General features: G+C 71.8%; 60 protein-coding genes and 2 pseudogenes (2 of these 62 only partly in view). 35 read left to right on the top strand and 27 right to left on the bottom strand.

The window, feature by feature from the left end:
- A protein-coding gene (locus OHB04_RS09965; RefSeq protein WP_405806014.1) for a YihY/virulence factor BrkB family protein crosses the window boundary here: on the bottom strand, window positions 1–218 show its beginning. The gene continues 967 nt to the left of window position 1, outside the view; the window shows 218 of its 1,185 coding nt (coding positions 1–218); its start codon is at window positions 216–218; its stop codon lies off the left edge, out of view.
- An 18-nt stretch (window positions 219–236) separates the two neighbouring features.
- On the opposite strand from OHB04_RS09965, the gene OHB04_RS09970 reads away from it, so the two are divergent.
- On the top strand, window positions 237–1,910 hold the full coding sequence (locus OHB04_RS09970; protein WP_326807302.1) for an acyl-CoA dehydrogenase family protein: 1,674 nt from the start codon (window positions 237–239) through the stop codon (window positions 1,908–1,910).
- A 229-nt stretch (window positions 1,911–2,139) separates the two neighbouring features.
- On the opposite strand, the pseudogene OHB04_RS09975 reads toward OHB04_RS09970, so the two are convergent.
- Window positions 2,140–3,484: pseudogene (locus OHB04_RS09975) on the bottom strand (RNA-guided endonuclease InsQ/TnpB family protein).
- Window positions 3,485–3,507: 23 nt separating this feature from the next.
- Between OHB04_RS09975 and tnpA the strand changes: the two are divergent.
- Entirely contained in the window at window positions 3,508–3,939 is a 432-nt protein-coding gene (gene tnpA, locus OHB04_RS09980; protein WP_326807303.1) for an IS200/IS605 family transposase, read from the top strand.
- A 30-nt stretch (window positions 3,940–3,969) separates the two neighbouring features.
- On the opposite strand, the gene OHB04_RS41790 is transcribed toward tnpA, so the two are convergent.
- A complete protein-coding gene (locus tag OHB04_RS41790) occupies window positions 3,970–4,287 on the bottom strand; it encodes a TetR family transcriptional regulator C-terminal domain-containing protein (RefSeq protein ID WP_442814802.1) in 318 nt (105 codons plus the stop codon).
- Between OHB04_RS41790 and OHB04_RS09990 the strand changes: the two genes are divergently transcribed.
- Window positions 4,266–4,685 carry an NUDIX hydrolase gene (locus OHB04_RS09990; protein ID WP_326687307.1) on the top strand — a complete coding sequence of 140 codons (420 nt, stop codon included), beginning with the start codon at window positions 4,266–4,268 and terminating at the stop codon, window positions 4,683–4,685. The genes OHB04_RS41790 and OHB04_RS09990 overlap by 22 nt on opposite strands.
- Window positions 4,686–4,820: 135 nt before the next feature.
- Here the strand turns inward: OHB04_RS09990 and OHB04_RS09995 are convergent, their stop codons facing one another.
- The 5 genes from OHB04_RS09995 to murJ all read right to left on the bottom strand — a co-directional run bounded on the left by OHB04_RS09995 (window position 4,821) and on the right by murJ (window position 9,906).
- A complete protein-coding gene (locus tag OHB04_RS09995; protein ID WP_326687308.1) occupies window positions 4,821–5,783 on the bottom strand; it encodes a carbohydrate kinase family protein in 963 nt (320 codons plus the stop codon).
- Window positions 5,784–6,042: 259 nt separating this feature from the next.
- Entirely contained in the window at window positions 6,043–6,699 is a 657-nt protein-coding gene (locus OHB04_RS10000) for a TetR/AcrR family transcriptional regulator (protein ID WP_326687309.1), read from the bottom strand.
- Between the two features lie 67 nt (window positions 6,700–6,766).
- The gene (locus OHB04_RS10005; protein WP_326807305.1) at window positions 6,767–7,636 is read right to left on the bottom strand and encodes an NAD(P)H-binding protein; all 870 of its coding nucleotides are present in this window, start codon (window positions 7,634–7,636) and stop codon (window positions 6,767–6,769) included.
- Window positions 7,633–8,070, bottom strand: coding sequence for a nuclear transport factor 2 family protein (locus OHB04_RS10010; protein WP_326807306.1), 438 nt, complete (start codon window positions 8,068–8,070; stop codon window positions 7,633–7,635). The genes OHB04_RS10005 and OHB04_RS10010 overlap by 4 nt, the downstream gene beginning before the upstream one ends.
- Before the next feature lie 156 nt (window positions 8,071–8,226).
- Window positions 8,227–9,906 (bottom strand): murein biosynthesis integral membrane protein MurJ, encoded by a 1,680-nt coding sequence (murJ, locus tag OHB04_RS10015; RefSeq protein WP_326687312.1) that lies wholly within the window; start codon window positions 9,904–9,906, stop codon window positions 8,227–8,229.
- Window positions 9,907–10,023: 117 nt separating this feature from the next.
- On the opposite strand from murJ, the gene OHB04_RS10020 reads away from it, so the two are divergent.
- A complete protein-coding gene (locus OHB04_RS10020; protein ID WP_326807307.1) occupies window positions 10,024–11,085 on the top strand; it encodes an erythromycin esterase family protein in 1,062 nt (353 codons plus the stop codon).
- A 116-nt stretch (window positions 11,086–11,201) separates the two neighbouring features.
- Here OHB04_RS10020 and OHB04_RS10025 read toward each other — a convergent pair whose 3' ends face one another.
- The 4 genes from OHB04_RS10025 to OHB04_RS10040 are packed head-to-tail and all read right to left on the bottom strand — an operon-like array spanning window position 11,202 to window position 14,007.
- Complete coding sequence (locus OHB04_RS10025) at window positions 11,202–12,740, bottom strand: MFS transporter (RefSeq protein ID WP_442814804.1); 1,539 nt, start codon at window positions 12,738–12,740, stop codon at window positions 11,202–11,204.
- Entirely contained in the window at window positions 12,737–13,348 is a 612-nt protein-coding gene (locus OHB04_RS10030) for a TetR/AcrR family transcriptional regulator (RefSeq protein ID WP_326687315.1), read from the bottom strand. The genes OHB04_RS10025 and OHB04_RS10030 overlap by 4 nt, the downstream gene beginning before the upstream one ends.
- Window positions 13,349–13,381: 33 nt before the next feature.
- On the bottom strand, window positions 13,382–13,840 hold the full coding sequence (locus OHB04_RS10035; protein ID WP_326687316.1) for an ATP-binding protein: 459 nt from the start codon (window positions 13,838–13,840) through the stop codon (window positions 13,382–13,384).
- The gene (locus OHB04_RS10040; protein ID WP_326807308.1) at window positions 13,837–14,007 is read right to left on the bottom strand and encodes a hypothetical protein; all 171 of its coding nucleotides are present in this window, start codon (window positions 14,005–14,007) and stop codon (window positions 13,837–13,839) included. Before OHB04_RS10040 ends, OHB04_RS10035 begins: the two co-directional genes overlap by 4 nt.
- A 233-nt stretch (window positions 14,008–14,240) precedes the next feature.
- Here OHB04_RS10040 and OHB04_RS10045 point away from each other — a divergent pair.
- Window positions 14,241–15,115, top strand: a pseudogene (locus OHB04_RS10045) (helix-turn-helix domain-containing protein).
- On the top strand, window positions 15,072–15,431 hold the full coding sequence (locus OHB04_RS10050; RefSeq protein ID WP_326687320.1) for a DUF397 domain-containing protein: 360 nt from the start codon (window positions 15,072–15,074) through the stop codon (window positions 15,429–15,431). Before OHB04_RS10045 ends, OHB04_RS10050 begins: the two are co-directional and overlap by 44 nt.
- Before the next feature lie 69 nt (window positions 15,432–15,500).
- Here OHB04_RS10050 and OHB04_RS10055 read toward each other — a convergent pair whose 3' ends face one another.
- The gene (locus OHB04_RS10055) at window positions 15,501–15,896 is read right to left on the bottom strand and encodes an SRPBCC family protein (protein ID WP_326807309.1); all 396 of its coding nucleotides are present in this window, start codon (window positions 15,894–15,896) and stop codon (window positions 15,501–15,503) included.
- A gap of 204 nt (window positions 15,897–16,100) precedes the next feature.
- Between OHB04_RS10055 and OHB04_RS10060 the strand changes: the two genes are divergently transcribed.
- Complete coding sequence (locus tag OHB04_RS10060; RefSeq protein WP_326687322.1) at window positions 16,101–16,907, top strand: helix-turn-helix domain-containing protein; 807 nt, start codon at window positions 16,101–16,103, stop codon at window positions 16,905–16,907.
- Window positions 16,908–16,930: 23 nt separating this feature from the next.
- On the opposite strand, the gene OHB04_RS10065 is transcribed toward OHB04_RS10060, so the two are convergent.
- The 3 genes from OHB04_RS10065 to OHB04_RS10075 form a co-directional block, all read right to left on the bottom strand.
- Complete coding sequence (locus OHB04_RS10065) at window positions 16,931–17,293, bottom strand: hypothetical protein (RefSeq protein WP_326807310.1); 363 nt, start codon at window positions 17,291–17,293, stop codon at window positions 16,931–16,933.
- A 462-nt stretch (window positions 17,294–17,755) separates the two neighbouring features.
- Window positions 17,756–18,004 carry a hypothetical protein gene (locus OHB04_RS10070; RefSeq protein ID WP_326687325.1) on the bottom strand — a complete coding sequence of 83 codons (249 nt, stop codon included), beginning with the start codon at window positions 18,002–18,004 and terminating at the stop codon, window positions 17,756–17,758.
- Window positions 18,001–19,335: a S8 family peptidase gene (locus OHB04_RS10075; protein ID WP_326687326.1), complete on the bottom strand. Its 1,335-nt coding sequence runs from the start codon at window positions 19,333–19,335 to the stop codon at window positions 18,001–18,003. The genes OHB04_RS10070 and OHB04_RS10075 overlap by 4 nt, the downstream gene beginning before the upstream one ends.
- A gap of 418 nt (window positions 19,336–19,753) precedes the next feature.
- Between OHB04_RS10075 and OHB04_RS10080 the strand changes: the two genes are divergently transcribed.
- The 7 genes from OHB04_RS10080 (at window position 19,754) to OHB04_RS10110 (ending at window position 25,942) form a co-directional block, all read left to right on the top strand.
- On the top strand, window positions 19,754–20,179 hold the full coding sequence (locus OHB04_RS10080) for an SseB family protein (protein WP_326687327.1): 426 nt from the start codon (window positions 19,754–19,756) through the stop codon (window positions 20,177–20,179).
- Window positions 20,176–20,847 carry a hypothetical protein gene (locus OHB04_RS10085; RefSeq protein WP_326807311.1) on the top strand — a complete coding sequence of 224 codons (672 nt, stop codon included), beginning with the start codon at window positions 20,176–20,178 and terminating at the stop codon, window positions 20,845–20,847. Before OHB04_RS10080 ends, OHB04_RS10085 begins: the two co-directional genes overlap by 4 nt.
- Window positions 20,847–22,523 (top strand): putative T7SS-secreted protein, encoded by a 1,677-nt coding sequence (locus OHB04_RS10090; protein ID WP_326807312.1) that lies wholly within the window; start codon window positions 20,847–20,849, stop codon window positions 22,521–22,523. Before OHB04_RS10085 ends, OHB04_RS10090 begins: the two co-directional genes overlap by 1 nt.
- Window positions 22,524–22,618: 95 nt before the next feature.
- Entirely contained in the window at window positions 22,619–22,918 is a 300-nt protein-coding gene (locus OHB04_RS10095) for a YrhB domain-containing protein (RefSeq protein ID WP_326687329.1), read from the top strand.
- Between the two features lie 19 nt (window positions 22,919–22,937).
- Window positions 22,938–24,260: a YrhB domain-containing protein gene (locus OHB04_RS10100; RefSeq protein WP_326807313.1), complete on the top strand. Its 1,323-nt coding sequence runs from the start codon at window positions 22,938–22,940 to the stop codon at window positions 24,258–24,260.
- Between the two features lie 544 nt (window positions 24,261–24,804).
- On the top strand, window positions 24,805–25,263 hold the full coding sequence (locus OHB04_RS10105; protein WP_326687331.1) for a hypothetical protein: 459 nt from the start codon (window positions 24,805–24,807) through the stop codon (window positions 25,261–25,263).
- Window positions 25,264–25,315: 52 nt separating this feature from the next.
- Window positions 25,316–25,942 (top strand): hypothetical protein, encoded by a 627-nt coding sequence (locus OHB04_RS10110; protein ID WP_326687332.1) that lies wholly within the window; start codon window positions 25,316–25,318, stop codon window positions 25,940–25,942.
- Between the two features lie 123 nt (window positions 25,943–26,065).
- Here OHB04_RS10110 and OHB04_RS10115 read toward each other — a convergent pair whose 3' ends face one another.
- Window positions 26,066–27,358 carry an alpha/beta hydrolase family protein gene (locus OHB04_RS10115; RefSeq protein WP_326807314.1) on the bottom strand — a complete coding sequence of 431 codons (1,293 nt, stop codon included), beginning with the start codon at window positions 27,356–27,358 and terminating at the stop codon, window positions 26,066–26,068.
- 190 nt (window positions 27,359–27,548) lie between these two features.
- Here OHB04_RS10115 and OHB04_RS10120 point away from each other — a divergent pair, with 190 nt between their 5' ends.
- The 3 genes from OHB04_RS10120 to OHB04_RS10130 all read left to right on the top strand — a co-directional run bounded on the left by OHB04_RS10120 (window position 27,549) and on the right by OHB04_RS10130 (window position 30,001).
- Window positions 27,549–28,589 carry a winged helix-turn-helix domain-containing protein gene (locus OHB04_RS10120; protein ID WP_326687334.1) on the top strand — a complete coding sequence of 347 codons (1,041 nt, stop codon included), beginning with the start codon at window positions 27,549–27,551 and terminating at the stop codon, window positions 28,587–28,589.
- An 85-nt stretch (window positions 28,590–28,674) separates the two neighbouring features.
- A complete protein-coding gene (locus tag OHB04_RS10125) occupies window positions 28,675–29,211 on the top strand; it encodes a DUF6368 family protein (RefSeq protein ID WP_326687335.1) in 537 nt (178 codons plus the stop codon).
- A gap of 376 nt (window positions 29,212–29,587) precedes the next feature.
- Entirely contained in the window at window positions 29,588–30,001 is a 414-nt protein-coding gene (locus tag OHB04_RS10130) for a hypothetical protein (protein ID WP_326687336.1), read from the top strand.
- Here OHB04_RS10130 and OHB04_RS10135 read toward each other — a convergent pair.
- Entirely contained in the window at window positions 29,980–30,408 is a 429-nt protein-coding gene (locus tag OHB04_RS10135; protein ID WP_326687337.1) for a protein-tyrosine phosphatase family protein, read from the bottom strand. The two genes, OHB04_RS10130 and OHB04_RS10135, sit on opposite strands and share 22 nt — an antisense overlap.
- Window positions 30,409–30,591: 183 nt before the next feature.
- On the opposite strand from OHB04_RS10135, the gene OHB04_RS10140 reads away from it, so the two are divergent.
- From OHB04_RS10140 to OHB04_RS10220, 18 genes are all read left to right on the top strand, one after another.
- Complete coding sequence (locus tag OHB04_RS10140; RefSeq protein WP_326807315.1) at window positions 30,592–31,152, top strand: SRPBCC domain-containing protein; 561 nt, start codon at window positions 30,592–30,594, stop codon at window positions 31,150–31,152.
- A gap of 239 nt (window positions 31,153–31,391) precedes the next feature.
- Window positions 31,392–33,314, top strand: a complete 1,923-nt coding sequence (locus OHB04_RS10145; protein ID WP_326807316.1) for an ABC-ATPase domain-containing protein — start codon at window positions 31,392–31,394, stop codon at window positions 33,312–33,314.
- A 93-nt stretch (window positions 33,315–33,407) separates the two neighbouring features.
- On the top strand, window positions 33,408–33,974 hold the full coding sequence (locus OHB04_RS10150; protein ID WP_326687340.1) for a GNAT family N-acetyltransferase: 567 nt from the start codon (window positions 33,408–33,410) through the stop codon (window positions 33,972–33,974).
- A 22-nt stretch (window positions 33,975–33,996) separates the two neighbouring features.
- Entirely contained in the window at window positions 33,997–34,902 is a 906-nt protein-coding gene (locus tag OHB04_RS10155; RefSeq protein WP_326807317.1) for a hypothetical protein, read from the top strand.
- Between the two features lie 181 nt (window positions 34,903–35,083).
- Window positions 35,084–35,167, top strand: a complete 84-nt coding sequence (locus tag OHB04_RS41795) for a putative leader peptide (RefSeq protein ID WP_344569275.1) — start codon at window positions 35,084–35,086, stop codon at window positions 35,165–35,167.
- 206 nt (window positions 35,168–35,373) lie between these two features.
- Window positions 35,374–37,068 (top strand): nitrite/sulfite reductase, encoded by a 1,695-nt coding sequence (locus OHB04_RS10160; RefSeq protein ID WP_326807318.1) that lies wholly within the window; start codon window positions 35,374–35,376, stop codon window positions 37,066–37,068.
- A complete protein-coding gene (locus OHB04_RS10165; RefSeq protein WP_326687343.1) occupies window positions 37,065–37,271 on the top strand; it encodes a hypothetical protein in 207 nt (68 codons plus the stop codon). The genes OHB04_RS10160 and OHB04_RS10165 overlap by 4 nt, the downstream gene beginning before the upstream one ends.
- A gap of 17 nt (window positions 37,272–37,288) precedes the next feature.
- A complete protein-coding gene (locus tag OHB04_RS10170) occupies window positions 37,289–38,020 on the top strand; it encodes a phosphoadenylyl-sulfate reductase (RefSeq protein ID WP_326687344.1) in 732 nt (243 codons plus the stop codon).
- Window positions 38,020–38,607, top strand: coding sequence for an adenylyl-sulfate kinase (gene cysC / locus OHB04_RS10175; protein ID WP_326807319.1), 588 nt, complete (start codon window positions 38,020–38,022; stop codon window positions 38,605–38,607). The genes OHB04_RS10170 and cysC overlap by 1 nt, the downstream gene beginning before the upstream one ends.
- The gene (gene cysD, locus OHB04_RS10180) at window positions 38,604–39,539 is read left to right on the top strand and encodes a sulfate adenylyltransferase subunit CysD (protein WP_326687346.1); all 936 of its coding nucleotides are present in this window, start codon (window positions 38,604–38,606) and stop codon (window positions 39,537–39,539) included. Before cysC ends, cysD begins: the two co-directional genes overlap by 4 nt.
- Before the next feature lie 2 nt (window positions 39,540–39,541).
- On the top strand, window positions 39,542–40,885 hold the full coding sequence (locus OHB04_RS10185) for a sulfate adenylyltransferase subunit 1 (RefSeq protein ID WP_326687347.1): 1,344 nt from the start codon (window positions 39,542–39,544) through the stop codon (window positions 40,883–40,885).
- 204 nt (window positions 40,886–41,089) lie between these two features.
- Window positions 41,090–42,205, top strand: a complete 1,116-nt coding sequence (locus OHB04_RS10190) for an aliphatic sulfonate ABC transporter substrate-binding protein (RefSeq protein WP_326687348.1) — start codon at window positions 41,090–41,092, stop codon at window positions 42,203–42,205.
- Between the two features lie 34 nt (window positions 42,206–42,239).
- A complete protein-coding gene (locus tag OHB04_RS10195) occupies window positions 42,240–43,001 on the top strand; it encodes an ABC transporter ATP-binding protein (protein ID WP_326687349.1) in 762 nt (253 codons plus the stop codon).
- The gene (locus tag OHB04_RS10200; protein WP_326807320.1) at window positions 42,988–43,923 is read left to right on the top strand and encodes an ABC transporter permease; all 936 of its coding nucleotides are present in this window, start codon (window positions 42,988–42,990) and stop codon (window positions 43,921–43,923) included. The genes OHB04_RS10195 and OHB04_RS10200 overlap by 14 nt, the downstream gene beginning before the upstream one ends.
- A complete protein-coding gene (locus OHB04_RS10205) occupies window positions 43,923–44,678 on the top strand; it encodes a sirohydrochlorin chelatase (RefSeq protein ID WP_326807321.1) in 756 nt (251 codons plus the stop codon). The genes OHB04_RS10200 and OHB04_RS10205 overlap by 1 nt, the downstream gene beginning before the upstream one ends.
- A 166-nt stretch (window positions 44,679–44,844) precedes the next feature.
- Window positions 44,845–45,366, top strand: coding sequence for a hypothetical protein (locus OHB04_RS10210; RefSeq protein WP_326807322.1), 522 nt, complete (start codon window positions 44,845–44,847; stop codon window positions 45,364–45,366).
- Window positions 45,366–46,523: a hypothetical protein gene (locus tag OHB04_RS10215; RefSeq protein WP_326687353.1), complete on the top strand. Its 1,158-nt coding sequence runs from the start codon at window positions 45,366–45,368 to the stop codon at window positions 46,521–46,523. The genes OHB04_RS10210 and OHB04_RS10215 overlap by 1 nt, the downstream gene beginning before the upstream one ends.
- Window positions 46,524–46,527: 4 nt before the next feature.
- Window positions 46,528–47,127: a hypothetical protein gene (locus tag OHB04_RS10220; RefSeq protein WP_326807323.1), complete on the top strand. Its 600-nt coding sequence runs from the start codon at window positions 46,528–46,530 to the stop codon at window positions 47,125–47,127.
- Window positions 47,128–47,351: 224 nt separating this feature from the next.
- Here the strand turns inward: OHB04_RS10220 and OHB04_RS10225 are convergent, their stop codons facing one another.
- The 9 genes from OHB04_RS10225 to OHB04_RS10265 all read right to left on the bottom strand — a co-directional run.
- Window positions 47,352–48,512 carry an LLM class flavin-dependent oxidoreductase gene (locus OHB04_RS10225; protein WP_326807324.1) on the bottom strand — a complete coding sequence of 387 codons (1,161 nt, stop codon included), beginning with the start codon at window positions 48,510–48,512 and terminating at the stop codon, window positions 47,352–47,354.
- Window positions 48,513–48,565: 53 nt separating this feature from the next.
- A complete protein-coding gene (gene ssuE, locus OHB04_RS10230) occupies window positions 48,566–49,207 on the bottom strand; it encodes an NADPH-dependent FMN reductase (RefSeq protein WP_326807325.1) in 642 nt (213 codons plus the stop codon).
- Between the two features lie 187 nt (window positions 49,208–49,394).
- On the bottom strand, window positions 49,395–49,898 hold the full coding sequence (locus tag OHB04_RS10235; RefSeq protein ID WP_326687357.1) for a winged helix-turn-helix domain-containing protein: 504 nt from the start codon (window positions 49,896–49,898) through the stop codon (window positions 49,395–49,397).
- Window positions 49,895–50,806: a TauD/TfdA dioxygenase family protein gene (locus OHB04_RS10240; protein ID WP_326807326.1), complete on the bottom strand. Its 912-nt coding sequence runs from the start codon at window positions 50,804–50,806 to the stop codon at window positions 49,895–49,897. Before OHB04_RS10240 ends, OHB04_RS10235 begins: the two co-directional genes overlap by 4 nt.
- 35 nt (window positions 50,807–50,841) lie before the next feature.
- Window positions 50,842–51,720 carry an ABC transporter permease gene (locus OHB04_RS10245; RefSeq protein WP_326687359.1) on the bottom strand — a complete coding sequence of 293 codons (879 nt, stop codon included), beginning with the start codon at window positions 51,718–51,720 and terminating at the stop codon, window positions 50,842–50,844.
- Window positions 51,717–52,646 (bottom strand): ABC transporter ATP-binding protein, encoded by a 930-nt coding sequence (locus OHB04_RS10250; protein WP_326687360.1) that lies wholly within the window; start codon window positions 52,644–52,646, stop codon window positions 51,717–51,719. Before OHB04_RS10250 ends, OHB04_RS10245 begins: the two co-directional genes overlap by 4 nt.
- Before the next feature lie 4 nt (window positions 52,647–52,650).
- Window positions 52,651–53,688, bottom strand: coding sequence for an ABC transporter substrate-binding protein (locus OHB04_RS10255; protein ID WP_326687361.1), 1,038 nt, complete (start codon window positions 53,686–53,688; stop codon window positions 52,651–52,653).
- A 289-nt stretch (window positions 53,689–53,977) separates the two neighbouring features.
- Entirely contained in the window at window positions 53,978–54,064 is an 87-nt protein-coding gene (locus OHB04_RS10260; RefSeq protein WP_326692659.1) for a putative leader peptide, read from the bottom strand.
- A 269-nt stretch (window positions 54,065–54,333) separates the two neighbouring features.
- On the bottom strand, window positions 54,334–54,525 hold the end of the coding sequence (locus OHB04_RS10265) for a S8 family peptidase (protein WP_326687362.1). 1,029 nt of this gene lie beyond the right edge of the window; only the last 192 of its 1,221 coding nucleotides appear in the window; its start codon lies beyond the right edge, outside the window — the gene reads right to left on this strand; its stop codon occupies window positions 54,334–54,336.

The following is a 54,525-nucleotide window of genomic DNA, read 5'->3' on the forward strand; positions in this document are numbered from 1 at the left end:
GAGATCAGCGTGAAGAACGCGGCCTCGGCGGCCAGCCCGAGGACGCGGTATTCCATGCAGGAGTTGACCGTGTCCTTGAGCAGCAGCCACGCCATCCGCCGTTTGGGCACGTCCCTGTATTTGACCCGGGCACGGCGAATCTGGCGACGGGACCGCCCGGGAGGCCATCTCGGGGCCCGTTCGGGGGTCTGCTCAGGGGTTTCCTCGACTGCACGCACGTCTTTAACGTATCTGGCATGCCAGCCTCGACACACACCGTGACCAACCAGGCCCCGCCCCTGGCCGACTACGACGTCTTCTCCGCCGACGCGGCCCTGGTGGAGGGAGTGGCCCGGCATGTGGCGCCGGAGCGCGCCGAACAGGCCCGCGCCGAGCTTGCCGAGCTGGGCGGCGCGGCGGGTTCCGCGCAGGCTCAGGAATGGGGCACACAGGCCAACGAGTGCCCGCCTGCCTTGCGGACACACGACCGCTATGGCCACCGGATCGACGAGGTCGACTTCCACCCCTCCTGGCACCGGCTGATGGAGCGCGGGGTGGCGGCGGGGCTGACCGATCCGTGGTCGCGCCCCGACGGCCAGCTGCGGCGCAGCGCGGCCTTCTACGTGTGGTCGCAGGTCGAGGCGGGGCACGGCTGTCCGCTGTCGATGACGCACGCCGCCGTGCCCGCGCTGCGCAAGGAGCCGGGGCTGGCGGCCGAGTGGGAGCCGCTGCTGGGCTCGCACACCTACGACTACGGCCTGGACCGGCCGGCGGGCGCCAAGGCGGGCGCCATCGCCGGGATGGGCATGACGGAGAAGCAGGGCGGCAGCGACGTACGGGCCAACACGACGGAGGCGGCCCCGCTGACCGGGGACGGCGGCGCGGGCGCCGGCGAGTACGCGCTGACGGGGCACAAGTGGTTCTGCTCGGCGCCGATGTCGGACGTCTTCCTCGTGCTGGCGCAGGCTCCCGGGGGGCTGACCTGCTTCCTGGTGCCGCGCGTGCTGCCCGACGGGACGCGCAACACCTTCCGTATCCAGCGGCTCAAGGACAAGCTGGGCAACCGCTCCAACGCCTCCAGCGAGGTCGAGTTCGACGGGACGACGTGGGCGCGCCGCGTCGGCGAGGAGGGCCGCGGCGTCGCGACGATCATCGAGATGGTCGCCGCGACCCGGCTGGACTGTGTGACGGGCTCCGCCGCGCTGATGCGGCAGGCCGTGGCGCAGGCCACCCACCACGCGGCGCACCGTTCGGTGTTCGGCAAGGAGCTGATCGAGCAGCCGCTGATGCGCAACGTGCTGGCGGACATGGCGCTGGAGTCGGAGGCGGCCACCACGCTCGCGCTACGGCTGGCCGCCGCCTACGACAGCGCGGCGGGCGAGGGCGAGGCCGCGGCGCACGACCGGGCCCTGCTGCGGCTGGCCGTGCCGACCGCGAAGTACTGGGTCACCAAGCGCTGTGTGCCGCTGGCGGGCGAGGCGCTGGAGTGTCTGGGCGGCAACGGCTACGTCGAGGAGTCGGGCATGCCCCGGCTGCTGCGCGAGTCGCCGCTCAACTCCCTGTGGGAGGGCTCGGGGAATGTGCAGGCGCTGGATGTGCTGCGGGCGCTCCAGCGCTCGCCGGAGTCGCTGAACGCCTTCTTGACGGAGCTCGGGCACGCGCGCGGCGCCGATCACCGGCTGGACGCCGCGGTCAAGGACATGCTCACGCAGCTGTCCGACCTGGACGGCATCGAGGCGCGGGCCCGACGCCTGGTGGAGCGGATGGCACTGGTGCTCCAGGGCTCCTTGCTGGTGCGCTTCGCACCGCCGGAGACCGCCGACGCGTTCTGCGCCTCGCGGCTGGGCGGCGACTGGGGCGCGGCCTTCGGCACCCTGCCCTCGGGGCCGCACCTGAAGGCACTGGTGGAGCGGGCGCGGCCGGTGGCGTGAGGCCCAAAGGGCCGCGGGTCTGTGTCATACGCGGCTCCGCCGCGGTGGGGGTCCCCACACGCCGCAGGCGGTTCAGCGCTGTGCGGTCCTCAGTCCGCCGGGGCCAGCAGGCGTCAGGGCGCGGCGGGTTCTGGCCGGGGCCGTGGCGTCGGCGAACAGCTGGAGTTCCTGGTTGAGGGCCATTTGAAGTTCTCCCCTCCCTTCGCAAGCTCAGGAAGGGGATTCCTGCCTACATTGCTGCGGCAGGTTTGACGGTTTTACCCGGCCTGCGACCGCACCTTCCGGCGGCCGGGACCTCCACGATGACGTGGCCGATCCGGTACAGGTGCAAGATGTTCCGGGCCGCGTTCCAGTCGGCGTTGCACTGGAAGCCGCAGTGGGGGTTCTTGCATACGAACGTCTCTTGACTCTCTCGGCTGCCGGGGGTGACGAATCCGCAGGCTGAGCACCGCTGGGAGGTGTAGGGGGCGGGGACCTTGACGAGCTGGCCGCCGTAACGGGCGGCCTTGTACATCAGCATCGTCACGGTCCGGCCCCATGCTTCCTGGGCGATGGAGCGGTTCGTCCCGGCCTTCGCCTTGGCCCCGTTGCGCAGGAACTCGCCCGCGTTGTCGGGGTCGGGCTTGGGGGCGGGGGCTTTGGTCATGCCGAGGATGCTGAGCTGTTCCACCACGATCACACCGTATGTGCGGGCGAGGTAGGTGGTGCTCTGGTGCTGCCAGTCAAGGGCTCGTCGCGTGGCTTTTGCTCGGAGCTGCTTGATCTGGTCGTAGGTGTGCTGCAAGCGACGGGAGGTCTTCTCCCCCTTCTTGCGGAAGGTCTTGCGGTGTGTGGCCTGCCGCTCCAGGCTGAGGAGCTTGGCCTTCTCCTTGGGTGTGAGCCACTTGTCCCGGTCGGCGGTGCCGTCCGGGAGACGGGGTGCACGACCGTGGTCCTGGTGGTCCTCGTTGGACAGGGCCAGGGGGATGTTCACTCCCGCGTCAATGCCGATTTCCGGTCCCTGATGCGACTGTGAGGCGCGGTCGAGGGTCTGGACGCGGAAGGCGATATGCCAGCCCAAAGCGTCCTTGACCAGCCGGGCGCCGGTGATCCGGTTCTCCTTGTTCGCCTTCTTCCCGACGGGAAGATCTTTGGTCCAGCGGAAACGGGCCCGGCCGACCTTGGGAATGTTGACCATGCCCCACCGGCGGTGCACGCGGACGATGTTCAAGTCCCGTCCCTGCGGGATGTCCACGGACATCGCGGTGCGGAACCGGCCCTTGTAGTTCGGCTCGTCAGCGCGGCCGTCCCAGCAGTTCACCCAGGCCCGGAAGTACGTCTTCAGCACGGCCTGCGCGGCCTGCGCGGGCACCGCACCGAGGTAATCGAGATCCTTACGGGCCTGGCGTATCGCCGCGTCGGCGTTCGCCAGAGTGCGCGCCGGCTTCGGCATCATCAGCCACCGAGTGCAGGCAGTTCCACATGGTGCGGGCACCGTGCGCCTGGTCCTCCAGAACGCGAATCTCGGCAGGGCTGAGCACCAGCCGGGCACGATGCCCGAACTGCCTCTTCGCCAAGCCGAGTTCCGAGGTCATGCGATCACTCCATCATTTGGTTCATGTCACCTCGATGGAACCCGAATCCCGATGTGCGCACCGGCCGCCATGTCGTCTATAACCTGCATGTTCACTTGGTTTTTGTCACGAAGTACCGGCGCAATGCCATGACCGACGCCATGCTGACGCGCTGCGAAGAGATCATGCGAGAAGTCTGCGCGGACTTCGAGGCGGAGCTGAAACACTTCAACGGCGAGGAGGATCACGTACACCTGCTCGTGCACTACCCGCCGAAAGTCCAGCTCTCCAAACTCGTCAACAGCCTCAAGGGCGTCTCCGCCCGGCTGCTGCGCAAGGAGCACGACGCGCACCTACGCCGGTACCTGTGGGGCGGCCACTTCTGGTCCGGCTCCTACTTCGCCGGCTCATGCGGCGGGGCGCCCCTGACCGTCGTGAAGCAGTACATCGAGAACCAGAAGCGCCCCACGGGCTGAGCTTGATAGCGGACCGTGCTCACGTGCGGGTCAGAGCAATTCTGAGATGGCCTTCACCTCCCCCGTAAACGGGGGAGCACTGGCCAAGATCAAAGGTAGAAGGCCGTGAAGCTCGAACGCGAGCTGTTCGGGCTCTATGTCGTGGGGCAGTTCGCCCACGTCGGCCGCGATCCGCAGGTCGTTGATCAGCAACCGCCGCCCGCGCAGCAGAAAGCGGGCCACCATGTCGTGTACGGGGCCCTGATGCTGCGCCGTGCGCTGTCTCAGGAGGAGCGGGCCAAGGGCCGGGGCCCCGGCGAGCGCGGCGGGGCTGAGAGGATCGGGCCATGGAGAGCGAGAGCGCCGCACCCGTGGACGAGGCCGCTGAGCTGGTCGTATCGGCGGCGGCCGTCGTGGTGGACGGCCGGCTCCTGGTCGTCAGCAAGAAGGCGGCCCCCGATTTCTTCTACCTGCCCGGCGGCAAACCCGAGCCCGGGGAGAGCGCCCGAGAGGCACTGGTGCGGGAGCTGCGCGAGGAGTTGGGCGTCACACCCGTCTCGGTCACGCCGCTGACGGAGGTCCGCGCGACGGCCGCGCTTGAAGGGGTGCCGATGCGGCTGACGGTCTTCAGCGCCGCGCTGGAGGGTCGTCCCGCTCCGGCCGCCGAGATCGCGGCGCTGCGCTGGACGGACGGTACGGAAGGGCCGGGCCTCACCCTCGCTCCGGCCGTCCGCAACCACGTCATGCCGCTGCTGCCCCTCGGCTGAGGCCGGGGCCGGATCCCGCACCGGGAGCGGATCCCGGCACCGTCACCGGAACCGGGAACCGTCACCGGAACCGGGAACCGTCACCGGAACCGGGAACCGGGAACCGGGACCGGGACCGCCCCGGGAGCGTCCCGTTCAGCCGCGGGTGGCGGGCAGGCCCAGGTCGGCGGCCCATGGGGGGTTCGCACCGCGTACAGCCACCACGGCGGCGGCCACCCGCGTCCCGAACGTCAGCGCCTCCTCGACCCGCTCGACGGTCAGCCCGTCCAGCCGTCCGCCCAGCTCGCCCGCCCTGTAGAGGGCGTGGAGGAAGCCCGCCATGAAGGAGTCGCCGGCTCCCACCGTGTCCACGACCTCGGTGCGCGGGGTCGCCACGCGCACCCGCCTCCCCCGCAGCGAGGCGAGGACTCCCCCGGCGCCCAAGGTGACGACGACCAGCCCGGCTCCGTCCGCGTGGAAGGCGTCGGCCGCCTCCTCCGGTCCCGCACCCGGGCGCAGGTGGGCCAAATCGTCGTCGGAGAGCCGCAGGATGTCGGTGGCCGCGCACCAGCGGGGCAGGGCCTCGCGGTAGACAACCGGATCGACCAGCAGGGGGCGGACGTTGGGGTCGACGGAGACCGTGGCGCGCTCCCGTACGTCCCCCAGCAGCCGTTCGACGGCGGCGCCGCCCGGCTCCCGCACCAGCGCCAGCGAGCCGGTGTGCAGGCAGGCGACCGGGCCCGCGGAGGCGGCGGCCAGTTCGGCGTCCCGCCACTGCCAGTCGGCGGTGCCCTGGGCGTGGAAGGAGAAGTCGGCGCTGCCGTCCTCAGCCAGGTCGGCGACACCGAGCGTGCTGGGCTCGGCGGCCTTCACCGCCCGGCTCAGGTCGACGCCGGACGCGTCGAGGTGGGCGCGGAACAGCCGCCCGAACACATCCTGGGACAGCCGTCCCAGGAAACGGGTGGGCACACCGAGCCGGGCCAGCGCCACGGCCGTGTTGGCCGGGCCGCCGCCGGGGAAGACCTCCAGGCCGAGCGCCCCTTCGGGTGCGGCGTCCGGTGAGGTGACGAACGCGTCGGCCACGCACTCGCCCAGAACCGCGATAGGACGTTCGGACATGCTGGGGCCCTTCTGTCGTCTCTGTCAGCAACAGGTTTGCTGTCGCGGCCCTTTCGGACCGCGGCCACTCCCGGCTGCGGTCGGTGCCGGCCACGAGCAGAAGCAGGAGCAGCTTCCCTCACGCGCCCCGGGCGGCGGAACCCGGGGGCCCTGCGGCGGCCTGGGATTTCGCGGCCTGGTGGTCTGCGACCTTGTGGTCTGCGGACCTGTGGTCTGCGGTCTCGACGTCCCCGTGGTCCGCAGCCTCGACTTCCCCGCCCTAGGGGTCCGCACCCTCGGAATCCAGGTTCTCGGAATCCGCGCCCTCGGTATCCGGGCCGAGAAGGGCGTCGACGTGCGCGGCGAGGGCGGCCCGCAGCTCGTCCTGGGGCATCCCCAGGCCGTCGACCAGGTGCGTCACGAGGTCGGCACGGACGGTGGACAGCAGGGCGTGGGCTGTGAAGTCCGGGTGGCTGACCCCGGACACCTGCCGCACCGTCTCGCACAGGGTCTCGTGCCACCGGACGTAGTGCTCGGCCTGGTAAGGGCTGCTGATCCCGGCGTCCTCGGCGACCGACATCAGGTGCCGGTTCTCGATCTTGAAGCGCAGTACGGTGTCGAGGAGGGACCGCACCCGCTGCCGCGGCGGGAGGGCGGACCCGGCTGTGTCCCCCTCGCGCCCCCCGTCCCCCGCGTTGCCCTCTTCCCGCACCCGCTCCAGCAAGGGCTCAAGGCGGGCTCCGATCACGGCGGCGATCAGGCCCGCCCGGTCCCCGAAGCGGCGGAAGAGGGTGCCCTTTCCGACGCCCGCCGCCGCGGCGACGTCGTCCATGGAGACGCTGTGCGGGTTGCCGCTGCGGGTGAACAGCGCGTCGGCGGCGGCCAGTACGGACTCCCGGTTGCGCAAGGCGTCCGCGCGCTCCTTGCGCTGGGCCATGGCTCCTCCTCCGTAGGGTGAGCCCGCCTCGGGCAGGCGGTGCGACGGCTCATGCTAGATGGTGCCCTCACCTGCGCTGACCGGGTATCGGCAGGCGGCCGGGCAGCTCCTTCTCGGCGAACGCGCGGAAGCCGCGCGGCGGCCGTCCGGTGAGGCGCTGGACGGTGTCGGTGGTGCGGTCCTCGGCACCGTCGGCGATGGCGCGGTCCAGCTGCGCCAGCAGCCCGGCGAACTCCAGCGGGATCTCGGCCGCCAGCCGCTCCCGCATCTGCTCGAACGTCAGCTTGTGGTGCACCACCTGGCGCCCCGTGACCTCGGTGACGAGCGCGGCGATGTCGTCGTAGCTCAGCGCCTCCGGGCCCGTGAGGACCAGGTCGGTGCCGGGGGCCCAGTCGTCGGTGAGGGCGTGCACGGCGACGGCCGCGATGTCGTCCGCGTCCACGAAGCCGACCCGGCCCTCCCCCGTCGCGGTCAGGAGGACGCCCTCCTCGCGGATGCTGCGGGCGTGGACATGGCTGCCGGTGAAGTTCTGCATGAACCAGGAGGGCCGCAGCACCGCCCACTCGTCGAACAGCCCCGGCAGCGCCTCGTGCACCTGCCCCGTCGCCGGGCCGCCGGCGGGGATCGCCGAGGAGCTGAGCAGCACGGCCCGGCGCACGCCTGCCGCACGCGCCTGCCGGAGGAACGGCAGCATGACGGCGGCGGGGTCGGAGGCACCGAGAGGCGGGACGAGGTAGACGCTGTCGGCGCCGTCGAGGGCCTCGGCGAAGGTCGCGGGCTCGTACCAGTCGAAACGGACCGGCCGCGCACCCTCGACCGGGGTGGCGCCCCGGCTCGCAGCCTTGACCCGGTGGCCCCCGGCGAGCAGCCGCGCGACGACCCGGCTGCCGGTGGTGCCGGTGGCTCCGACGACCGAGGTGGCGCGGGTGGCCCTCATCGGTTGCTCCCGGTGAAGTCGGTGGCGGGTTCCTGGAGGGCGAGGGGGTTCCAGTAGTCGCGGTAGGAGGCGATCCGCCCGTCCCTGACCGTGACCACGGCGATGTACGTCATGTCGAAGGGCCCATCGGTCTTCACCAGCCGCCCCACGCCGCGCATCTCGACCACGATGGTCCCGGGCTCGGTGGTCCGGTGGATCTCCAGGGACGGGAAGTCGTGGAGGTCGATGTGGTCGGGGTAGTGGCGCATGTACGCGGCGATCTCCACCTTGCCCTCCAGCCGGGCGGGCCAGCCCTCGGGGGCGAAGGGGAACTCGAAGACGGCGCTCTCGTCGAAGAGTTCCAGCCACGCGGGAATGTCCTTCTCCAGCAGCAGCCGCAGACTGTGCCGGTACAGCTCCTCGGGCGTGGTGGGGGTGGTTGTCGTGGCGGTCATGAAGCGTTCCGTTCCGCTCGGGTCAACTGAATCGGACCGGCGGTCCGCATAGCCTTCACTATACGGACCACCGGTCCGTTTAACAATGGGAGACCCCCTCCGGGCACGAAAGGGCAGGTCAGCGCGGAGATGTTACGACGGGCCGAGGCGTACGGGTCAGCGCCGGAGCTTGGGCAGTTTGCGGAGTTCGGGGACGCGCAGGAGCCGGCCCAGCAGCAGGTAGACGACGGCGAGGACCACGAGACCGGCGGCCAGGGAGAGGGCGGAGGCGAGGGTGCCGGCCCCCTGCTGGCCGGTCAGCGCGTGGGACGTCGCCCAGGCCGCGGCTCCCGCGAGCGTGGCGGCGGCGACCAGGCGGGCGTAGGCGGAAACCAGTCCGCCCGTGGGGTCGAGGGGGCCGGCGAGGCGACGGCGCAGCAGCCAGGCGGTGAGCGCGAATCCGGCCGCGTAGGAGAGCGTGTACCCGGCGGCCATGCCGGTGACCGACCAGCGTGCGGGCAGCAGCAGATGGCACGCGGTGGCCAGCGCGATGTTGACCGCCGCGATGAAGGACGCCATCCAGAAGGGCGTTCGGGTGTCCTGGAAGGCGTAGAAGCCGCGCAGCAACAGATACTGCGCCGAGAACGGGATGAGCCCCGGCCCGAACGCCTGGAGCATCTGCCCGAGGGGCCGCGCCGACTCCGCGTCGGCGGCCCCGTGCGCGAACAGCAGGGCGGCGATCTGCGGGCCGAGCGCGGCGAACAGGAGCGCGGTCGGCACGATCACGACGCCGCTCACCCGCAGCGCCCGCGTCAGATCGGCCCGCAGGTCGGTGAGCCTGCCCTCGGCGACCGCCCGGCTCATGCGCGGCAGCAGCGCGGTGACCAGGGAGACGGTGACGATGGACTGCGGCAGCATCCAGATGGTCTGCGCGTAGGTGTACGCGGAGTACCCCGCTCCGGCGTGCGGGAGCTTCTGGTCGGCGGCGTTGGCGTAGTTGGTGACGAAGGTCAGCGAGACCTGGGTGGCCAGCACGAACAGCAGCGTCCACTTCGCGGCGTGGACGCTGCTGCCCAGCCCGGTGCCGCGCCAGTCGAAGCGCGGCCGGAAGCGGAACCCGGCGGCCCGTACGAACGGGACCAGCGCGAGCGCCTGGAGCGCGATGCCGCCGGTGGTGCCGAGGCCCAGGAGCCGCACCTGAGTGGCGGTGATCTCCGCGACCCCGTCGGGGACGGTCATCATGCCGAGGTAGGCCCCGAACATCGCGATCAGGACGGCGTTGTTGAGCACCGGCGTCCACATCATCGCGCCGAACTTCTCGCGCGCGTTGAGGACTTGGCCGAGCATGCCGAACATCCCGTAGAAGAAGATCTGCGGCAGCAGGAAGCGGGCGAAGACGACGGTCAGCTCGTACGCCTCGTGCTGCGCGGGCGTGTCGCGCATGTAGAGGCTCACGATCTGCGGCGCCGCCCACACGGCCAGGGCCGTCCCGACGGCGAGCACACACAGCACGAGGGTCACGAGCCGCTGCTCGTACGCCTTGCCGCCGTCCGGCTGCGTGGCCCGCGCGCTGACCAGCTGCGGCACCAGCACGGCGTTGAGCGCGCCGCCGATCAGCAGCGTGTAGAGGCTGGTGGGCACGGTGTTGGCCGTGTTGTACGTGCTCGCCAGCAGGCCGGTGCCGAGGGCCGCCGCCTGGAGCACGTTGCGGATCAGCCCGGTGGCCCGCGACACGACGGTGCCCACGGCCATGAGCAGCGAGGACCGCGCGAGCCCTCCCCCGCCCCGCTGCCGCGCCTCTCCGCCCGGCCTCTCGTCGTTCCCGGGCCCCGTCTTGACGCTCGTCCCCTCCACCATCGGGCCAATCTATGGCGTGGGGATCACGATGTGTGAATTGACGACGACGCTTGACTTGAACTTCACTTCAAGTACCAAGCTGGCTCCCGGTTCATCAGCGGACGAAGGGAGCACACCGTGTCCGAGGCAGAGGCCAAAACCGAGGCCAAAACCGAGTCCGGAACGGCGTCCGGAACGGCGTCCGGAACGGCGTCCGAACCGATGACGGGGCCGGTGGAGCGGTGGATCGCCGCCCATGCCCGCCCGCTCGAAGTCTCGGACGCACAGGGGCCGTTGGACGATCTGCGCCCCCTGCTCGACCTGGCCGCCGGGGCTCGGATCGTCGCGCTCGGCGCCTCGACGCGGCAGTCGCACGAACTGTCGGTCGCCGCCCACCGGATGGTGCGGATTCTGGTGGAGGAGGGGGGATTCCGCTCCGTCTCCCTGGAGGGTGACGAGCCGGAACGGGTCGGCCTCGACACCTACATCAGCACCGGCGCCGGGGACCCCCGGGCAATGCTGGCCGAGGCGCGGTCCTTCTGGCGCACGGAGGAGATCCTGGGCCTCGTCCACTGGATGCGGTCCTACAACGCGCGCCACCCCGAGGACCCGGTGCGGTTCGCCCGGACCCCGCCTGTCACGACCGCCGAGGGGCTGGCCGGGATCGAACGGGGGCTGGCCGAGGGCATCGTCCAGTGGGAGGAGCGCAGCGGCGACCGGATCGTCCACTGGGGCGGCTTCGCGCACACCGCCGTCGGCCACCCCCGCACCGTCGCCCCGACGCCGCCGGACTCGCCGCCGCTCACGCACCGCAACGCGGGCAGCTTCCTGCGCGAGCGCTTCGGGGAGGGGTACGTCTCGGTGGGCCTGACCTTCCACCACGGCCACCTCCTCGGCCTCCCCCACTCCGCCCCCACCCGGCCTCCCTACGGCGCCCCCACCCCGCCACCGGAGTTCGCCGAGACGGTGCTCGGCGGCGCCGGACCGGGGGCCTACCTGCTGGACCTGCGGGACGGAGCGGGGGCCGCCGCACCGGAGCCCGTACGGACCTGGCTGGACTCCCCCACCAGGACCCGGCTGGTCGGCCCGGCCTACGACCCGGCGGACGACGCCGCGCACCACCTGTCCGGGGGCGCGCTCACCGACTGGTTCGACGCGCTGGCGCACGTACGGGAGGTGACCGCGGCCCGGCCGCTCTGATGCGCTGCCCGTCACGTCCCGGCCCCGGAGAAGGGGCAGAAGGCGGGATCGGGCTCGACGGGCGGCGGCTCGGGCGGACGACGGCTCGGGCGATGGCGGCTCGGGCGGCGGCGAGGTCAGCCGCCGCCCCGCTCGCGCGCGTCGTCACCCTCGCCCTTGTGCCCGGCCCGGGTGCGGCCCGGCAGACCCGCGCACAACAGGAGTCCGGCCCCGGCCGCGCCGGTCAGAGCCGTCAGGGTCGGGGGCATGGCCGACAGGAAGGCGTCCGCGCTCGCCCGGGTGGGGGGCGTGGCGACGGTCATCAGCATCGTGGCGAGCGCGACGCCGAGCGTGGGGCCGATGTTCAACGCGGTCTGCTGGAGACCGCCCGCCACGCCCGCGTGGGCCACGGGGGCCCGGCGCACGATCACCGCCGTCGCGGTCACCATCACGGTGACGAAGCCCGCGCCCAGCGCGAGGAAGGCGCCCCCGATACCGACGGCTCCCGCCTCCTCGCCCAGCCGGGAGAGCGTCAGGACCCCCACGGCCACCAGCGCGGCCCCTACGGCCGCGGTACGGCGCGGCCCGAAGCGCCGCGCCAGTACGGGACACAGCGGGGCGCCCAGCACCATCGCCGCCGCCATCGGCAGCGTGCGTATCCCGCACTCCAGCGGGCTGAGCCCCAGCACGTCCTGGAGGTAGTACGTCGCGACGAACAGGGTTCCGAACAGCGTCGCCGAGACGGCGAGCAGCAGCGCCAGCGCGGCGACCACCGGCCGCGCGCGCACCAGTTCCGGCGGCACCAGCGGGTGCGCGGCGCGCCGCTCGTGCCATACGAACGCGGTGCCCGCCAGCCCGCACCCGGCGAGCCCGAGCCAGGCCGACGGCGTCCAGCCGGCGCCCGGCACGGCCACCAGCGTGTGCACCAGGCACACCAGTGCGACGGCGAGCAGCGCCGCTCCCGGCAGGTCGAGCCGCCGCCTGTCGGAAGCCTGGTCGGCCCGGGGAGCCTCGGCAGTCCGGGGAGCCTCGGCCCCGCTCCCCTCTCCCGTCGGCGTCCGCCCCGCCACCAGCACGAGGAGCCCGACCGCCACGGCGGGCGGCACGTTGAGGAAGAACACCGCCCGCCAGCCCAGCCAGGCCGCCAGCGCGCCGCCCACGACGGGGCCCGCCGCCGCGGCCAGCCCGATCGCGCTCGTCCGCAGCGCGATCGGCATCCCGAGCCGCTCCGGCGGATACGCGGCGCGCAGCATGCCGAGCGTGGCGGGTTGCAGCAGCGCGCCGAAGACGCCCTGGGCGACCCGCAGTCCGATCACCCAGCGCACGTCGTGCGCGCACCCGATGCCCGCCGAGGTGACGGCGAAGCCGAGGATGCCGAGGGCGAACACGCGACGGTGCCCGTACCGGTCACCGAGCCTCCCGGCGAAGACCAGCAAGCTGGCGACGGTGATGAGGTAGCCGGTGCTCGTCCACTGCACCTGCGCGAAGGAGGCGTGCAGGTCGCGCCGGAGGCTGGGCTGTACGACGGTGAGCACCGTGCCGTCCAGCGCGACGACGACGGCGCCGGTGACGCTGGCGATGAGCGTCACGACGCGGCGGCCCGCGCGGCGGCGGTCCGCGCGGCCCCCGTGCCCCGACGGCGTCTCCCTCGCGCCCTCTGTCAGGGACGCGGTCACCGGGGCTCCGGCCCGAGGTGTGCCGCCAAGGCGGCGTCCAGCAGGGCCTCGGACTGTCCGGCGCCCGTGGCGAGTTGGAGGCTGCCCCACTCCCACAGCTGTGCGATGCCGTGCAGGTTCGCCCACAGGGCGCCCGCGGTCACCCGGGGATCGGCTCCTGCGTCCCGGCCTCCGCCACCCGCCCTGTCGACCAGGTCCACGAGGGTGCCGAAGAGCGGCAACGTGGTCTCGCGCAACCCCAACTCACCGCTCTCCAGCAGATCGTGACGGAACATCAGCTCATACATGCCGCGCCGCTCGTGCGCGAAGCCGAGGTAGACCCGCCCCAGCGCGGCGAGCTGCGCGCGCGGCCCCTCGCTCTCGGTGGCGGCCAGCTCCCGCCGGGCCCGCGCGCCGAGGTCCGCGAAGCCCTCGCGGGCGACGGCGGACAGCAGCGCGACGTGCGTCGGGAAGTACCGGCGCGGCGCCCCGTGCGAGACGCCCGCGTGGCGGGCGATCGCCCGCAGGGAGACGCCGCGCACGCCTTGGCTCGCCACCAACTCGGCTCCGGCCGCGACGAGTCGGGCCCGCAGGCCCGGATCCTCCTCGGAGGTGCTCGCTTCACTCATAGACAGTGTCTACCAGGCGTCGGTAGACACTGTCTACTCGCTACTGAGGCCCAGCTCGCACCACACCGTCTTCGCGTACGGGGCCCGCCGCTCGACGCCCCACCGCAGGCTCAGCGCCTCGATGAGGGCGAGCCCCCTGCCCGACTCGGCGTCCGGCGCGGCGGCCCTGGGAGCGGGGAGCGGACGCGGATCGGCGTCCGTCACGGCGAGCCGCACGCGTGCGCTGTCGCTGTCGACCTCGCCACTCCCGCCCTCGCCGCCGCACCAGGTGAGCCGCACCGTGGCGGGCGCCCCGTCCCCGACGTGCACGATGACGTTGGTGAGCAGCTCGCTCACACACAGTGCGGCGAGGTCCGCGACGGCGTCGGGCACGTCCCACCGTCGGCAGTGCGCGACGATCTGCCGTCGCACACCCGCCACTTCCGAGGCTCGCGCGAGCAGCGCCACCGTGAGGCCCGGCCACTCGGTCGCCGTAGACCGCACCCCGCTCATCGCTTGCGCTCCCCCACACGCCGCAGCACCGCCGCCAGACCCCGCGCCGTCTCCAGGTTGCAGTTCCCGAGCGAGACCAGGGCGTACGGCTGCCGCCCCGCGAACGTCACCAGGTCGACGCCGAGCGAGGGCAACGTCAGCCCGTGCGTTTTGAGGGCCGCGCCCAATTCGGCGAGGCATTCCTCGACCTCTTTCGATCACGTGGAGGCACACTCGTTCATTTGTCGCACCCTTCCTGTGCACTGTGTGACGGACACCTCACACAATGACCGCGGAGCGCGTAGCGTTGCAGCTCATCGGGCTCCCGCAAGCGAACTGCCCATCAGCTATGACCAATTGCGGAGAGGTGGGGAACGCCCCGGCCCGAACGGAAACAACCACCAACGCACGGCGGTGAACCATGCCCGGACCCAAGGACATCGACGGATCAGCGGGAGTCCCGACCTTCTACGGCAAGGAGCTGCGCTGGAAGCGCGAACAGGCGGGGCTGACGCAGCAGGCGCTCGTAAAAGACAGCTTCTACGGCTTCAGCCACCTCAGCGAGATCGAACGCGGCGAGCGTCGGATGCCGCTGGACCTGGCGGAGCACGTCGACCAAGTCCTCGGCACGGATGGGTTCTTCAGCCGGAGGTGTGAGGACGTCCGCCGGGCGCGGCGGAAGGGGCACGCCTGGTATTTCGAGAAGGTGTTGGAGACCGAACATGCTGCGGAAGCCATCGAGGAGTGGTGCCCGACTCTCATCCCAGGCTTGCTCAAACTGAGGACTACATCCGAGCCGTAGTCCACGCGACCCACCCTTTGGAGCAGGCGGAGGAAGTACAGGCCAAAGTCGATGCACGGCTTGCGCGGGCGGAACTCTTCGTCAATGGACGAAGGCCGGTGGTTTGGATCATCCTGCACGAATCCGTACTGCATCAGCAGATTCTCCCTGCGGCTGGGATGGCCGAGCAGCTCAACCACGTAGCGGAACTGGCTCAGCGCCGCCAGCTCGTTCCACAAGTGATGCCGTGGAACGTAGGGGCTCACCCGCTGATGCTGGGCGCAGCAAAGGTCATGACCTTCACCGATGCCCCTCCATTGGCCTACACGGAATCCCCATACAGCGGCGCCACGATCGACGATCCACCGATCGTGAAGAAGTACTCGTATGCATACGACGTCGTCAGGGCCGCCGCGCTCTCACCGCAGGCGTCAGTGGCCATGATCCAGCAAGCGGCAGAGGACCACCGAAATGGCAATCAACCAGGCTACTTTGAGCGCCCGCCGTTGGCGTAAGAGCAGCTACAGCAACGGCGACGGCGGCGACTGTGTAGAGATCGGCGAAGGCTTCCCCGGCGCGGCGCACTGGCGCAAGAGCAGCTACAGCAACGGCAGCGGCGGCAACTGCGTGGAGGCCGCCGCCCGCTGGCGCACGAGCAGTCACAGCAACGGCGACGGCCGCAACTGCGTCGAGGTCGCCGTCGGCACCCCGCAGGGGATCGTTCCCGTGCGGGACACCAAGACGGCACCCGACGGGCCCGCTCTCACCTTCCCCGCCGTGCAGTGGGCGCACTTCATCGACGCGCTGCACACGGGGGCGCTCACCGCGTAAAGGGGGGTGCGGACGGCTGCGGTGAGGCCTATGCGGAGGCGGCGTTCAGCGCATCCGTTCGCTGCCGAGTCAGGATTCCAGCGTTCGTTTGATGATCTCCATCCCTTGGGACATCGCCGCTTCGAGGGCCGGTGCGAGGTCGTCGGGGAGTACGTCGTGGACCCAGATCAACCGGCAGTGCTCCCCGTCGGCGACGACCCGCATGGAGGCGTTGTGGTGGGCGGGCCGCAGGGAGTCGCCGACCACCGCGTAGACGATGCGTCGCGCATCCTCGTCGAGAGACACAAAGCGCTCGCGTGCGATCGTGCCGTCGGCGAAGGTGACGACTCTGGCGTCGCCTTCGACACGTGTGCCGACCACATGACCGGGCGCCATGCGGCTCGGGCCCGTCTCGAAGTCACCGATCACCTGCCAGACGGAGTCGGTCCTGGACCTCAGTACTGTTTCCTTGATGATGGAAGCCATTGCGGGTTTTCGTCCTTTTTCCTGTATTCCAGCGTGGCGGAGTCATGCGAACCGAGGGCAGTCGGCTCGGGCGTCGGGTCGGCCCGATTCCCGGTGGCCCTGGACACGCTGGAATCCTGTCGCCGCTGACGCGTCGGGTCTTGAACATCCTTGCGGGCGACGTCCTTCACGGCTGTTGTCAGACCCCGGGCGTAGCTTTCGGGAGTGCTCTCCTCCGTCGCCCTCGCCACCCGGCCGGCATTCAGCGTCTCGGTCGTGACCTGCCGCAACGACCACACACGCTGGTCCGCGGCGGAGGCGTGCGACGATTTCCGGATCGTGCTCGTGCGCCGCGGCACATTCCGCAGGAAGACCGACGGCCGCGCCGAGTACATCGATCCGACGCTTGCCTACCTCGGCGTACCAGGCGAGGAAGAGCGGTTCGCCCACCCATCGGGAGGCGATACGTGCACCTCGGTCAGTCTCGCCCCGGCTCTGTGGGGCTCCCTGGCCGGTGACGCGCGGCGGCCCAACGCGTCGACCGTGTATGTCGACGCGGGGCTCGACCTGGCCCACCGGAGGTTCCTCGCCGCCGCCCGGACGGAAGACATCGACTTCGCCGCCACCGAGCGGCTGCTGGATCTGATCAGCCGCGTCGTCCTGCGGGCCGTCGCCCAACCCACCCCCGCAAGCGCGCCGGCCGCGTCCCGCGACCGCGAACTCGCCGCCGAGGCTCGCAGCGTCATCCACGACGGTCATCCTGCCGCGACCGGCCTGGTCCCCCTTGCCGCACTGCTCGGGGTGTCGCCCTACCGGTTGAGCCGGGTGTTCACCCGGGAACTCGGCGTATCCCTGACCCAGTACCGCAACCGGGTCCGCGTGGCCACCGCGGTGGACCGGCTTGAGGCCGGGGAAACCCACCTGGCCACGCTGGCCGCGGACTTGGGCTTCGCCGACCAGGCCCACCTGTGTCGCACCGTACGCGCGCACATGGACACCACACCCACGGCCCTTCGCCGCCTGCTGACCTGACCGCCGATCCCGTATTCCGCCGTTCAGGACGGAGTCGACGGCGGAGCCGATGGTGGCGGCGGAGCCGATGGCGGCGGCGGGGCGATGCGGGGGAAGCCGCCGACGCCGTCGTCGTGGAGAAGCTCCGCCAGGACAAAGCGGCAGGTCCACCGCCGCCTGTGTCGGACGCCCTCCACGATCTTCATGAAGCCGTCGGTGACCCGGTAGAGCTGCGTCCGCTGCGGGTCCCGGGGGTGTTCGGGCACATAGTTGCGGGCCCGTTCCTCCAGGAGGGCCATCGCCTGCTCGCGGGTGCCGACGTACTGGCCCAGCACCTGGCTGCTCCAGAAACCGGCGCCCGGGGCGGTCTCGTGCCGTTCGACGAGGAGGTGCCAGGTGGTGTTCACTCGCCGGCCCACGTCCCCTCGCGGTGATTCCGTTCCAGGAACGCGGCATGTGCCACGACGTGCGGTCCCGCGTCCTGTTCGGGCAACGAGCGGTGCGGTGACAACAGGTGCGGCACCCCGGCCCCCTCCGGTTTCCTGCTTCGGTCCGTGGCTTGGACCCTAACCGCAGTCGGCCCCCGCCGTCGCCGATGACCCCGGGGCTGCCGACGGCCCCAGGTCCCGCCTGGGGCCGTCGGCACGCGCGCTACCCCGGGCCTGGTCCCCCCCATGGCCATCGCGGCCGTCGCGGGCCTCGTCGGTATGGAGTCCCGGCCGACCGCCGAGCCGAGCGAGCCCTGGTCCGTCGCCTCCCTGGGCGCCCCACAGGTGGGGCGGCGTGGTCATCGACCGCTTCGGCTCCGACACCCGGGAGGCAGCGCGCTGACCCGCCGCGATCCGGCGACCGGTCGCCCTCGACCGGAGTCACTGGATCGGGGAGTCAGGCGGGGGGAGTTGGACGGTGCGCTCCCGGTCGACGGCGTCGACGCCGTCGACCGCCTCCAGGGCCGGTATCCGGTCCTGCGCGACGGTGCCGGAGAGCGTGCCGAGGGCCGGCTGCTCGCCCGAGACCGTCAATCCGGCCTGCCGCAGGGCCTCGACCACTTCCGCGAACCGGTCGGGGTCGACCGCGAGGATAACCCCGACCGGCTCGGACTGTGACGGCTCGCTCACGGCGCCTGGAGCAGACCCGAGCCCACGTCCCTGACGGGCTGCGTCATCGGGAACGCACCGGACAGCAGACCGGCCTTGAGCTCGTCCGCCGAAGCGTCGGAGTGCGCCTCGACGATCAGGGCGAGGACACCCGCGACGTGCGGAGTGGCCATGCTGGTGCCGCTCAGGTTCTGGTACCCGCCACCAGGAGCAGCCGAGCGTATGTCCCTGCCGGGCGCGGCGATGTTGATCTCGCCGCCCTGGCCGTTGATGCCCCCGTTGGAGAAGAACGACGGCGTGAGTGCCTTGTCGAGCGCGGCCACCGCCAGGATGGAGGGGCAGTTGGCGGGCCGGCCGACGGGCTCGATGCGCGGGGGCCGATCACTGTCGTTGCCCGCGGCGGCGACGATCAGCGTCCCGCGCTTGAGCGCGCGCTGGGCCAGCTTCTCGTATGTCTGCGGGAAGAGCTCGCCCGGCCGCACCCCGGCACCGAGCGACATGGAGATCACCCGCGCGCCCTGGGCGACGGCCCAGGCCATGCCCGCCAGGATCTGGCCGTCGCTGCCGCTTCCCGCGTTGCTGAGCACCTTCCCCGCGAGGATCCGGGCCTCGCAGGCCACGCCGTAGCGGGGCCCCTGATCGGGGTGGGCCGGACCGGCGACGGTGCCGATGCAGTGCGTGCCGTGGCCGTTGCCGTCCTCGACGGCCTCGCCGGGGACGAAGGAAGCCGTCACATCGATACGGGCGGCCAGGTCCGGGTGGTCGGTGTCCACGCCGGTGTCGAGGACGGCGATCTTCACATCGCGCCCGGTCAGGCTGGACAGGTTGGCCCGGATCGCCTGGAGACCCCAGGTCCAGGTCTGCTCGTCCACGGCCGGGCCCGTGGCGGCGGCGATTTCGGCCCTGGTGTGGCGGGCGACGACGTCCTCGTCGCTGCGGTAGGCCGGGTAGAACTCGGTCGGCGTCTGCTGCGGAGCGGTGACCGGCAGGGCGTAGACCATGCGCTCCGGCTCCGCCGCGATGATCGAGGACTCCGCCTCGGCCGTGGTCACCAGCGTGTGGCGCTGTTCGGGCCGCACCTCGACGACGGCGGCCCCGAGTTCCTCGAAGAGCACCGAGACGTCGGGGCGCTCAAGGAGTTCGGCGACGTTCGCGGTCTCGGTTCCCCGGACGCGTTCGACGGATGCGATGTCGGCGGAGGAACGCAGCGCGTTCAGTCCGCTCTCCTGGTCACTCGGATCGAGCAGGACCACGTATCGACCGGTGAATTCCGTGCCCTCGCCGGGGACGTGGCCATTGGGCCGCTCGGGCTGCTCGCCGGAGGCGCGCCTGTCCATAGGTCCGTTCGCCATGGGATTTCCCGCTTTCTCTGTGCTTCCCCCCTTGCGTGAAAGCGCGCCGGTTCACGGAATATCGAACGCCGAGGATTGTGGGGCGCCGTTCACTCGTGTACCGACGCGTACACCGGCGCCTGCGCGGTTGTCCCTTCGCCAGGCCGTCGGCATTGCCTCCCCCCACACCGTCGCACCGGCCTCGGAGCCCCGCAACACGGCGCCGTACACACCTGGCGGGAGATCGCAACCGCAGAGCTGGAGCCGCACGCCGCACAGGCTGACCGGGAGATTCACAGACAGTGCGCTCCGTCACGGTCGCGTCACCCGTGCCCGCGGTACGCCCGCCTGACCCCGTTTGCAGAGATGTTCGCCAGGATGGCAACATGCCGCCATTACCCCAGCAGGTGCCTGAGCGGCGGGATGCTAGGAGAGACGCGTGGTGCGGCTGGCAGATCTGGTTGTGGGTGAGGAACAAGCCGCCGAAGAGGCCGCGGAAACCGCCTCACAATTCCAGGAGTTCCTGCGGGAGTTCCGGGAGACCACGGTGCTGGTGCCGGTCGATGACCGGGGCGGGCTGTGGTCGGCCGACCTGGGCGGCATCCGCTGGATCATGACGTTCTCCGACGAGGAGACGCTCTCCCGCTTCCTCCTTTTCCGTCATGAGGACGGCGAGCGGGAATACCACCGGGTCCTGGGTTCGCGTCTGTTGGACGCGGTCGTCCCCGCGGTCCCCGGACCGTGCGGGGTGGCGCTGGACCCGGGCAGCGAGCACGGCGCCGTCCTGCCGCCGGTGGCGGGCGTCGTCCCGGACCGGGCGACGGTCGGCACATATACGCGCGAGGGCGACGAGGTGCGGGTGTGAGTGACAAGGAGCCGGAGCTCGCGGCGCCCAAGTCGGCGCTGAACCTCATCACCAAAGGGATCAACGACTCGCTGGACGAGTTGCAGGAACTCGGCATGGTCGGCCAGGCCAGCGTGGGCCGGGGCTTCTCCGACGTGGCGCTGACCGGTATGCAGCTCGGCCACGAGGGTCTCACCTCGGCGTTCGGCGACTTCTGTGACCGGTGGGAGTGGGGCGTGCGGGCCCTGATCCAGGAGGGCAACTCCTTCGCCGAAGGGGTGGGCCTCGCCGGAGGAGCCGTCCATCAGCAGGACCAGTACATCCAGGGCACGTTCAAGGTGGCGGTGAACGCGGGGATGGGCAACCCCTACGCCACCGAGGAGGAGATCACCGGCAAGGACTGGGGCGAGGTGCTCTCCAACAACGCCTATACGCAGATCCGGGACGCCGACTACAGCAAGGAGTCCTTCCAGACCGCGCGGGAGAACAGCGTTCAGGCGTGGAAGAACACCGCCTGGGACGTCAGTACTGCCACCAGCTCACCCGCGGCCGGCCTCGTCGACGCTGCGGGTCTGCGGGACGATCTGAACGACGGGATGCGGGAGACGTTCGGCCCCTCCCCCGAGGAGCAGCAGCAGGCCGCGGCCCGGGCACAGTCGGGCTCCCGACCGCCCGCAGGTGAGCGCTGATGGGGATCACCGACACTTTCGGCGACCTCGTCGACGGCGGCGAGTCCCTGGCCAACAAGGGCCTCGGAGCCCTCGAAAACGGCTGGGAGAAGGGCAAGAAGGGCCTCGGCGAAACCGTCGACTGGGGCACCGACCAGGCCGGTCGCGGGCTGAACGCGATCGGCGCCGAGGACGCGGCGGACACCGTCGAGGACTGGGGCGATGAGACCGCTTCCTCGCTGGGCGCCACGGTCGGTGAGAAGCAGCTCGGCCGGACGGAGGAGGCCAACGAGCTGGTGCACGGCTCGCCCTCCGACATCCGGTCGTCCGCGAAACACCTGCGGGACTTCCAGCACGCGTTCGAGCTGGTCGGCAAGGGGATGCGCAAGCTCGACTCCTCCCACTGGAAGGGAGAGTCCGCCCGTGCCTTCCGGGAGAAGTTCCCCATGCATCCGGTGAAGTGGGTGCGTGCGGCGGACGCGTGCGAGAAGGCCGCCAAGGCCCTGGAGTCCTACGCCGACACCGTCAAGTGGGCCCAGGACCAGGCCAAGGATGCCGTCGCCGCCTACAAGAAGGGCGAGGCGGCCTCCAAGAAGGCGGAAAAGGAAGATCCGCCGCCCTCGAAGGACCCCGGCGACCACCACCGCAAGCTGGCGGAGGAGACCCTCGCCCGAGCGCGCCGTCAGCGCAACGAGGCGGCGCGCAGCGCGGGCACGTCCGTCCGCGCCGCGCTCGCCCACGCGCCCAAGGAACCGCCTCCCCTGAAGCGGGCGACGGCCACCTACATCGACGGCATGGGCGCCAGTGCCATCGAGCTGACGCATTTCGCCGGGGGCGTCATCAAGGGGGGCGCGGGCATCCTCAATTTCGCCCGTGGCCTCAATCCCATGGACATCTACAACCTCACCCACCCGGCCGCGTACGCGCAGAACGTCAACATGACCCTCGCCGGTCTGGTGTCCACCGCCGCACACCCGGAGCGCGTTCCCCAGGGGCTGCTCAAGACCTTCAAGAACGACTTCAGCGAGGGCACGGGGCGCCTCCTGCCCGAACTGCTCGGCACCAAGGGCCTCGGCACCGCCCGTACGGGACTGCGCGTGGCGGCCAAGGAGGGCGCCGGGGCGACCCGGTACGGAGCAGCCGCGGGCAAGGAAGGCGCCGAGTCCGCCGCGAAGACCGGTGCGAAGGAGGCGGGGAAGGACTGGAGCGACCTGGCGAAGCCCACGGACCGGGTCGCGGAGAAGTCCATCCACGCCGACTCGGTGGAGCCGGGCAGGGCGCAGGACTTCCTGGACGACCAGTTCCCCTGGATGCGGGACCTCAACAACCGCTGGGAGCCGGGCTACACCCACAACTGCCCGAACAACGTGGTCACCGTGGACCGGCGGCTGGACGGCCACGAGGTGTCCGCGGCCCCGCTGCACGGGGGCGGCGACATGCCCAACACCGCGCTGCGCAGCGGTCACCCAGACGGCTTCAAGTACTACATGAACAGCTACGACGACATCGTCAAGGACATGAGCCAGCGGGGGCCGGACGCCCGTGGTGCGATCAGCATCCGCCGGGAGGACGGCACGGGGCATTTGTTCAATGTCATCAACACCCCGCACGGTGTGACCTTCCTCGACGGCCAAACCGGCACGCTCGCCAGACTCGAACAAGACGTGATACGCATCGGGTACATGCCTTACAGATGACAGCGCCCACCTGTCATGAAGCAGATGACAGCATCCGCACGACACGAACGAAAGCCGCACCCCGGCACACCACTCGCCCCCTCCTCCGGAAACACATGATGCTCACCTTCGAAGACGCTCTCGACGCCGCCCGCGCCTATTTGCGGACCTCGCCGTACGAGGACCAGTTCACCCTCGTCATGCAGCCCGAGCTGTCCCGGGACTACGGCACCGCGTGGGGCGTCAGGTTCGACTCCCAGGAGCATCTGGACACCGGTGACGAGATGAAGGCCCCGTTCACCCGCGTCGTCGTCGTGCCCAAGAACGGCGCGGCCCCGCACCTCCCGCCGACGCATCTCCCGGTGGCGGAGTACGTCGCCCAGCTGGCCGCCCAGCAGCCGCCCGCCGGGGCCTGACGCCGTGGGCGACGGTCCCGTGACCGATGACCCCCGTCGGCGCGCTTCCGCCTGGCTGCGCTCCACCTACGGTGCCCTGGTCGAGCTGACTCGCGACGAGCCCGTCGCGGAGGACGTCGGCACGTGGCTGTTCGCCTGTCGCTCGGTGAAACAGCCGGGGTACCCCGCCACCCCGATGCTCGCGGCGTCCGTCGCCGTGCCCAAGGACGGCGCCGCGCCGTTCCACCCGGCCGCGCACGACCTCTGGGGCGACCTGGCGGAATTCGGCCGTACCCGTACCCCGCGTCCGGCGGATGAGCAGGCCCGGAGGCTCAACTCCCGCGGCTGCGTCGTCGCGGTCGGCGGGGGCCTCGCCGGCACCCCCGCCATGCCCCTGCCCTGGACCCCCGCGCATGAGGCACCGGGCTGGTGGGACCTGCTGCTGCGCAGGTACTTCGCCGGTGCCGAGCAGCTCACCTGTCGGGACTGGGACGAGGTGATCCGGGCGACGCGGGAGACCGGGCCGGGCACCCGGGGCGTGGTGTGGATCCGGCGCGAGGCCGACGGCGTCGAGGTGTCGGGGCACCTCGTCCATGTCCACCAGGACCGGAACGGGGGCCAGGTCGTCTTCCTCGACGGCATGACCGGCGGCCTGGCGCAACTGGAGACGCGCGGCCTCCTGAGCCTGACCTACGCACGCCTGCGGCCGGGCGACGAGGCCCCGCACCCGTCCCCTCCCACACCTCCGTGGCGCCGTGCGGCGGCCGGCTTCACCAGCGCGGTCGTCAAGGCCGAGACCTGGCTGGCACACACCTACGAGGAACCGCTGGAGCTGGTCGAGCCGAGTCCCGCCGACGAGCTGAAGCGCGGATGGCTGTTCGCCTGCAACACCACGGCGTATGTGGAGCACGGCGAGTGGTCGCGCGGCATGCTCGACGCGGCCTTGGTCGTACCCAAGGACGAGACGCCCCCCTTCGGCCTGCCCAACTCCCTGCCCTGGGCCTGGCTCGACGCCTGGGACGAGGGCGCCGAGCCCGGCAGCGGCACGCTCACACATCCGCCTCGCCCCGGAACCGCCGCATGGCTCCCCGCCACCATGAAGGAGCTCGGCGGCATGCGCTCGGTCTCCGCACACCACGATCTCGGGGAGCTGATGGACGAGCTCGCCACTCTGCCCCCGGAAGCGCGCGCCCTGATCTGGGTGCGCCGCAAGGACTCCAGGGGCCGGGAGTCCGTGGGCCTGGTGCTGAACGCCTTCCGTACGCCCGAGGGCAGGACAGCGCTCGTCGACGGCTCGTCCGCTCCCGTCACCGACCTCAACGCCCTCGCGGCCAGCGGCTTCCGGCTGATCCGGTACCGGTGACCCGGTAGCCCCGGCCCCCTCCGGGATGACGGCGATCGGCGTGTGGGCCGGGCGCTACTCGCCGCCGGCCCGTGCCGCAGTACGCCCCGTTCGAGGAGCGTCTCCCGGTTTCGAGGAGCGTCTCCCGGTGCGGCGCGAGCGCGGCGCCGCGGCGATCCCGGAGCCACTGGCGCACGGACACCCGGCCGTCGCCCGGAGCTGTCGTGTGCCGCTCCAGTGCGGCGAGAACCCCATCGGCCCAGGCCAGAAGGGACGGACGCCACGTGGGGAGGGGTACAGACACCTGGCCCATGCTGCCCGAGCTGCCCGAGCCGCCCGCCGGGTGCCGAGTGCTATCTGTCCCGGAACCTCATGGGGGCGGGAGACGGGACGGTGGGCGTACATGGATCATGGAGTGATGACCGCGCCGTACCCGCCGCATCAGCCCCCACCGCATCAACCCCAACAACAGCAGCAACATCCCCAGCAGCCACCGCCGACTCCCTACTCCCCGCCCCATGTGTACGGGCAGCCACACGGATATCAGGGCCATCAGGGACATCAGATGCCACCGGCATCCCGGCCGCCGTTGGACGAGGTGGGGGACTTCCGCAGAGGAGTCGCCGCGCTGGCGGACGGAGCCCTGACCGTGTGGTGCGGCCTCGCCGTCGCCCAACTGGTGGCGGCCGATGCCAAGGTCGGCCCGTGGTGGGGCACCGTTGCCATCGCCGCCCTCGGCGCGTCCTTCGTCAACCACGTCCTGCTGAGCCTGTTGATACGGGGCAGCGTCGCCAAGTTCCTGACCGGGCTGCGGGTGGTACGCGACCCCGATGATGACCGGATGCCGGTCGGCGGGTTCCGGCGGCCCGGATTCTGGCGGACGGTCGGGCGCTGGGCGGACGGGCTGCTCTATTTGGTCAAACAGCCGTTCCTCGCCCTCGTGGGAGGCGAGTGGGAGGTCGCCGAGGACAAGTTGGGCATCCTTCTCATCAGGCGCCGCGAGCTGGTGGCGGCGGGACGGTAGGAAGCGCGACGGTGGGAGGCGGGACGAGAGGAAGCCGACGGTGGGAGGCGGGATGAAAACGGAGCAGAGCGGCAGCGGCAACGACACCGGCGAGCCCCTGCGGCACCGTGACCGCGGGCGGTGGCTGGCCGGGTTCGCGGGGCGGATTCTGGTGGTGTGCGCGGGGTGCGGGGGCCGCGCCGTGGTCGTTCCGAGGCCCGGCCTCCCTCCGCTCAAGTACTTCACCGAACTGATGGTCCGGCCGCGCCGATTGGTGTGCGCGGGGTGCGGAGCCGTCGCCGAGTGGGAGGCGGACATGCGGGGTGGGGGGCTGGTCGGGGCCGTACTCGGCGGCACCGAGGAACCCTTCTTCCGCCGCCCCCTGTGGCTCCAGACCCGCTGCGCCGGGCACATCCTGTGGGCCTACAACGAGGAGCACATCGAGGAACTGGCCGCCTATGCCGGGGCGACACTGCGGGAGCACGACGCGAGTCCGACCCGGTCGATGATCGTGCGGCTGCCCGCGTGGATGAAGACCGCCGCCCATCGCACCGAGGTCCTGGCCGGGCTGGAGCGGCTGCGGGAGTTGGCCCCGCTTGCGGCGCCCGAGGACCGCTCGGACGCCGCCCACCCCCGCGGCGACCGCCCCCGCCACCACGGAAGCCTGTACTTCAGGGGCGGCCCGTACGAGGTCGAATGACGGGGCCGCCGCCGGCCTCCCCGTACGCCTCGGCGCGACGGCCCCGTACGCCTCGGTGCGCCGTCCCCGTACGCCTCAGCGCATCGCCCCCGGACGCCTCTCGACGCGCCGGCCCCGTACACCTCAGCGCGTCCGCACCGGCAGGTGCCGGGCGAAGAACCCGTGTACGTGGCGGCGTACGACGGGCACCGAGGTGGCCGGGGCGACCGGGCCGACCAGGCTGTCGCGGGCGTCCGCGCTCATCAGCCCCTCGGCCTGCAACTGGGGGGCGAAGGCCGCGTAGTCGGTGAAGATCCAGTGCATGGCGTCGTCGACGCGCCGTCGGCGGGTGTTCCCGTGCGGGTGGGCGAGCATGACCTTCCAGGAGCGAAGCAACGCCTCCCGGTCCTCCTGCTTGCCGTCGAAGCCCTCGCTCTCCACCAGGAGCAGCGGACGGTCCGTGCCGTGGCGGGCGACCGGGAACAGCTCGCCCAGCTCGCCGGGCGTGCGCGGCGTGTGGTCCAGGTAGCCCTCCAGGTTGACCGCCGCGTGGACGCGGCGGTCCTCGTACAGCGTCCCGGCCGCCGCCGTACCGCCCGCCGAGTGGCCGTAGACGCCGACGCGCCGCAGGTCCAGCACCTGCGCGAGGTGCTCGGGGACGGGGCGGCCCGCCGCGTCGGGGTTCCGTCCCGAGGCGAGCTCCGCCAACGCGTCCAGAACGAAGCGGAGGTCCGCGATCCGTGTCTCGATCACCGTCTGGAAGAGCGCGCCGTCCGCCCGGGGGTCGCCGCGGAAGACCGTCTCGCGGACCTTCTCGTCGCGGTACGCCGTCGTGACGGGGAACTCCACCTCGCTGCCGTCGCCGGGGTGATCGACGGTCACCACGATGTAGCCGTGGGCGGCCAGTTCCTCGGCGAGCCCCGTGCCGAGGCCGCGCGGGTCGCCGCCCCCGGGGCTGTAGAGCAGAACGGGGCGGCGGGCGCCGGTTTCCGCGGGGGCGTTCGGGTGCGCGTGAGTGGCGATGCCCGCCCAATCGACGCCCTCGGCGGGCAGTCCGTGCAGGTGGACGTCGATCTGGACGAACGACGCCGCCGCGCCTTGTGTCATGTACGGAGCCGTGGGGGCTGCCGGAGCCGTGGCGACTGCCGGAGCCGTGGGGGCCGTCTCCGCGCCGTGGGTGGCGCGGGCCGGGTAGAAGACGGAGGCCATCACCTCCCGAACCGGATACGGGTCCAGCGGGTCACGCCGCGCGCGGTCGACCAGATACAGCGTGGTGACGCCGATCGCGTGCGGCCCCGTCGGCTTCGGCAGCCGTGGCCGTACGGCGTTGCCACGGCCGTCCACGGCTCCCGCCACCCCGGCTCCACCGGCCCCGCCCGCGAGCAGCATCGCCGCCCCCACCGTGGCCGCACCGGTGACACTCCGCCGTGAAATCATGGCACTCCCCCATCTCTCGTCTCTCCACAGCGCTTTCCGCAGCTCTGTGACCTTGAGGGTGGGGCGAGGGCCGGGGCCACGGCGAAGGTTTAGGCCCCAGCCGAAACGATGGCGCGGTGGCTCGGTGGTGAGTGCGGCGCCGTGATGAGTGCGGCGCCGTGATGAGTGCGGCGACGAGAGGGGGACGGCGGTGATCCGGATACGCTTCACGGCCGCCGGTCTGGCCCGTACCCGCTTCGCGCCCCGCCCGGCTCCCCTCCAGGAGCTGAACACGGCGCTGTTGACGATGTCCCGACCCCATGGAGACGTGCTCTTCAGCCGCTGGCGGCAGCGGGTGCTCCGTGCCCTCCCCGCCGCCGTGCTGCCGCTGCGCGACCTGGTTCCGGCGGCGGAAGCCCCCGCGTTCCTGGACGAGTTCAGCGACGATCTGAAGGAGGGGCTGCACAGCGTGCGGACCTCCCGCCCGGAGACGGTGCGCGCCGAGATCGAGCGCGTGTACGCCGGACACCCGGCCCCGGCACCGTCCTGGCTGCGCGCGCTGCACCAGGGCGAGGCAGAGGCGTGGCAGCCGCTGGTGCGCGCGCAGCGGGCGGCGTTCGAGACGGTCGTACGGCCCGTATGGGCACAGGTGCAGGACCTGCACCAGGCGGAGTTCGCCCGCCACGCGCTGACCGTCGCCGAGCACGGCATCGGCGCCGCGCTCACCCGGCTCCTCCCGGGCAGCACGCTGCACGAGGGGGTGTGGACGATCGAGGCCCCGGTGGACCGGGACATCGCCCTGGACGGGCGGGGCGCGGTGCTCGTGCCCACCTTCCACTGGACGGGACACCCTCTCGTCGCCGACCGGCAGGGCCACCCCCTGCACCTGACGTATCCGGCAGGCACCGGCCTGCCCCTCGTCCCGGACGGGCCCGGCGGGCCCCTCACTCCGGACGGGCGCAGCACGGCGGGCGGGCGCAGCACGGCGGGCGGGCCCGGCCCGGCGGAGGGCGCGCTGGCCGGCGTGCTCGGGCGGACCCGCCTCAACGCGCTCCTCGCCCTGACCGCCGAGCACACGACGAGCGAGCTGGCCCGCCGCCTGCGCGTCAGCAACGCCACCGCGTCCGCCCACGCGACCGCGCTGCGTGGCGCGGGCCTCATCACCACGGCCCGCGCGGGCCGCGCCGTCCTGCACCGGCGCACGGCGCTGGGAGACTTGCTGGTCCAAAGGGGCACCATCCACCCCGGTTGAGCCGAAGGGCACGGGTGGCCCGCCAGGAACGAGCGGCCCGCCTGGAACGAGCGGCTCGCCAGGAACGAGCGGGAGGGAAGCTGCGATGGGCGGGCCGTCGGTGGGGCTGTGGCTGCCGGAGGAGCGGAGCGCGCTCGACGCCGTGCCATGGCTGGAGGACTTCTGCGGGATACGGCCCGAGGGCGATGGCTCCGGCGCGTTCGACTTCTCCGTCCTGCGCACCGCTTCCCTCGACCGGGCCGGCCTTCCCCGCCTGCGCGGCCCGGAGGAAGCCGCCGTCGGACCGTTCCACCTCGGCCCGGAGTCCCTGGAGGACGAGCGCGCGTGCGGCTTCCCCGGACTCGGCCGTCCGCCGGCCGTCGAACTGGCCCTGCTCGCCTACAGCTCGGGCCCGGACAACCACCTGCTGCTCGGGCACCTCGCCCTCTTCCTCGGCGAACACTTCGACGCCCTGATCGACTTCGGCGGCCTGCTCAGCCCCCTGCCACGATCCCCCCTCCCGGGCCGGCTCCTGGAAATGCCCTACGCCATGGAGGACGGCACCCCCGGCTACAGCCATGTCGCGGACCGCGTGTTCCTGAGAGCGTGGCTCGGCCACGAAGGCTTCCGGATGGTCAAGTAGCAGGAGGGGCCGCGGCCGGCTGCCTTCGCGCGGTGACCGCAGCCGGTCCGCCACCGGGCGGCAAAGCCCGTCGGTCCGCTACCGGACGAAGGTGACCTTCGCGCCGTCCTTGGTCACCCCGGCGGGGCACTCCCCGGAGACGTTCCGGAGCTGGCTCATGGCCCGCTCGGCGGCCTCGGGGCTGCGGTAGTCGACGACGCGTGCGGTGACGTCGCCCGTGCTGCTCTCTTTCAGCGTCCGCTCGACCGCGAGCCGGGGCTTGCCGATGGCGCGGTTCGTCCGGTCGATGAAGGACTGGGGACAGCCTCACGAACACCGCCGCTGGGTGTCCTTGGGAAGGTGAACTGTCAGGGCGCAGCCGGGCACAATGCGCGGCATGAGTTCCACGTACGAAGTCGTCGTCGCCTGCCACCTGCGCGACGACACCCCGGACACCGTCCTCGACACCCTGCGCTGGCACCTCGGCCTCATCGAGGGCCTTCCACCCGGCGTGGACGAGGAGGACCACCCCTACCCGCTGCTCGAACCCGACCCCCACACCAACGCGCCCGGCGGCGACTTCGCCTCGCTCCGGCAGGAGCCGACCCGAGGGTGGGGCCTGTTCAGCCGCAACCACTGGCTGGACGACGACCTGGGCCAACTGATCACCCTGCTCGACCTGCTGGCCCCGCACGCGGAAACCCCCGGCTACGCCGGCCACTTCCGCGAGCTGTACTCCGCCACCCCCGACCTCACGCCCTTCACCTTCGCCGACGGCACGTACACCCTTCACACCCAACCCTTGACATAGCGGCGCTGCCAGGGGGTTTCCACGGCGCGGGGTGAGTAGTGGGTGCGGACGTAGGCGACGGCCTCCGCCGGGGGGACGCCGTCGAGGACGGCGAGGCAGGCGAGCGCGGTGCCGGTGCGGCCCTGGCCGCCGGCGCAGGCGACCTCCACCCGTTCGCGTTCGGCCCGCTCCCACACCTGCCGCAGGGCGTCCCGCGCGTCGGCGCGGTCCGCGGGGAGGCGGAAGTCGGGCCAGCGCAGCCAGCGCGACTCCCAGTCGACGGGCACGGGCCTGCGGCCCAGCAGGTAGAGGGCGAACTCGGGCTCGGGGCCCGGCGGCAGCGACCGGTGCAGACCACGGCCGCGTACGAGTCGTCCGGACGGCAGCCGCAGCACGCCCGGCGCCTCGGGATCCCAGGTGGCTGTCATACGGCGACCCTAGCGAGGCCCCGGCCCCGCTGAGGTCATTCCGGAAACCCGGCCCCGGCCCGACGGCCCGGGGGTCCCCGACGTCCCGGGGATCTCCCGTCCCGGCGCGCGGTACGGCACAAGGAGCGGGACACTGGGCGTGGCCGTGGCCGGAAGCCGCCGCCGCTGCGAAAGGGCACGAGCATGGGCGCAGGCAGGGAGCTGGGGGTCTTCGTGGAGCGGGACGGGGTTCCCGCCGTGCGGGTGGAGCGTGTGGTGGAGGCGGACGTGGCACGGGTGTGGCGCGCTCTGACCGAGCCGTCGGAGCTGGCGGCCTGGTTCCCCTCGCCGACGGTGCGGCTGGAGCCGGTGGCAGGCGGCCGGATCGACTTCTCCGGCGACCCGTACGCGGACCCGGAGGCGGAGGCGGAGGCGGAGGCGTCGTCGGGCATGGTGCTGGCGTACGAGGAGCCCCGCCTGCTCGCCTACACCTGGGGCGAAGACGAGCTGCACTTCGAGCTGAGCCCCGGCACACGCTCCGAAGGCCCCGCGTGCGTGCTCGCGCTCACCGACGTGCTGGAGACCCACGAGTCCGCGGCGCGCAACGCGGCGGGGTGGGACGTCTGCCTCGACGAGCTGGTCAAGCTGGTCGAGGGCGGGACGCCCTCGGGCCCGCACAGCGAGGGTGCGACGGACTGGCGGACCCGCTACGACGCCTACGTCGCCGCCGGGACGCCCTCCGGCGCGCCCGTGCCGGAGGTCTGAGAGCGTCCCGTCGGCAACGTGGACGCGGCGACCCCACGCGGGCACGCGGCGACCCCGGCCCCGCCCGGGTCGACGTTTCCGCGGCCCGGATGAGGCCCGTATCGTCGGTTTCCGTACGGCCCACACCGGCGACGGACACGGCCGCAGACACGGACATGGCCACGGACCATGGACATGGACATGGGCATGGGCATGGACATGGCAGACGCGGCAGACGCGAGAGAAAGGCGGGCGACGGCGTGCGGGAACAGTCCGGAGGAACCGCAGGAGCCGAGGGACCCGGAGGCGGCGGACGCCCGTACGGCCGGGGCGGAGGTCATCAGCGCGGCCGGGGCGGCGCGGGTCAACGCGGCTACGGCGGGCCCCCGCGCGACCGGGGCGATCGCGGCTACCGGGGCGCCGGTGGCGGTCGCCGCGACCACGACGACCGCCGCGACCAGAACGGCGCACCCCACGGCTCCTTCCACCCCGCCCGCGCGCCCCGCACCGGCCTCGCCGCCGAGCTCCGCTCACTCGAAGGCGCGCAGTACGGCCGCTACAAGAGCCTCGTCGGGCGCTGGGAGCTGCCGGGCGGGGAGACGCTGGAGCTGGTGCGCGGGCAGGCTGATCCGTATGCGCCGCCCGCACGGGTGGCCGTGCACGTTCCGGGTCAACTCGCGGCCCTCCCCGGGGAGTTGTGGCGCACACCGACCCGTCGGCGGGCGCTGGCCTCGTATCTCGTGCGGGAGGCCGCGCGGGCCCTGGGTGGCGAGAAGGCACTGCGGGTGGACGCGGGCGGACAGGAGGTGCTGGAGCGCAGTTCGTGCACCGTCAGCGGTGCGGACGGCTCGGTGACGCTGCGGCTGGGTGCCGCCCTGCCGGGCAGGGGCCGCCGGATCGACGGGCGCGAGGCCGAGCGGCTGCTGTGCCAGGTGCTGCCGCGCGCGGCCGAACGGGCGCTGCGTTACGGCTCGCTGGACACGGAGGACGTGCGCCGCTTCGTGGAGACCGTCGAGGACTCGGTGGCGCTGCGGGACGCGCTGGACGGGCTCGGCCTGGTGGGGTTCGTCGCCGAAGGGGCCGTGCTGCCGCGCCGCAGCGGGGTGGACGACCGCCCGGCGTCGGGCGAAGGCGTGGTGCCGTTCGTCTCGCCCGCGGAGCTGCGGGTGACGGTGGAGCTGCCGCACGCGGGCGCGGTCAGCGGCATGGGCGTGCCGGAAGGCGTGAGCCTGGTGGTGGGCGGCGGCTTCCACGGCAAGTCGACGCTGCTGCGGGCGCTGGAGACCGGCATCTGGGACCATGTGCCGGGCGACGGGCGCGAGTTGGTCGTCTCACGGGTTGAGACGGTGAAGCTGCGGGCCGAGGACGGGCGCCGCGTCGAGCGGGTGGATGTGCACGCCTTCGTCGACCATCTGCCGGACGGCTCCGACACCTCGGACTTCTCCACGCAGAACGCCTCCGGCTCGACCTCGCAGGCCGCGTCGCTGTGCGAGGCGGTGGAGGCGGGTGCGCGGGTGCTGCTGATCGACGAGGACACCGCGGCGACCAATCTCATGATCCGGGACGCCCGGATGCAGACGCTGGTGGCCAAGGAGCGGGAGCCGCTGACCCCGCTGGTGGACAGCATCCGCTCGCTCCACCGGGACCACGGGGTCTCCACGGTGCTGGTGATGGGCGGCTCCGGAGACTATCTGGAGGTCGCCGACCGAGTGGTCATGATGGACGCGTACCGCCCCTCGGACGTGACCGTGCGTGCCCACGAGATCGCGTCGGTGCCCACCGGGCGGCACGCGGAGGCCGAGTCCTTCCCCGGCGTCGTCGCCCGGGTGCCGGACCCCGCGTCGCTGGACGCCGAGGTGCGCGGGCGCCCGCGTATCCGCGCGCGGGGCGAGGACGTGCTGTCCTTCGGCGATCACGAGGTGGATCTGCGCGCCGTCGAGCAGATCGCCGACCCCCGCCAGGTCACCGGCATCGGGCTGGCCCTGGAGCTGATGGTGCGGCGCGGGCTGCTGGACGGCCGGCGCACTCTGTCCGAGGCCCTGGACCTGCTGGACGAGGCGCTGGCGGACGGCCCGACAGCCGCCCTGCTCACCATCCGGGACGAGGATTTCGCCGCGCCCCGCCGCTTCGAGACGGCGGCGGCCGTCAACCGGGTACGAGGGCTGCGGATGCTGCGGACCTGACGAGCTGCGGACCTGACGAGCTGCGGACCTGGTGCGGATGTGTCGGCGGGGGCCCGGGGATACCGCGCACGTGGCGCATGGTTGGGTGTGTCCATGACCGAGCCCGACACCGTCACCACCTGGTACCTGGAGCAGACCTCGCCGGAGGATCTCGTCCCCGCGCGCGAGCCGGACCAGACGGTCGAGGTCTCCCTCGCACAGGTCCCCAGCCCCGAATTCAGCCGCTTCCTCTACACGGCGGTCGGCCAGGACATCGCCTGGAACGACCGGCTGCCGTGGACGTACGCGCAGTGGCGGGACTTCCTGGACCGGCCCGGGGTCGAGACCTGGGTGGCCTACGAGCGCGGCACTCCCGCCGGTTTCATCGAGCTGGACGGCGCGACCGAGGGCGTCACGGAGGTCAGCTACTTCGGCCTCCTGCCCGCCTTCCGGGGCCACGGCATCGGCGGTCACCTGCTCTCATGCGGCCTCAAAAGGGCCTGGGACCTCGCCGACCGCTGGCCGGACCGCCCCCGCACGCAGCGCGTATGGGTCCACACCTGCACCAAGGACGGCGAGCACGCCCGCGCCAACTACGAAAAGCGCGGCTTCCGCCTCTACCGCACGGAGACCGAGCAGGAGCAGGGCGTCCCCCAGCCGGGGCCCTGGCCCGGGGCCTGAGCGGGTAGTCCGGGGGAAGCGGATGCCGAAGAAGAAGGGCTATCCCCGTTCGGTGCTGGTGGGGACGGCGACCTTGCTGTGCGAGACCATGGTCGTGCTGTTGATCAGCACATATGCCTCCTATGCCATGGAGCACCCGGGCGGGACGGGCGGCGGGAGCGCGCTGGCCTTTCTGCTGCTGCCGCCGCTGGCACTGGTGTGCCTGGTGGTGACCGTGTGCCTGGCGCTGCCCGCGCTCGCGGTGGCCGAGGTGGTGCGGCGCGAGTCCTGGCAAGGGGTGCTGCTGTGTGCCGCCGGTATCGCGTTCGTGCCCTGCCTGCTGATGGCCGGCTGGCTGGGCTTCGATTTTCTGGGCTCCGGATTCCTGGGCTTCGAGTTCTGGGGCGTCGATTCCCTGGGCTTCCTGGCGACGTGGCTGGTGGGCACGCTCATGCTCGGCACCACCGCGCTGGAGGGCCGCCGCGCCCGGCAGCAGCGCGCACGGCGGGGCGCCTGGCGGGCGCTGGGCCGCACGCTGGGGCTTGGGGCCCTGGCCTGCGTCCTGACCGTGGCACTGGGGTACGGGGCTTTCGCGACGGAGATCGTCACGCCGTACGCGCCGCCGCGGGTGACGGCCGGGCAGCTGTACGGCACGTGGTCGGACGGCAAGTTCGGGACGCTGCGGCTGACCCCCGACGGGAGCGCGATGGCCGGCTCCCTCTCTCTTCCCGGAGGCGATTTCGGCGACGAGACGGAGAGCTGCTCGGGCACGGGAGGGTGGGACTTCAACCGCGCCTCCGACCCCTGGGAGCAGTCCGTCACCGTGACGATGGAAGGATGCGAGGCGGACCAGGAGTGGTTCGTCCTCGGCTCGGCGGAGCACCCGAAGCTCTATCTGAGCGAGGGGGACCCGGACTCGCCGGAGATCACCACGCTCACCAAGCGCTGAGGCCGCACACCCGGCCCGCACAGCACAGACCCGCACGGGCCGCACACCGGCCCGGACCGGCCCGGCCTACACCCACGGGGTGCAGCCACGCAATACGGCCCCGTATCACGATACGAGACGAATCTGTCCGCAATGCGGATGGAAGTGGACTGCCGTCAGACGCCCGTGCGAGGCTTCCGTCATGTCTCGCGCTGGAATCGCCTTGGTGAGTCGACGTCACGTCGACCTCGTTCGCGTGTCCAGCGCCATCTGTCCGGCGAGCTGACAGTCACAGCACCGCCGTTTCCGACAGCCTTTCTCTGACGTCCCGCTGAGCCGCAGCCGCCCCCACCGTCGTGGGTGAGCCCACAGTTCGACGCCGGTTTCTCCTGCTCACAGGCACTCCGCCGAGCCGGACACCCACCGGATGTACCCGTGAGCAACCGACGCAGCCGTACGTGCACGCGCCTCCTGCCCGAAGGATCTCCCGTCATGGCCGACACCTCCGAGCGCCCTCCAGCCCCCGCCCGCCGCAAGGCCGGACGCCACCGTGGCGAGGGGCAGTGGGCCGCTGGTCACTTCACGCCGCTCAATCCCAACGAGCAGAACAAGAAGGACGACGATGGTCTCAATGTGCGGACACGCATTGAGACCATCTACGCGCACCGGGGCTTCGACTCCATCGACGGCTCCGACCTTCGCGGCCGTATGCGCTGGTGGGGGCTCTACACCCAGCGGCGGCCCGGCATCAGCGGCGGCAAGACGGCCGTGCTGGAGCCCGAGGAGCTGGACGACGAGTACTTCATGCTGCGCGTCAGGATCGACGGCGGGCGGCTGACCACTCAGCAGTTGCGCGTCGTCGGCGACATCTCGCAGGAGTTCGCGCGCGGCACCGCCGACATCACCGACCGGCAGAACGTGCAGTACCACTGGATCCGCATCGAGGACATGCCGGAGATCTGGCGCCGCCTGGAGGGCGTCGGCCTCTCCACCACCGAGGCGTGCGGCGACGTCCCGCGCGTCATCCTCGGCTCGCCGGTGGCCGGGATCGCCAAGGACGAGATCATCGACGGGACGCCCGCGATCGAGGAGATCCACCGGCGCGTCATCGGCAACCCCGCCTACTCGAACCTGCCGCGCAAGTTCAAGACGGCCGTCTCCGGCTCCCCGCACATGGACGTCACGCACGAGATCAACGACGTGGCGTTCGTCGGCGTCGACCACCCCGAGTACGGCCCCGGCTTCGACGTGTGGGTCGGCGGCGGGCTCTCCACCAACCCCAAGATCGGCGTGCGCCTGGGCGCCTGGGTGCCGATCGAGGATGTCCCCGACGTCCACGAGGGCGTCGTCGCGATCTTCCGGGACTACGGCTACCGCCGGCTGCGCAACCGCGCCCGCCTCAAGTACCTGGTCGCCGACTGGGGCCCGGAAAAGTTCCGGCAGGTGCTGGAGGACGAGTACCTGCTGCGCACGATGGCGGACGGGCCCGCGCCGGAGAAGCCGGTGCACGAGTGGCGCGACCACATCGGCGTGCACCAGCAGAAGGACGGCAACTACTACGTGGGCTTCGCCCCGCGCGTGGGCCGGGTCGACGGCGCCACCCTCAGCAAGATCGCTGATCTCGCCGAGGCACACGGCTCGGGCCGCGTCCGCACCACGGCCGAGCAGAAGATGCTCGTCCTGGACGTCGCCGAGGACCAGGTCGAGTCGCTGACCGAGGGCCTGGCGGCACTGGACCTCACGGCCCGCCCCTCCGTCTTCCGGCGCGGCACGATGGCCTGCACCGGTATCGAGTTCTGCAAGCTGGCGATCGTGGAGACCAAGGGCCGCGGCTCCTGGCTCATCGACGAGATGGAGCGCAGGCTCCCCGGCTTCGACCAGCCCGTCACCATCAACCTCAACGGCTGCCCCAACTCCTGCGCCCGCATCCAGACAGCGGACATCGGTCTCAAGGGACAGCTCGTCACCGACGCCGAGGGCGAGCAGGTCGAGGGCTACCAGGTGCACCTGGGCGGTTCACTGGGCCTGGAGCCGGGCTTCGGCCGCAAGGTGCGCGGGCTGAAGGTCACCGCCGACGAACTGCCCGACTACGTCGAGCGCGTGCTGCGCCGGTTCCAGGAACAGCGCACCGACGGCGAGCGCTTCGCGCAGTGGGCGGCGCGCGCCGACGAGGGAGACCTCAAATGAGCGAGCGCGCGGCGCCGTTCTACTGCCCCTACTGCGGCGACGAGGACCTGCGCCCCAGCGAGGAGGGCCACGGCACGTGGGAGTGCGCCGCGTGCAACCGCGCCTTCCGGCTGAAGTTCCTCGGGCTGCTCGCCGCGGGGTTCGCCCCGCGGCGAGCGGCGGAGGACGCCGGGGGAGCTGAGGGAGAGGAACCGCCTTCATGAGCACCGATAGAGCACGCATGAGCACCGATCACATACGAGAGCACCGCTCTCTCCAAGAGCAGCGCTCTCCCGACGAGTTGATGCGGCTCGCCGAGGCGGCAGGCCGGGAGCTGGAGGACGCACCCGCGCTGGAGGTGCTGCGCTGGGCCGCCGACACCTTCGGCCGCCGCTTTTGCGTCACCTCCTCCATGGAGGACGCCGTCGTCGCGCATCTGGCCTCACGGGTCTTCCCGGGCGTCCCGGTGGTCTTCCTCGACACCGGGTATCACTTCCCGGAGACCATTGGCACGCGCGACGCGGTGGAGGCTGTCATGGACGTCGAGGTGATCACCCTCACGCCGCGCCAGTCCGTCAGCGAGCAGGACGCGCAGTACGGCCCCAAGCTGCACGACCGCGACCCCAACCTGTGCTGCGCGCTGCGCAAGGTGCAGCCCCTGGAGGAGGGGCTGAGCTCCTACGACGCCTGGGCCACAGGGCTGCGCCGCGACGAGTCGCCGACCCGCGCCGGCACGCCCGTCGTCGGCTGGGACGAGAAGCGCAAGAAGGTCAAGGTCTCGCCCATCGCCCGCTGGACCCAGGACGATGTGGACAGCTACATCACCGAGCACGGGGTGCTGACCAACCCGCTGCTGAGCGACGGCTACGCCTCCGTCGGCTGCGCACCCTGCACCCGCCGCGTGCTGGCCGGCGAGGACGCGCGCGCCGGGCGCTGGGCCGGGCTCGACAAGACCGAGTGCGGACTGCACTGATGCCACCCGTCCCGAACCCCGTCCAGAACGCAACGGAAGGTCAGGAGAGATACGTGAGCGGTGCCACGGTGTGGCTGACCGGCCTGCCCAGCGCGGGTAAGACGACCATCGCCACCGCGGTCGCCGACCGGCTGCGCGACGCCGGTCAGCGGGTGGAGGTGCTCGACGGGGATGAGATCCGCACCTTCCTCTCCGCCGGGCTCGGCTTCTCCCGCGCCGACCGCGACACCAACGTCCAGCGCGTCGGCTTCGTCGCCGAACTGCTCGCCTCGCACGGGGTGACCGTGCTGGTGCCCGTGATCGCGCCGTACGCCGACAGCCGCGAGGCCGTGCGCAAGCGCCACCAGGCGCAGGGCACCGGCTATCTGGAGGTGCACGTCGCCACTCCGGTCACGGTCTGCTCCGAGCGGGACGTCAAGGGCCTGTACGCCAAGCAGGCGGCGGGCGAACTGACCGGCCTGACAGGCGTGGACGACCCGTACGAAGCACCCGAGGACCCGGACCTGCGGATCGAGACGCACGGGCGGAGCGTGGCGGACTCCGCCCGCGAGGTGCACGAGCTGCTCAAGGAGAGGGGACTCATATGACCACGGCCATCACGGCTCCCGAGGACACCGGCAGCCCCTTCGCGCTGTCCCACCTGGACGCGCTGGAGTCGGAGGCGGTGCACATCTTCCGGGAGGTGGCGGGCGAGTTCGAGCGCCCGGTGATCCTCTTCTCGGGCGGCAAGGACTCCATCCTCATGCTGCACCTGGCGCTCAAGGCGTTCGCCCCGGCGCCGCTGCCCTTCGGGCTGCTGCACGTGGACACCGGGCACAACTTCCCCGAGGTCCTCGACTACCGCGACCGCACGGCGGCCCACCACGGGCTGCGGCTGTATGTGGCCTCCGTGCAGGACTACATCGACAACGGCACCCTGCGCGAGCGCCCCGACGGCACCCGCAACCCGCTCCAGACGCTGCCGCTGCTGGAGGCCATCAACGAAAACCGCTTCGACGCCGTGTTCGGCGGCGGGCGGCGCGACGAGGAGAAGGCCCGCGCCAAGGAGCGCGTCTTCTCCCTGCGCGACGAGTTCGGCGGCTGGGACCCGCGCCGCCAGCGCCCCGAGCTGTGGCAGCTCTACAACGGGCGGCACGCGCCCGGCGAGCATGTGCGCGTCTTCCCGCTGTCCAACTGGACCGAGCTGGACGTGTGGCAGTACATCGCCCGCGAGAAGATCGAGCTGCCCGCCATCTACTACGCCCACGAGCGCGAGGTCTTCGCCCGCTCCGGGATGTGGCTGGCCCCCGGCGAGTGGGGCGGGCCCAAGGACACCGAGACCGTGGAGCGCCGCCAGGTGCGCTACCGGACCGTCGGCGACATGTCCTGCACCGGCGCCGTCGACTCCGGCGCCGACACCATCGAGAAGGTCATCGCCGAGATCGCCGCCTCCCGGCTGACCGAGCGCGGCGCCACCCGGGCCGACGACAAGCTCTCCGAGGCCGCGATGGAAGACCGCAAGCGGGAAGGCTACTTCTGATCATGACCCTCACAGACGAAGCGACGTCGCTGCTGCGCTTCGCCACCGCGGGCAGCGTCGACGACGGCAAGTCCACGCTGGTCGGAAGGCTGCTGCACGACTCCAAGTCGGTGCTCGCCGACCAGCTGGAGGCCGTCGAGCTGGCCTCGCAGGCACGCGGCCAGGAGGCGCCCGACCTGGCGCTGCTGACCGACGGGCTGCGCGCCGAGCGTGAGCAGGGCATCACCATCGATGTGGCCTACCGCTACTTCGCCACCCCGCGCAGGCGCTTCATCCTGGCCGACACCCCCGGCCATGTTCAGTACACCCGCAACATGGTCACCGGCGCCTCCACCTCCGAGCTGGCCGTGGTGCTGGTCGACGCGCGCAACGGCGTGGTCGAGCAGACCCGCCGGCACGCCGCCGTCGCCGCGCTGCTGCGCGTCCCGCACGTGGTGCTGGCCGTCAACAAGATGGACCTGGCCGGCTACGCGGAGTCCGTGTTCGCGGCCATCGCGCAGGAGTTCGGCGACTACGCCACCTCGCTGGGGGTTCCCGAGGTCACCGCCATACCGATCTCCGCGCTGGAGGGCGACAACGTCGTGACCCCCTCCGCGCACATGGACTGGTACAGCGGCCCCACCGTCCTGGAGCACCTGGAGACGGTCGCCGTCGCCCACGACCCGACCGGCGACCCGGCCCGCTTCCCCGTCCAGTACGTCATCCGCCCGCAGACCGCCGAACACCCCGACTACCGGGGCTACGCGGGCCAGCTGGCGTCCGGCGTGCTGCGCGTCGGGGACCAGGTGACGGTGCACCCGTCGGGCCGCAGCAGCACGATCGAGGCCATCGACGTACTGGGGCAGGCCGTGGACGTGGCCTGGGCGCCGCAGTCGGTGACCGTGCTGCTCGCCGACGACCTGGACATCTCGCGCGGCGACCTGATCGCGCCCGCGGACGCGGACGTACGGCCCAGCCAGGACCTGACGGCGACCGTGTGCCACCTGCACGACCGGCCGCTCAAGCCCGGTGACCGGGTGCTGCTCAAGCACACCACCCGCACCGTCAAGGCGATCGTGAAGGAGATCCCCTCCCGCCTCACCCTCGCCGACCTGTCCCAGCACCCGGCGCCCGGCGAGCTGGTGGCCAACGACATCGGCCGCGTCGTGCTGCGCACGGCCGAGGCGCTGCCCGTCGACGCCTACGCCGACTCGCGCCGCACCGGGTCCTTCCTGCTCATCGACCCCGCCGACGGCAGCACCCTGACCGCCGGAATGGCCGGGAAGGCGTTCGCCGACGCCAACGGCGCGGCCGGGGCTGCGGTGGCCGGGGCCGAGGTGCCCGACGACGACGGCTGGGACTTTTGAGCCATGGGCATCCCAGGAGAGGTCTTCTCGACCTTCGACCAGACCGGTGGCCGCATCGGCAGCGGCGTACGCGGCAGCGGCCAGGGCGGAGTCGGGCGATGTGTGCGCTGACGTCCGTGCACGTCCCGCGCCCCCGCCAGCTCGTCAACCGCCCCGTCCGGCCTCTCTGAGAGGCCGCCCCGGCCCCTCAGAGAGGACACCTCCGTGCCCACCATCCGCCCGAATCGCCCCAGAAACCGCGTCCTTGCGGCTCTGCTCGCCCTCCCGGCGCTGCTGGTCGCCGCCGGCTGCGGCTACGGCTCCAAGGCCGTCGAGGACGCGGACCCGAAGGCCGCCGGCGGCAAGAAGGTCGACGGTCTCGACCAGGTGAAGGTCGGCTACTTCCCCAACGTCACCCACGCCACGCCACTGGTCGGGCTGCGCACCGGCGGGCCCATCACCAAGGAGCTGGGCGGGACGAAGATCTCCACTCAGGTCTTCAACGCGGGCCCCTCGGCCATCGAGGCCCTCAACGCCAAAGCCGTCGACATGACCTGGGTCGGCCCCTCCCCCTCGATCAACGGCTACGCCCAGTCCCACGGCAAGAACCTGCGCATCGTCTCCGGCGCGACCTCGGGCGGCGCCTCGCTCGTCGTCGACCCGAAGAAGGTCAAGTCCCTGAGCGACCTCAAGGGCAAGAAGATCGCCACCCCGCAGCTCGGCAACACCCAGGACGTCGCCCTCCTCCACTACCTCAAGGGCAAGGGCATCAAGGTCGACCCCGAGACGGGCAAGGGTGCCACCTCCGTCCTGCGGCAGGACAACAAGGAGATCCCCACCACCTTCCAGCAGGGGGGCATCGACGGCGCCTGGGTGCCCGAGCCGACCGCCAGCAACCTGGTCAGCAAGGGCGGCAAGGTCCTGCTGAACGAGAAGAAGCTGTGGAAGGGCGGCAAGTTCGTCACCACGAACCTCGTGGTGCGCCAGGACTTCCTCAAGAAGCACCCCGCCGCCGTGGAGGCGGTGCTGCGCGGCTCCGTGAAGACCAACGCCTGGATCGACAAGCACCCCGACGAGGCGAAGAAGCACATCAACGAGGCGCTGCGGCGGGACGCGGGCAAGCCGCTGCCGGACAAGGTGCTGGACGCGGCCTTCGCGCAGATCGACGTCACGGACGACCCGCTGGCCGCCACGCTCAAGCGGGAGGCCGACAACGGCGCCTCGGCCGGCCTCCTGAAGAAGCCCGACCTCACCGGCATCTACGACCTGTCCCCCCTGAACAAGGTCCTCAAGAGCGAGGGCCGCACCCCCGTGACCGACGCGGGTCTGGGCCAGAAGTGAGCAGCGGCCAAGTCCACGTACAGGAGGTGAACACGTGACCGTCACCACGACGACAAAGACCACGGCGGCAGCCAGGATCGCGAACGTCTCCAAGACGTTCGGCACCCAGCACGTGCTGGACGACATCAGCATCGACGTCGCCCCCGGCGAATTCGTCACGCTGCTCGGCGCATCCGGCTGCGGCAAGAGCACGCTGCTCAACCTCGTGGCGGGCCTCGAGGGCCCCACCGAGGGCACCATCGAGGTCCCCGGCGGGCGTCCCGCGCTGATGTTCCAGGAGCACGCGCTCTTCCCCTGGCTGACGGCGGGCAAGAACATCGAGCTGGCGCTCAAGCTGCGCGGCGTGCCCAAGGCCGACCGGCCGCAGGAGGCCGAGCGCCTGCTGGAGCTGGTGCGCCTCAAGGGCGCACACGGCAAGCGGGTGCACGAGCTGTCGGGCGGCATGCGCCAGCGCGTCGCGCTGGCCCGCGCGCTGGCGCAGGACAGCCAGCTCCTGCTGATGGACGAACCGTTCGCCGCGCTCGACGCCATCACCCGCGACGTGCTGCACGAGGAACTGACCCGTATCTGGTCGGAGACGCGCGTCTCCGTCCTGTTCGTCACCCACAACGTGCGCGAGGCCGTCCGCCTGGCCGAGCGCGTCGTGCTGCTCTCCTCCCGGCCGGGCCGTATCGCCCGGGAGTGGGAGGTCGACATCCCGCACCCGCGCCGTATCGAGGACGCGGACGTGGCGGGGCTGTCCGTCGAGATCACCGAACAGCTCCGGGGGGAGATCCGCCGCCATGGCCAGCACTGACATCAAACCGAAGTCCACCGAGACGGCCGAAGCGTCCGAGGCGTCCGTCGCGACCGAGGCGCAGCGCGCGAGCAGCGACCTGGCGGGCCTGGAGGCCGGCCTGGACGCGCTCGACACCCGTACGACGACGCGCCCCCCGCTGGGCCAGCTGCTGCGGACCAAGGTCCTGCCGCCGGTCGTCGCCGTCGTGCTCGTCCTGGGCCTGTGGCAGGCCGCGTTCGCGCTGGACCTGAAGCCCGACTACCAGCTGCCGAGCCCCCTGATGGTGTGGGACGCGCTCGCCGAGGAGTGGTACAAGGGCACGATCCTCGGCGTCATCTGGCAGAGCGTCTCGCGCGGCGCGCTCGGCTTCCTCGTCGCGCTGGCGATCGGCACCCCGCTGGGGCTGCTGGTGGCCAGGGTGCGGGCGGTGCGGGCCGCGATCGGGCCGATCCTCTCCGGGCTCCAGTCGCTGCCCTCGGTCGCCTGGGTGCCGGCGGCGATCATCTGGTTCGGGCTGACGGACGCCACGATCTACACCGTCGTCCTGCTCGGTGCCGTCCCGTCGATCGCCAACGGGCTCGTCTCGGGCGTCGACCAGATCCAGCCGCTGCACCTGCGCGCGGGCAAGGTGATCGGCGCGACGGGGCTGAGCGGCGTACGGCACGTCCTGCTGCCCGCCGCGCTGCCCGGCTACCTCGCGGGCCTCAAGCAGGGCTGGGCCTTCTCCTGGCGCTCCTTGATGGCGGCCGAGCTGATCGCGACCTCGCCCGAGCTGGGCTCCGGGCTGGGCACCTTGCTGGAGACCGGCCGCTCCTACCAGGACATGCCGCTGGTACTGGGTGCGATCTTGCTCATCCTGCTGGTGGGCATCGGCATCGAACTGCTCATCTTCGCGCCCGTCGAGCGGCGCGTCCTGCGTCACCGGGGGCTGCTGCGCTGATGTTCCGTCCCGCTCTGCTTCTCGTCGCCCACGGCAGCCGCGACCCCCGGCATGCCGCGACCGTCGGCGCGCTCACCGCGCGGGTGCGGCGGCTGCTGCCGGGAGTGCGGGTGGAGACGGGCTATCTCGACTTCGACGCCCCGTCGGTGCGCGACGCGCTGACGCGGCTGTACACGAGGGGGGTCCGCGATGTCATCGCCGTCCCCCTCCTGCTGACCCGGGCCTTCCACGCCAAGACCGACATCCCGGCGGCGCTGGACGAGGCGGCCTCCGTGCTGCCGGGGCTGGCCGTCCGCCAGGCCGACGTCCTGGGCCCTCACCCCCTGCTGGTGCGGGCCCTGGAGCGGCGGCTGCGCGAGGCCGGGCTGCGGCCCGGCGACGCGCCCACGACGGGTGTCGTGCTCGCTTCGGCGGGCTCCTCCGACCCGGAGGCGAGCGCAGTGATCGCAGAAATCGCGCGGGAGTGGCGGCGCACCACAGGCTGGTGCTCCGTGCGGCCTGCGTTCGCCTCCGCTGTATCCCCCCGCCCGGCGGACGCCGTACGCGCCCTGCGCGCGGCCGGCGCCCGCCGGGTGGCGGTCGCCCCCTACGTCCTGGCCCCCGGCCGCCTCCCGGACCGCATCGCCGCGGGCGCGCACGAGGCGGGAGCGGAGGTCCTGGCCCCGGTCCTGGGCCCGGCCCCGGAACTGGCGCACGTCATCGCCACCCGCTACGCCGAAGCCACCGCCCTCACCCCCGCGGCTGCGGCGGCCTGACCCCTGGGCTGCCCCGCCGAGCCCCGGGCCTCGCCGCCGAACACCCGGAATCCGCAAGGGAGTTGCGGGCGGGACCCCGGCGCATCAGACTGCTGAAGCTTCCCCGCACGGGGGGTGACGGTCTGGCACGCGACGGACGGCGTCGCGGCTTGTCGAGGGGGCGGCCATGGGTGACCCAGCAGCGGAAAAGGGCGACGACAAGCTCCCGGACCTCGTCATCGGACCGCCCATTCCCCCGGGGGAACAGTCAGCGCTCGAACCTCCGCGCGAAGAGGGCGACAGGTTCCCCCTCCAGCCGGCCCCGCCCCTCGGACCACCGCCGCTGAAGGTCTCCCACAAGGTTCTTGAGAGCGGCGCGACCAGTGCCTCGGAGATCCACTCCGCCTTCTACAAGGCCGCGGCCTCGCTGGAGGGGACGACGAACACCGCCAAGGCGGAGTTCGAGGGCTGGACGACGGCTGACGGGCTGGAGAAGTCCCACGAGCAGTGGGAGATCCAGGCGAGCAACGTGGCAGCCTGGCTCGCGAAGATCGAGCAGAGTCTGCGCGACGCCAAGAAGGCGTATCAGACCCAGGACTTCGACACGGGTCTGGATGTGGGCAGCGTCGCACCGAAGGGCGAGGGCGTCCCGTACGGGCCGAAGGTCCCCTTCGCGCCGCGCCGCTCCGCGATCGAGGGCATCGGCTGATGCGCAGCTTCTACCACGAGCTGATGACCACCGACTTCTCGGTCCTCACCGACCTGGCGAAGAAGTGGGGCGAAGTGGTCGACGCCATCGACGGGCTGCCGGGGCGTGTGCACAAGGAGCTGGTGAAGCCCTTGCGGGACGAGGGCTACTGGGAGGGCGCGGCGGCGCCGTACGCCTGGCAGATGATCGACGACATGCAGCGGCAGGTCCAGAAGGCCACCGATGTCGCGCGCAAGGTGAAGAAGGTGCTGGAGGACGGCGAGCACGACCTGTCCGAGCTGCGCAAGGACGTCAAGGCGGTCGTGAAGCGCGCGGAGGACGACGGCCAGGGGCTGATCGAGGTCACCTCGCACGGTGTGGTCCGCTCCACGGGCAAGGGCGCCCGGTCCCCCGGCACCACCGACATGGTCGAAAGCTTCCAGAACGAGCTGAACGGCGTCCTGCGCGGTGGCGTGTTCATCGACAGCAAGCTGGCCTACGCGCTGATGTCGAACGTCGGACTCGACCAGTGGTTCAACTCGAAGCCGAAGCACACCAACCTCGACAGCACCGGCAGCATCAGCCCGGCGGACTTCGACGCCTACACCCGCGTCATGAACGGCGAGAGCCCCCACGCCGAGCCCAACAACGCCACCCCGCGCAGTACCGGCTGGGCCTGGCTGCTGGGCAAGGGCGAGTTCGAGCCCGGCCGGGAATTCCACCAGGGCGACAAGTTCCTCGAACAGCTCCGCAGGAGCGACAGCATGATGAACGTCCACAACGAGACGCTGGCGCAGTACAAGGAGGGCAAGCTGGAGGGCGTCTCCCGGCACAAGATCTCCGGGCTCTCGCGCGGCGAACAGATCGAGTCCTACGTCAAGGACATGACGGGCCTCAGCGGCATCGACAACCTCTGGGGCGGCAAGACCAACGAGGCCCAGTCGCTGCTGGGGTCCTACGCCGTGCGGTACAAGGTGATGTCCGAGGAGCCGGACGGCTCCATCGTGGTGCGCTACACGCTCAACAACGACACGGACATCGAGTCCTTCACCCCCGGATACGGAACGTGGCAGGAGAACCTCAACAAGGAGCAGGGCCTCGGCGCCGGCATCCACGAGAAGATGACCTGGACCGAGCGCATCCACCCGGTCAGGGCCGAACCGGCGGACGGCAAGTGACCCCGTGAACGAGAAGACCGGCGCACGCGCCCTGTGGCGCCGCGCGACCCGCACGACCCCGCGCAAGATCGCGCTGGTCGCCGCGCTCTGCCTCCTGTATCCCGTCTCGTGCGTGGTCCTCGATGACGCCGGGGGCGCCGGGGGCGCCTGCCCCCGGCACAACCCGGACGCCACGGCCGATGCCCTGCCCGGGACGTGGAAGGGCCCGAACGGGTTGCGGTTCACGCTCGGCGCGACCTCCGAGGAGTTCCCCGACGGGCGCAGCGCGCAGGTCGGCGACGTCCGCGCACGGAACTGGCCGTTCTCCCTGGACGACCTGGACGACGAGGGCCGCGTCCGGGAGGACACCAGCGACGGCACCGGCAGGGCACGGCAGTTCGACCACGGCAGGGGAAGCTGGGAGTTCCGCGACCAGGTGTCCACCGACGGCGACCCCTACTCGGTGGTCATGCTGGAGTTCAGCTCCGGCACCCCCGAGGACGACGTCGCGGCCGACCCCCAGTACCTCGGAGTCGGCGGCACCGAGGCCAAGCCCCTGCTCTTCGTCGAATCCGACCCGGACACCTGCCCGAGCGTGGTCTTCCACAAGGGCACGGCGGACTGACGACCGGCCGTCCCCACCGTGCCCCGGACGGCGGCAGCCCGCCACGAGTCACAGGAGACGGAGGTGCGAGACCTGGTCGTCCCCGCCACGGCGGAGATCAAGAAGCGGCAGAAGTGCCGCACCTGAACACGCGGGCCCCTCGTCACAACGCCGCCCCGGCCGCACCGGCCGGGGCGGCGCGCGAGGGAGTGTCCCCTGGGGCAGGCGCTCGGCCGGTTCGCCGGTCAGCCGGCTACCGGAACCCGCGCTGCCGTCACCAGGCCGTCCGCCGCGCGGCGGCGCACAAGCGGGAGGACGTTCTCGCCGAACCAGTACGCCTCCTCCAGGTGGGGATAGCCGGAGAGGATGAACTCCTCGATGCCGATGCGGCGGTACTGGTCGATGAGGTCGGCGACCTCCTGGTGGCTGCCGACCAGGGCGGTGCCCGCGCCGCCGCGTACGAGACCGATGCCGGCCCACAGGTTCGGGTGGATCTCCAGGCCGTCGCTGCTGCCGCCGTGGAGGGCGAGCATGCGCTGCTGGCCCTCGGACTCGCTGCGGCCGAGGCCCCGTTGGGCCGCGGCGACGGCCTCGGGGGTGAAGCCGTCGAGGAGGCGGGCGGCCTCGGCCCAGGCCGCCTCGGAGGTGTCGCGGGAGATGGTGTGCAGCCGGATGCCGAACCTGGGCCTGCGGCCCTCGGCCGCCGCCAGCGCGCGTACCCGTTCGATCTTCTCGGCGACCTCGGCCGGCGGCTCGCCCCAGGTGAGGTAGACATCGGCGTGCCGCGCCGCGACGCCGAGCGCGGCCGGTGAGCTGCCACCGAAGTACACGTCGGGCACCGGCTCGGGCGGACGGGCCAGCCGGGCACCCTCGATCTGGAGGTGCTCGCCGTCCAGGTCGACCGTCTCGCCGCGCCACAGCCCCCGTACGGCGTGGAGGAACTCGCCGGTGCGGGCGTAGCGGGCGTCCTTGTCGAGGAAGTCTCCGTAGGCGCGCTGTTCGCCGCTCTCCCCGCCGGTGACGACGTTGAGCAGGAGGCGGCCTCCGGTCTGCCGCTGGTAGGTGGCGGCCATCTGGGCGCCCAGGGTGGGCGAGATGAAGCCGGGGCGGAACGCGACGAGGAACTTGAGGCGTTCGGTGTGCTGGCTGACCATCGCGGTCGTCAGCCACGCGTCCTCGCACTGCGCGCCGGTGGGGGTCAGCGCGCCGGTGAAGCCGAGCTGTTCGGCGGCGCGGGCGATCTGGGCGAGGTAGGCGACGGACGGCGGCCGGTCGCTGCCGGCCCCGCCCAGGGGGCTGCCGTGACCGCCGCCGACGACGTGACGGCTGTCACCGCTGGTGGGCAGGAACCAGTGGAAGGTGGGGGTGGGGATGGGGCTGGAGGTCGGGGTCGGGGTGGAGCTCATGAGGTGCGTGCTTCCTTTCAGGCCGCTGCTGAGGCCGCTGCTGAGGCTGCTTCTCAGGCCGCGACGGCTTCGGCCGTCCGCTCAGCCGCGACGGCTTCCGTCGTGCGCTCGTCAGCGACGGCTTCCGTCCGCTCGGCCGGGTGCGCCGTGAGGACCTCGGCGAGCTGGGAGAGGGCCCTTTCCACGCCGTCGGCGGCGGCCGGTGCCAGCCGGATGCCGGTGCCGGTGCCGGTGCCGGTGACTTCGGGTTCGGGCGCGATGTCCTCGTCCAGGACGAACCAGCCGCGCAGCACGCTGTCGCTGCCCAGCGCGGTGAGGACGGGCCGCAGGGCGTAGTCCAGCGCGAGGACATGGGCTGGGCTCCCGCCGGTGAGCAGCGGCAGCACGTGCTTGCCCGCGAGCGCGGTCTGCGGCAGCAGGTCGAGGAAGACCTTCAGCAGCCCGCTGTAGGCCGCCTTGTAGACGGGCGAGCCGATGACGACGGCGTCCGCCGCCGCCAGTGCGGCGACGGCCTCGGCTATGGCGGGGTCGCTCCGGTCGGCGCCCAGCAGCGCGGCCGGGGGCAGTTCGCGCAGGGACAGGTGGCGCACCCGGTGTGCCCCGTTCCTTTCCAGCCGTCCGCCGGCATGGCGCAGAAGCCGCTCGGTGCGGCCTACGGGGGTGGGGCTTCCGGTGAGGGTGAGTACGTGTGCCACGGGGCGGCTCCTTGCGGTACTGGTGGGCTGGTGTGTGGGGCGGCGCCCCGGGCGCGGTGCGTGGCCGCGCACCGGCGCGGTGTGGGGGGCCGCGCCCCGGCGCCGCTGTCAGGAGGCGGGCCGGGGCGCGGGGCGGGGCGCCGCGCGGGGCGGGGCGCCGCGCGGGGCGGGGCGCCGCGCGGGGCGGTCAGGGCGTGTACTTGTAGCCGACCCTGCGGACGGTGACGATCCGATCGCGGTGCCCGGGCCCGAGCTTGCGGCGCAGGCGCGCGATGTGGACGTCGACGGTGCGGCCGTCACCGATGTGGTGCGCGTAGCCCCACACGGCGGAGACGAGGTGCTCGCGCGAGTGCACCCGGTGCGGGTACTGGGCCAGGTGCGCGAGCAGCTCGAACTCCAGGTAGGTGAGGTCGAGTTCGTTCCCGTCGACGTGAACGGTGTGCCGCTCGCGGTCGATGTGGATGCCCTCTCCCCCGGGATCGGGGGGCGGCGCTCCGGGCGGCAGCTGCTCAGGCGCGAGCAGCTCGGACGGCGCTCCGGACGGAAGCAGTTCGGGCGGCAGGTCGTCGGGGCCGGTGCCCTCGGGGACGAGCAGCAGATAGCCGGCGGCGGTCTCCCGTACGACGCGCAGCGTGCCGGGCAGCGACGGGACGACGGGAGCGGGGGCGGGGGCGGGGGCGGGTGTGCTCATCGTGCCGCTCCCGCCGGGGTGTAGTGCTCGGCCTCGTCGCCCTCGACGAGGCGGCTGCGCTCGCCGTCCACGCCGACCGGGACGTCACCGGCGACGGTGACCCGGTGCAGGCGGCGGGGCAGGTCGCCGTAGTCGTCGGGTGCGTAGTGCTGGGTGATGCGGTTGTCGAAGAGCACCAGGTCGCCGGGTGCCCACGACCACCGCACGGTGTTCTCGGGCCGGGTGACGTACGCCTGGAAGATCCGCAGCAGATCGCGGGACTCCTCGCTGTTGAGCCCGACGAGCTGCTGGGCGAACCCGCCGATGAACAGGCCGCGTTCGCCGCTTTCGGGGTGCACCCGCACCACGGGGTGCTCGGTGCGCCACCGGCGGGAGGTGAAGACCTTGCGGCGCTCGGCAGCCGCCTCGCTCTTCGGCTCGGCGTAGACCGAATAGTCGAAGGCGTTGGTGTGCACGGCCCGCAGCCGGTCCGCGAACTCGCGCAGCGCCTCGGGCAGGTCCGCGTAAGCCGCCGCCGAGTTGGCGATGAGCGTGTTGCCGCCGTAGGGCGGGACGACGAGGCTGCGCAGGGTACTCGCCTTGGGCGGGGTGCGTACGAAGGTCACATCGGTGTGCCACCGGTTGGCGCGTACGCCCTCGTCACCGTCGACCGGCAGGATGTTCGGCCGGCCCTCGACGGAGGGCACGGTGGGGTGCGCGGTGGTCAGCTCGCCGAAGAGCGAGGCGAAGCGGATCTGGTCGGCGTCCTGGAGGTCCTGGTTCCGGAAGAAGAGGGCCTTGTGTTCGAGGAGTGCGGCGTTGATCTCCTCGACGAGGCTCGGGTCGAGCTGCTGGGACAGGTCGACACCGAGGATCTCCGCGCCGATACGGCCACCGACGCGGCGGATGTCGAAGCTGGTGCTGGTCATGAGGTGTTGTCCTTCCGTGGGAGCAGGCGTGGGGGTCAGGCTGCGGTGCGCCATGAGGTGAAGCGGCGCTCAAGGGCGACGAGGAACTGGTTGAAGGCCACCCCGAGCACCGAGACGGTGAGGATCCCGGCGTACATCTGCGGGATGGCGAAGTTGAACTGGGAGTTGTTGATGAGGAAGCCGAGCCCGGCCTTGGCGCCGACCATCTCGGCGGCGATGAGCACGAGGATGGCGGTGCCCCCCGCGAGCCGGATGCCGGTGAAGACGGTGGGCACGGAGGCGGGCAGGATCACCTTCTGGAACAGCCGCCAGGGCGGCAGATCCATGCTCTTGGCGAGCTTGAGCAAGGTGGGGTCGACGGTGCGTACGGCGCTGATGGTGTTGAGCAGCACGGGCCAGGTGCAGGCGAAGAGCACGATGGAGATCTTCGAGGTCTCGCCGATGCCGAGCAGCAGCACGAACACCGGCAGCAGCGCGAGCGCCGCCGTGTTGCGGAAGACCTCCAGCAGCGGGTTGAGCAGATCGGCGACGGGCTTGTACCAGCCGATCAGCAGCCCGAGGGGCACCGCGAGGGCGACGGCCAGCCCGAAGCCGCTCAGCGAGCGGACGAGGCTGGCCTGCGCGTCGTCGAGGAGCTGTCCGTCGGCGAGCAGCTCCCACCAGGCGACGGCGACCTCGGAGAACGGCGGCAGGAACACCCGGTCGGCCAGCCCGACGCGCGGTGCGGTCTCCCACAGCGCGAGCAGCGCGAGGATCGCCACCGTACGGGTCAGCGCCGTACCGGCCGGCCCGAACACGCGCCGCACGGCGGAGGGCCGCCGGGGCTCGGCGCCGGGCGGGCCGGGCGTGCGCTCCTCCGGAGCCGGGGCCTCCTGGGTGGCCGCCTCGGCGCTGGGGGTGAGGGTGGTGCTCATACGACGACCGCCTTTCCGTCCCGGGCCGACGCGTCCAGGCGCGACCGCTCCAGCTCCTGCGCGCGGCTGACCTCGTCGTGCAGCAGCTCCCAGACGCGGTGCCGGTATCCGGCGAACTCGGTGCTGGAGCGCGGGTCGTCGGTGCCGGTGCGGGCGCCCAGGCCGACGGAGACGCTCTCCTTGACCCGGCCGGGCCGGGAGGTGAGCACGGTGACGCGCTGGCCGAGCAGCACGGCCTCGTCGATGCTGTGGGTGATGAAGACGACGGTCTTGCCCGTGCGCTCCCACACCCGCAGCAGCTCGTCCTGGAGGGACTCGCGGGTCTGTGCGTCGAGCGCGCCGAACGGCTCGTCCATCAGCAGCACGTCGGGGTCGTAGGCGAGGCTGCGGGCGATGGCGACGCGCTGTTTCATGCCGCCGGACAGCTCGTGCGGGTGCCGCTCCGCGAAGCCCTCCAGGCCGACGAGGGAGAGGAACTCGCGGGCGCGCTCGGCCCGTTCTCCCCGGGGTACGCCGGTGGCCTCCAGGCCGAACTCGACGTTGCCGCGCGCGGTGCGCCAGGGCAGCAGCGCGTACTGCTGGAAGACGGTGCCCCGGTCGCGGCCCGGCCCGGTGACGGGTTCGCCGTTCAGCAGGATGCGTCCCGAGGTGGGCGGGGTCAGGCCGCCCAGCAGGTCGAGCAGGGTGGACTTGCCGCAGCCGCTGGGCCCGACGAGGACGCTGAACTCGCCCTCGGCGATGTCGAGATCGATGTCTTCCAGCGCGGTGAAGCGATCGGCGGGGCTCTCGGCGGAACGTCCGGGGGAGCGCCAGGCGGATCGGGTGCGGGCGCCGGCGGCGCGGGCCTTGGCACCGCGCCCGGCGCTTTCGGCGCGTACGGGGAAGGTCTTGCCGACCTTCTCGAAGCGGATCTTCGGGGTGGTCATCGGCTCAGCTCCCGGAGCTGTGTCGGGCACGGTCACGGTCGTGGCGGGGACGGTTGAACTCGTTGGTGTACATGTCGGAGACGTGAAAGCGGTCGGCCTTGAGGTCGCCGCGCTGCTCCAGCCAGCGCGACCACATGGACAGCTCGCGCGGCACGATGCGCCCACCGGCTTCGGGGACGCCGTAGCTGCGCCAGTAGCGCAGCGGCTCGGTGTCCTCGCTGCGGTCGCGGCGGCGCACGATGCGCACCATGCGGTCGATGACCTCCTCGCGCGGGGTGCGCCGCGACCAGTCCAGGGCACGTCCCACACCGGTGACGAAGGCCCTGGCCGCGCGCGGGTGCTGGTCCAGATAGCGGTCGGACATCACATAGGTGCCGGCGCTGAAGGTGCCCAGGAGCTGATGGTCGTTGAACAGGGCCCGGATGCCGCCGTGTTCGAGGGCCTTGTCGCGGAGGATGTCGCCGAGGACGGCCACCTCTATCCGCCCCTGGCGCAGGGCCTGTTCGGTGTTGACCGGCGGCAGCGCGATCCGCTCGACCTGCCCGAGCTCCTCGGTACTGAGGCCCTTGCGCTTGAGGTAGGTGTCGAGCATGGCCTCGGAATGGCCGCCGAGCGTGTTCATCGCGACCTTCTTGCCGATCAGGTCGCGGGGCGTGCGCACAGAGCTGTCCTTGCGGACGTAGAAGCCGCTGTAGCGCTCCTTGTCGACGCCGTAGTAGCTGATGACGGCCTTCACCGGGGCCTTGGCAGCGGCCATCCTGACGACCGCGCCGTTGAAGGCGCCGCCGAAGTCGGTGTCCCCGGAGGCGGCCGACTGGATGTCCTGCGGCCCGCTGGTGGTGTTGCCGACCCACTTGAGGGTGAGGCCGTCCAGATAGCCGAGGTCATCGGCGAGCTCGGCCGGGGTGACGACCCCGGCCCAGCCCTGGTAGCGGATGGTGCTCGCCGGGACCCCTTCCCTGCCGGAGGCCCGGCCGCAGCCGGCGGCGGCGACGGCCAGCCCTGCCAGGGAGAGGAATTCCCGTCTGTGGAAACGACGCATGGGTGTCTTCCGTTGCGTAGCCGGAACGCGGGGTCACGCGATCGGAATCACAGCATCCGGATATGGGACCGGGATACGGGATACGGGATCGCGAAAGAAACGCGGGGCGTACGCGGAATGCGCGGAATTCAGGCAGCCGTCATCAAGGCGTGGCGACTGCGGCGTTTCACCTGAATTGCGTGGGCGTTCCGGACGCGTTCCGGGAGGATTTCCGCGCGGCCGGTGATCCTTTCGCACGGGAAGGAACCAGAGGTGCCGCTGCGGCGTATGACGTGAGCTGAGGCGCGCGTCAGGCGCAGACGGGGGCACAGATGGCGCTGGCGTGACGTCGCAGATCGACGTGCAGGCGCGCTACGAGATTCCTGTACTGGCTCACGTTCGAGAGCCTGCCAGCAATTGCGGCGAGTCGTCAACGCCCGCACGCGGAATCTCGCATGACGGACCCCGCACGGGAATTTCGGCGCGGGAATTGCCGGTGGCGAGGGCCACGCAGGTCCGGGCGCGCCCAGGGGCCCGGGGCCGCCCCGGGCATGCGAAGGCCCGCCGCGCCCCGTGGGGGGAGGGCACGGCGGGCCTGGTGTTGCGCCTACCCGGAAATCGGGAGGTACGCACTCGTGATCTCGCGATGTGTTACGGCAACGCGTGTTACTTCACGACGCGGAGGAGCTTGTTGACGGTGCCATTGGTCGGGTTGCTGATCACGCCGGCGCTGGCGCCCTTGGTGAGACCCGTGGCGACCTGCGCCGGAGTGGCCGTCTTGTGCCCGCTGAGGTAGACGGCGGCGGCGCCGGCGACGTGCGGGGAGGCCATGGAGGTGCCCGACATGGTCGCCGTGCC

The sequence above is a fragment of the Streptomyces sp. NBC_01775 genome (assembly GCF_035917675.1).
In the GTDB taxonomy this organism is placed as follows: Bacteria; Actinomycetota; Actinomycetes; order Streptomycetales; family Streptomycetaceae; genus Streptomyces.

Coding starts and splice junctions, on each gene's coding strand:
- OHB04_RS10170 (WP_326687344.1), top strand. CDS start 37,289: ATGAGCACCGATCACATACGAGAGCACCGCTCTCTCCAAGAGCAGCGC.
- OHB04_RS10035 (WP_326687316.1), bottom strand. CDS start 13,840: ATGAGCGGGGTGCGGTCTACGGCGACCGAGTGGCCGGGCCTCACGGTG.
- OHB04_RS10140 (WP_326807315.1), top strand. CDS start 30,592: ATGGGCGCAGGCAGGGAGCTGGGGGTCTTCGTGGAGCGGGACGGGGTT.
- OHB04_RS10255 (WP_326687361.1), bottom strand. CDS start 53,688: ATGCGTCGTTTCCACAGACGGGAATTCCTCTCCCTGGCAGGGCTGGCC.
- OHB04_RS10010 (WP_326807306.1), bottom strand. CDS start 8,070: ATGACCGCCACGACAACCACCCCCACCACGCCCGAGGAGCTGTACCGG.
- murJ (WP_326687312.1), bottom strand. CDS start 9,906: ATGGTGGAGGGGACGAGCGTCAAGACGGGGCCCGGGAACGACGAGAGG.
- OHB04_RS10055 (WP_326807309.1), bottom strand. CDS start 15,896: ATGGCTTCCATCATCAAGGAAACAGTACTGAGGTCCAGGACCGACTCC.
- OHB04_RS10210 (WP_326807322.1), top strand. CDS start 44,845: ATGGGTGACCCAGCAGCGGAAAAGGGCGACGACAAGCTCCCGGACCTC.
- OHB04_RS10000 (WP_326687309.1), bottom strand. CDS start 6,699: ATGGCCCAGCGCAAGGAGCGCGCGGACGCCTTGCGCAACCGGGAGTCC.
- OHB04_RS09990 (WP_326687307.1), top strand. CDS start 4,266: ATGGAGAGCGAGAGCGCCGCACCCGTGGACGAGGCCGCTGAGCTGGTC.
- OHB04_RS10110 (WP_326687332.1), top strand. CDS start 25,316: ATGAAAACGGAGCAGAGCGGCAGCGGCAACGACACCGGCGAGCCCCTG.
- OHB04_RS10075 (WP_326687326.1), bottom strand. CDS start 19,335: ATGGCGAACGGACCTATGGACAGGCGCGCCTCCGGCGAGCAGCCCGAG.
- OHB04_RS10215 (WP_326687353.1), top strand. CDS start 45,366: ATGCGCAGCTTCTACCACGAGCTGATGACCACCGACTTCTCGGTCCTC.
- OHB04_RS10130 (WP_326687336.1), top strand. CDS start 29,588: ATGAGTTCCACGTACGAAGTCGTCGTCGCCTGCCACCTGCGCGACGAC.
- OHB04_RS10095 (WP_326687329.1), top strand. CDS start 22,619: ATGATGCTCACCTTCGAAGACGCTCTCGACGCCGCCCGCGCCTATTTG.
- OHB04_RS41795 (WP_344569275.1), top strand. CDS start 35,084: ATGTCTCGCGCTGGAATCGCCTTGGTGAGTCGACGTCACGTCGACCTC.
- OHB04_RS09995 (WP_326687308.1), bottom strand. CDS start 5,783: ATGTCCGAACGTCCTATCGCGGTTCTGGGCGAGTGCGTGGCCGACGCG.
- OHB04_RS10105 (WP_326687331.1), top strand. CDS start 24,805: ATGCCACCGGCATCCCGGCCGCCGTTGGACGAGGTGGGGGACTTCCGC.
- OHB04_RS10240 (WP_326807326.1), bottom strand. CDS start 50,806: ATGACCAGCACCAGCTTCGACATCCGCCGCGTCGGTGGCCGTATCGGC.
- OHB04_RS10245 (WP_326687359.1), bottom strand. CDS start 51,720: ATGAGCACCACCCTCACCCCCAGCGCCGAGGCGGCCACCCAGGAGGCC.
- OHB04_RS10155 (WP_326807317.1), top strand. CDS start 33,997: ATGCCGAAGAAGAAGGGCTATCCCCGTTCGGTGCTGGTGGGGACGGCG.
- OHB04_RS10165 (WP_326687343.1), top strand. CDS start 37,065: ATGAGCGAGCGCGCGGCGCCGTTCTACTGCCCCTACTGCGGCGACGAG.
- tnpA (WP_326807303.1), top strand. CDS start 3,508: ATGTCACCTCGATGGAACCCGAATCCCGATGTGCGCACCGGCCGCCAT.
- OHB04_RS10115 (WP_326807314.1), bottom strand. CDS start 27,358: ATGATTTCACGGCGGAGTGTCACCGGTGCGGCCACGGTGGGGGCGGCG.
- OHB04_RS10225 (WP_326807324.1), bottom strand. CDS start 48,512: ATGAGCTCCACCCCGACCCCGACCTCCAGCCCCATCCCCACCCCCACC.
- OHB04_RS10160 (WP_326807318.1), top strand. CDS start 35,374: ATGGCCGACACCTCCGAGCGCCCTCCAGCCCCCGCCCGCCGCAAGGCC.
- cysC (WP_326807319.1), top strand. CDS start 38,020: ATGCCACCCGTCCCGAACCCCGTCCAGAACGCAACGGAAGGTCAGGAG.
- OHB04_RS10030 (WP_326687315.1), bottom strand. CDS start 13,348: ATGAGTGAAGCGAGCACCTCCGAGGAGGATCCGGGCCTGCGGGCCCGA.
- OHB04_RS10200 (WP_326807320.1), top strand. CDS start 42,988: ATGGCCAGCACTGACATCAAACCGAAGTCCACCGAGACGGCCGAAGCG.
- OHB04_RS10205 (WP_326807321.1), top strand. CDS start 43,923: ATGTTCCGTCCCGCTCTGCTTCTCGTCGCCCACGGCAGCCGCGACCCC.
- OHB04_RS10250 (WP_326687360.1), bottom strand. CDS start 52,646: ATGACCACCCCGAAGATCCGCTTCGAGAAGGTCGGCAAGACCTTCCCC.
- OHB04_RS10150 (WP_326687340.1), top strand. CDS start 33,408: ATGACCGAGCCCGACACCGTCACCACCTGGTACCTGGAGCAGACCTCG.
- OHB04_RS10235 (WP_326687357.1), bottom strand. CDS start 49,898: ATGAGCACACCCGCCCCCGCCCCCGCCCCCGCTCCCGTCGTCCCGTCG.
- OHB04_RS10005 (WP_326807305.1), bottom strand. CDS start 7,636: ATGAGGGCCACCCGCGCCACCTCGGTCGTCGGAGCCACCGGCACCACC.
- OHB04_RS09970 (WP_326807302.1), top strand. CDS start 237: ATGCCAGCCTCGACACACACCGTGACCAACCAGGCCCCGCCCCTGGCC.
- OHB04_RS10185 (WP_326687347.1), top strand. CDS start 39,542: ATGACCCTCACAGACGAAGCGACGTCGCTGCTGCGCTTCGCCACCGCG.
- OHB04_RS10135 (WP_326687337.1), bottom strand. CDS start 30,408: ATGACAGCCACCTGGGATCCCGAGGCGCCGGGCGTGCTGCGGCTGCCG.
- cysD (WP_326687346.1), top strand. CDS start 38,604: ATGACCACGGCCATCACGGCTCCCGAGGACACCGGCAGCCCCTTCGCG.
- OHB04_RS10125 (WP_326687335.1), top strand. CDS start 28,675: ATGGGCGGGCCGTCGGTGGGGCTGTGGCTGCCGGAGGAGCGGAGCGCG.
- OHB04_RS10090 (WP_326807312.1), top strand. CDS start 20,847: ATGGGGATCACCGACACTTTCGGCGACCTCGTCGACGGCGGCGAGTCC.
- OHB04_RS10050 (WP_326687320.1), top strand. CDS start 15,072: ATGGCAATCAACCAGGCTACTTTGAGCGCCCGCCGTTGGCGTAAGAGC.